The sequence below is a fragment of the Sneathiella sp. genome, from assembly GCF_002694385.1.
In the GTDB taxonomy this organism is placed as follows: domain Bacteria; phylum Pseudomonadota; class Alphaproteobacteria; order Sneathiellales; family Sneathiellaceae; genus Sneathiella.
In genome coordinates this window covers 115,343-171,684 of record NZ_NZMB01000009.1, presented here as the reverse complement: position 1 = coordinate 171,684, position 56,342 = coordinate 115,343, and the positions used below count along the sequence as shown (strand labels likewise).

General features: G+C 56.1%; 55 protein-coding genes and 2 pseudogenes (2 of these 57 running past the window's edge). 35 read left to right on the top strand and 22 right to left on the bottom strand.

The window, feature by feature from the left end:
- The 4 genes from CMN55_RS04590 to CMN55_RS04575 form a co-directional block, all read left to right on the top strand.
- Window positions 1-1,062, top strand: the 3' portion of a protein-coding gene (locus tag CMN55_RS04590) for a ribonucleoside-diphosphate reductase subunit alpha (RefSeq protein WP_459253645.1). It extends 798 nt beyond the left edge of the window; 1,062 of the gene's 1,860 nt are visible here — the last part of the coding sequence; its start codon lies off the left edge, out of view; it ends in the stop codon at window positions 1,060-1,062.
- 102 nt (window positions 1,063-1,164) lie between these two features.
- Window positions 1,165-2,124, top strand: coding sequence for a ribonucleotide-diphosphate reductase subunit beta (locus tag CMN55_RS04585; protein ID WP_293948360.1), 960 nt, complete (start codon window positions 1,165-1,167; stop codon window positions 2,122-2,124).
- A gap of 10 nt (window positions 2,125-2,134) precedes the next feature.
- A complete protein-coding gene (locus CMN55_RS04580) occupies window positions 2,135-2,830 on the top strand; it encodes a 2-phosphosulfolactate phosphatase (RefSeq protein WP_293948359.1) in 696 nt (231 codons plus the stop codon).
- 207 nt (window positions 2,831-3,037) lie between these two features.
- The gene (locus CMN55_RS04575; protein ID WP_293948358.1) at window positions 3,038-3,817 is read left to right on the top strand and encodes a potassium channel family protein; all 780 of its coding nucleotides are present in this window, start codon (window positions 3,038-3,040) and stop codon (window positions 3,815-3,817) included.
- Between the two features lie 48 nt (window positions 3,818-3,865).
- On the opposite strand, the gene CMN55_RS04570 is transcribed toward CMN55_RS04575, so the two are convergent.
- The 3 genes from CMN55_RS04570 to CMN55_RS04560 all read right to left on the bottom strand — a co-directional run bounded on the left by CMN55_RS04570 (window position 3,866) and on the right by CMN55_RS04560 (window position 7,244).
- The gene (locus CMN55_RS04570; protein WP_293948357.1) at window positions 3,866-5,260 is read right to left on the bottom strand and encodes an alpha/beta fold hydrolase; all 1,395 of its coding nucleotides are present in this window, start codon (window positions 5,258-5,260) and stop codon (window positions 3,866-3,868) included.
- A 94-nt stretch (window positions 5,261-5,354) separates the two neighbouring features.
- Window positions 5,355-6,542, bottom strand: coding sequence for a multidrug effflux MFS transporter (locus tag CMN55_RS04565; RefSeq protein ID WP_293948356.1), 1,188 nt, complete (start codon window positions 6,540-6,542; stop codon window positions 5,355-5,357).
- A 252-nt stretch (window positions 6,543-6,794) separates the two neighbouring features.
- Window positions 6,795-7,244, bottom strand: coding sequence for a hypothetical protein (locus CMN55_RS04560; RefSeq protein ID WP_293948355.1), 450 nt, complete (start codon window positions 7,242-7,244; stop codon window positions 6,795-6,797).
- A 239-nt stretch (window positions 7,245-7,483) separates the two neighbouring features.
- Here CMN55_RS04560 and CMN55_RS04555 point away from each other — a divergent pair, with 239 nt between their 5' ends.
- The 3 genes from CMN55_RS04555 (at window position 7,484) to CMN55_RS04545 (ending at window position 9,855) form a co-directional block, all read left to right on the top strand.
- On the top strand, window positions 7,484-8,227 hold the full coding sequence (locus CMN55_RS04555; protein WP_293948354.1) for a hypothetical protein: 744 nt from the start codon (window positions 7,484-7,486) through the stop codon (window positions 8,225-8,227).
- Window positions 8,228-8,408: 181 nt separating this feature from the next.
- A complete protein-coding gene (locus CMN55_RS04550) occupies window positions 8,409-9,191 on the top strand; it encodes a hypothetical protein (RefSeq protein WP_293948353.1) in 783 nt (260 codons plus the stop codon).
- A 34-nt stretch (window positions 9,192-9,225) separates the two neighbouring features.
- Window positions 9,226-9,855, top strand: a complete 630-nt coding sequence (locus CMN55_RS04545) for a LysE family translocator (protein WP_293948352.1) — start codon at window positions 9,226-9,228, stop codon at window positions 9,853-9,855.
- 93 nt (window positions 9,856-9,948) lie between these two features.
- On the opposite strand, the gene CMN55_RS04540 is transcribed toward CMN55_RS04545, so the two are convergent.
- From CMN55_RS04540 to CMN55_RS04530, 3 genes are all read right to left on the bottom strand, one after another.
- Window positions 9,949-10,434 carry a helix-hairpin-helix domain-containing protein gene (locus CMN55_RS04540; RefSeq protein ID WP_293948351.1) on the bottom strand — a complete coding sequence of 162 codons (486 nt, stop codon included), beginning with the start codon at window positions 10,432-10,434 and terminating at the stop codon, window positions 9,949-9,951.
- Between the two features lie 228 nt (window positions 10,435-10,662).
- On the bottom strand, window positions 10,663-10,848 hold the full coding sequence (locus tag CMN55_RS04535; protein ID WP_293948350.1) for a hypothetical protein: 186 nt from the start codon (window positions 10,846-10,848) through the stop codon (window positions 10,663-10,665).
- 129 nt (window positions 10,849-10,977) lie between these two features.
- Window positions 10,978-12,480, bottom strand: a complete 1,503-nt coding sequence (locus CMN55_RS04530; RefSeq protein WP_293948349.1) for a flavin-containing monooxygenase — start codon at window positions 12,478-12,480, stop codon at window positions 10,978-10,980.
- Window positions 12,481-12,622: 142 nt separating this feature from the next.
- On the opposite strand from CMN55_RS04530, the gene CMN55_RS04525 reads away from it, so the two are divergent.
- The 3 genes from CMN55_RS04525 to CMN55_RS04515 all read left to right on the top strand — a co-directional run bounded on the left by CMN55_RS04525 (window position 12,623) and on the right by CMN55_RS04515 (window position 14,079).
- Window positions 12,623-13,099 carry an MAPEG family protein gene (locus tag CMN55_RS04525; RefSeq protein ID WP_293948348.1) on the top strand — a complete coding sequence of 159 codons (477 nt, stop codon included), beginning with the start codon at window positions 12,623-12,625 and terminating at the stop codon, window positions 13,097-13,099.
- A gap of 33 nt (window positions 13,100-13,132) precedes the next feature.
- On the top strand, window positions 13,133-13,651 hold the full coding sequence (locus CMN55_RS04520; RefSeq protein WP_293948347.1) for a DUF2867 domain-containing protein: 519 nt from the start codon (window positions 13,133-13,135) through the stop codon (window positions 13,649-13,651).
- 92 nt (window positions 13,652-13,743) lie between these two features.
- Window positions 13,744-14,079 (top strand): YegP family protein, encoded by a 336-nt coding sequence (locus tag CMN55_RS04515; RefSeq protein ID WP_293948346.1) that lies wholly within the window; start codon window positions 13,744-13,746, stop codon window positions 14,077-14,079.
- A gap of 133 nt (window positions 14,080-14,212) precedes the next feature.
- Here CMN55_RS04515 and CMN55_RS04510 read toward each other — a convergent pair whose 3' ends face one another.
- Window positions 14,213-14,794: a flavodoxin family protein gene (locus CMN55_RS04510; protein WP_293948345.1), complete on the bottom strand. Its 582-nt coding sequence runs from the start codon at window positions 14,792-14,794 to the stop codon at window positions 14,213-14,215.
- Window positions 14,795-14,921: 127 nt separating this feature from the next.
- Here CMN55_RS04510 and CMN55_RS04505 point away from each other — a divergent pair, with 127 nt between their 5' ends.
- Both CMN55_RS04505 and CMN55_RS04500 read left to right on the top strand, forming a co-directional pair.
- Entirely contained in the window at window positions 14,922-15,302 is a 381-nt protein-coding gene (locus CMN55_RS04505) for a winged helix-turn-helix transcriptional regulator (RefSeq protein ID WP_293948344.1), read from the top strand.
- A gap of 72 nt (window positions 15,303-15,374) precedes the next feature.
- Complete coding sequence (locus CMN55_RS04500) at window positions 15,375-16,280, top strand: ABC transporter substrate-binding protein (RefSeq protein WP_293948343.1); 906 nt, start codon at window positions 15,375-15,377, stop codon at window positions 16,278-16,280.
- On the opposite strand, the gene chrA is transcribed toward CMN55_RS04500, so the two are convergent.
- From chrA to CMN55_RS04480, 4 genes are all read right to left on the bottom strand, one after another.
- Window positions 16,277-17,569, bottom strand: coding sequence for a chromate efflux transporter (chrA, locus tag CMN55_RS04495; protein ID WP_293948342.1), 1,293 nt, complete (start codon window positions 17,567-17,569; stop codon window positions 16,277-16,279). The genes CMN55_RS04500 and chrA overlap by 4 nt on opposite strands.
- Window positions 17,570-17,632: 63 nt before the next feature.
- A complete protein-coding gene (locus CMN55_RS04490) occupies window positions 17,633-18,094 on the bottom strand; it encodes an SRPBCC family protein (RefSeq protein WP_293948341.1) in 462 nt (153 codons plus the stop codon).
- 18 nt (window positions 18,095-18,112) lie between these two features.
- Window positions 18,113-19,267 (bottom strand): acyl-CoA dehydrogenase family protein, encoded by a 1,155-nt coding sequence (locus CMN55_RS04485; protein ID WP_293948340.1) that lies wholly within the window; start codon window positions 19,265-19,267, stop codon window positions 18,113-18,115.
- A gap of 71 nt (window positions 19,268-19,338) precedes the next feature.
- The gene (locus CMN55_RS04480) at window positions 19,339-19,821 is read right to left on the bottom strand and encodes a GNAT family N-acetyltransferase (protein ID WP_293948339.1); all 483 of its coding nucleotides are present in this window, start codon (window positions 19,819-19,821) and stop codon (window positions 19,339-19,341) included.
- 239 nt (window positions 19,822-20,060) lie between these two features.
- Here CMN55_RS04480 and CMN55_RS04475 point away from each other — a divergent pair, with 239 nt between their 5' ends.
- The 4 genes from CMN55_RS04475 (at window position 20,061) to CMN55_RS04460 (ending at window position 25,610) form a co-directional block, all read left to right on the top strand.
- Entirely contained in the window at window positions 20,061-21,050 is a 990-nt protein-coding gene (locus CMN55_RS04475; RefSeq protein ID WP_366931971.1) for a DctP family TRAP transporter solute-binding subunit, read from the top strand.
- 85 nt (window positions 21,051-21,135) lie between these two features.
- On the top strand, window positions 21,136-21,813 hold the full coding sequence (locus CMN55_RS04470) for a TRAP transporter small permease (protein WP_293948337.1): 678 nt from the start codon (window positions 21,136-21,138) through the stop codon (window positions 21,811-21,813).
- A gap of 4 nt (window positions 21,814-21,817) precedes the next feature.
- Window positions 21,818-23,194, top strand: a complete 1,377-nt coding sequence (locus CMN55_RS04465) for a TRAP transporter large permease (protein WP_293948336.1) — start codon at window positions 21,818-21,820, stop codon at window positions 23,192-23,194.
- Window positions 23,195-23,318: 124 nt separating this feature from the next.
- On the top strand, window positions 23,319-25,610 hold the full coding sequence (locus tag CMN55_RS04460; RefSeq protein ID WP_293948335.1) for a putative bifunctional diguanylate cyclase/phosphodiesterase: 2,292 nt from the start codon (window positions 23,319-23,321) through the stop codon (window positions 25,608-25,610).
- A gap of 16 nt (window positions 25,611-25,626) precedes the next feature.
- Here the strand turns inward: CMN55_RS04460 and CMN55_RS04455 are convergent, their stop codons facing one another.
- Both CMN55_RS04455 and CMN55_RS04450 read right to left on the bottom strand, forming a co-directional pair.
- Window positions 25,627-27,030 carry an FAD-binding oxidoreductase gene (locus CMN55_RS04455; protein ID WP_293948334.1) on the bottom strand — a complete coding sequence of 468 codons (1,404 nt, stop codon included), beginning with the start codon at window positions 27,028-27,030 and terminating at the stop codon, window positions 25,627-25,629.
- Complete coding sequence (locus CMN55_RS04450) at window positions 27,027-27,992, bottom strand: L-threonylcarbamoyladenylate synthase (RefSeq protein ID WP_293948333.1); 966 nt, start codon at window positions 27,990-27,992, stop codon at window positions 27,027-27,029. The genes CMN55_RS04455 and CMN55_RS04450 overlap by 4 nt, the downstream gene beginning before the upstream one ends.
- 152 nt (window positions 27,993-28,144) lie before the next feature.
- Here CMN55_RS04450 and CMN55_RS04445 point away from each other — a divergent pair, with 152 nt between their 5' ends.
- From CMN55_RS04445 to CMN55_RS04430, 4 genes are all read left to right on the top strand, one after another.
- Window positions 28,145-29,944 carry an acyl-CoA dehydrogenase gene (locus CMN55_RS04445; RefSeq protein ID WP_293948332.1) on the top strand — a complete coding sequence of 600 codons (1,800 nt, stop codon included), beginning with the start codon at window positions 28,145-28,147 and terminating at the stop codon, window positions 29,942-29,944.
- A 96-nt stretch (window positions 29,945-30,040) separates the two neighbouring features.
- Window positions 30,041-31,099, top strand: coding sequence for an MBL fold metallo-hydrolase (locus tag CMN55_RS04440; protein WP_293948331.1), 1,059 nt, complete (start codon window positions 30,041-30,043; stop codon window positions 31,097-31,099).
- 59 nt (window positions 31,100-31,158) lie between these two features.
- Window positions 31,159-31,956, top strand: coding sequence for an enoyl-CoA hydratase/isomerase family protein (locus tag CMN55_RS04435; protein WP_293948330.1), 798 nt, complete (start codon window positions 31,159-31,161; stop codon window positions 31,954-31,956).
- A 19-nt stretch (window positions 31,957-31,975) separates the two neighbouring features.
- Entirely contained in the window at window positions 31,976-32,803 is an 828-nt protein-coding gene (locus CMN55_RS04430) for an SDR family oxidoreductase (protein ID WP_293948329.1), read from the top strand.
- Window positions 32,804-32,892: 89 nt separating this feature from the next.
- On the opposite strand, the gene hemA is transcribed toward CMN55_RS04430, so the two are convergent.
- The 4 genes and pseudogenes from hemA to pdxH form a co-directional block, all read right to left on the bottom strand.
- The gene (hemA, locus tag CMN55_RS04425) at window positions 32,893-34,107 is read right to left on the bottom strand and encodes a 5-aminolevulinate synthase (RefSeq protein ID WP_293948328.1); all 1,215 of its coding nucleotides are present in this window, start codon (window positions 34,105-34,107) and stop codon (window positions 32,893-32,895) included.
- 164 nt (window positions 34,108-34,271) lie between these two features.
- Complete coding sequence (locus tag CMN55_RS04420) at window positions 34,272-35,156, bottom strand: universal stress protein (protein WP_293948327.1); 885 nt, start codon at window positions 35,154-35,156, stop codon at window positions 34,272-34,274.
- Window positions 35,157-35,218: 62 nt separating this feature from the next.
- Window positions 35,219-36,109, bottom strand: a pseudogene (locus CMN55_RS17070) (cation diffusion facilitator family transporter).
- A 126-nt stretch (window positions 36,110-36,235) separates the two neighbouring features.
- Window positions 36,236-36,826 (bottom strand): pyridoxamine 5'-phosphate oxidase, encoded by a 591-nt coding sequence (gene pdxH / locus CMN55_RS17065; protein ID WP_366931968.1) that lies wholly within the window; start codon window positions 36,824-36,826, stop codon window positions 36,236-36,238.
- 196 nt (window positions 36,827-37,022) lie between these two features.
- On the opposite strand from pdxH, the gene CMN55_RS17440 reads away from it, so the two are divergent.
- The 6 genes from CMN55_RS17440 to CMN55_RS04390 all read left to right on the top strand — a co-directional run bounded on the left by CMN55_RS17440 (window position 37,023) and on the right by CMN55_RS04390 (window position 42,607).
- Window positions 37,023-37,517: an RT0821/Lpp0805 family surface protein gene (locus tag CMN55_RS17440; RefSeq protein WP_459253641.1), complete on the top strand. Its 495-nt coding sequence runs from the start codon at window positions 37,023-37,025 to the stop codon at window positions 37,515-37,517.
- Between the two features lie 55 nt (window positions 37,518-37,572).
- The gene (locus tag CMN55_RS04410; protein ID WP_293948325.1) at window positions 37,573-38,979 is read left to right on the top strand and encodes an SEL1-like repeat protein; all 1,407 of its coding nucleotides are present in this window, start codon (window positions 37,573-37,575) and stop codon (window positions 38,977-38,979) included.
- 84 nt (window positions 38,980-39,063) lie between these two features.
- Window positions 39,064-39,954: a J domain-containing protein gene (locus tag CMN55_RS04405; protein ID WP_293948324.1), complete on the top strand. Its 891-nt coding sequence runs from the start codon at window positions 39,064-39,066 to the stop codon at window positions 39,952-39,954.
- 109 nt (window positions 39,955-40,063) lie between these two features.
- Window positions 40,064-40,873, top strand: coding sequence for an enoyl-ACP reductase FabI (fabI, locus tag CMN55_RS04400; protein WP_293948323.1), 810 nt, complete (start codon window positions 40,064-40,066; stop codon window positions 40,871-40,873).
- Window positions 40,874-40,913: 40 nt separating this feature from the next.
- Window positions 40,914-41,987 (top strand): chorismate synthase, encoded by a 1,074-nt coding sequence (aroC, locus tag CMN55_RS04395; protein ID WP_293948322.1) that lies wholly within the window; start codon window positions 40,914-40,916, stop codon window positions 41,985-41,987.
- Between the two features lie 38 nt (window positions 41,988-42,025).
- Complete coding sequence (locus CMN55_RS04390; RefSeq protein ID WP_293948321.1) at window positions 42,026-42,607, top strand: peroxidase-related enzyme; 582 nt, start codon at window positions 42,026-42,028, stop codon at window positions 42,605-42,607.
- Window positions 42,608-42,612: 5 nt separating this feature from the next.
- Here CMN55_RS04390 and CMN55_RS04385 read toward each other — a convergent pair whose 3' ends face one another.
- Window positions 42,613-43,506: a LysR family transcriptional regulator gene (locus tag CMN55_RS04385; RefSeq protein WP_293948320.1), complete on the bottom strand. Its 894-nt coding sequence runs from the start codon at window positions 43,504-43,506 to the stop codon at window positions 42,613-42,615.
- A 106-nt stretch (window positions 43,507-43,612) separates the two neighbouring features.
- Between CMN55_RS04385 and CMN55_RS04380 the strand changes: the two genes are divergently transcribed.
- A complete protein-coding gene (locus tag CMN55_RS04380) occupies window positions 43,613-44,002 on the top strand; it encodes a DoxX family protein (protein ID WP_293948319.1) in 390 nt (129 codons plus the stop codon).
- A gap of 11 nt (window positions 44,003-44,013) precedes the next feature.
- Here the strand turns inward: CMN55_RS04380 and CMN55_RS04375 are convergent, their stop codons facing one another.
- The 3 genes from CMN55_RS04375 to CMN55_RS04365 form a co-directional block, all read right to left on the bottom strand.
- Window positions 44,014-44,874, bottom strand: coding sequence for a thermonuclease family protein (locus CMN55_RS04375; protein WP_293948318.1), 861 nt, complete (start codon window positions 44,872-44,874; stop codon window positions 44,014-44,016).
- Between the two features lie 94 nt (window positions 44,875-44,968).
- Window positions 44,969-45,940 (bottom strand): tRNA dihydrouridine(20/20a) synthase DusA, encoded by a 972-nt coding sequence (gene dusA / locus CMN55_RS04370; RefSeq protein ID WP_293948376.1) that lies wholly within the window; start codon window positions 45,938-45,940, stop codon window positions 44,969-44,971.
- 101 nt (window positions 45,941-46,041) lie between these two features.
- Window positions 46,042-47,019, bottom strand: a complete 978-nt coding sequence (locus tag CMN55_RS04365) for a methyl-accepting chemotaxis protein (protein WP_293948317.1) — start codon at window positions 47,017-47,019, stop codon at window positions 46,042-46,044.
- A 226-nt stretch (window positions 47,020-47,245) separates the two neighbouring features.
- On the opposite strand from CMN55_RS04365, the pseudogene metG reads away from it, so the two are divergent.
- The 3 genes and pseudogenes from metG to CMN55_RS04350 all read left to right on the top strand — a co-directional run.
- Window positions 47,246-48,949, top strand: a pseudogene (gene metG, locus CMN55_RS04360) (methionine--tRNA ligase); the annotation flags it as partial.
- A gap of 138 nt (window positions 48,950-49,087) precedes the next feature.
- On the top strand, window positions 49,088-49,705 hold the full coding sequence (locus CMN55_RS04355) for a TadE/TadG family type IV pilus assembly protein (protein ID WP_293948315.1): 618 nt from the start codon (window positions 49,088-49,090) through the stop codon (window positions 49,703-49,705).
- 28 nt (window positions 49,706-49,733) lie between these two features.
- Window positions 49,734-50,363, top strand: a complete 630-nt coding sequence (locus CMN55_RS04350; RefSeq protein ID WP_293948314.1) for a TadE/TadG family type IV pilus assembly protein — start codon at window positions 49,734-49,736, stop codon at window positions 50,361-50,363.
- A gap of 95 nt (window positions 50,364-50,458) precedes the next feature.
- On the opposite strand, the gene CMN55_RS04345 is transcribed toward CMN55_RS04350, so the two are convergent.
- Complete coding sequence (locus CMN55_RS04345; protein WP_293948313.1) at window positions 50,459-52,096, bottom strand: pilus assembly protein; 1,638 nt, start codon at window positions 52,094-52,096, stop codon at window positions 50,459-50,461.
- 487 nt (window positions 52,097-52,583) lie between these two features.
- Here CMN55_RS04345 and CMN55_RS04340 point away from each other — a divergent pair, with 487 nt between their 5' ends.
- From CMN55_RS04340 to CMN55_RS04320, 5 genes are all read left to right on the top strand, one after another.
- The gene (locus CMN55_RS04340) at window positions 52,584-52,832 is read left to right on the top strand and encodes a Flp family type IVb pilin (protein WP_293948312.1); all 249 of its coding nucleotides are present in this window, start codon (window positions 52,584-52,586) and stop codon (window positions 52,830-52,832) included.
- A gap of 102 nt (window positions 52,833-52,934) precedes the next feature.
- Window positions 52,935-53,153 (top strand): Flp family type IVb pilin, encoded by a 219-nt coding sequence (locus tag CMN55_RS04335; RefSeq protein WP_293948311.1) that lies wholly within the window; start codon window positions 52,935-52,937, stop codon window positions 53,151-53,153.
- Window positions 53,154-53,394: 241 nt separating this feature from the next.
- Window positions 53,395-54,291, top strand: a complete 897-nt coding sequence (gene cpaB / locus CMN55_RS04330) for a Flp pilus assembly protein CpaB (protein ID WP_293948310.1) — start codon at window positions 53,395-53,397, stop codon at window positions 54,289-54,291.
- A gap of 12 nt (window positions 54,292-54,303) precedes the next feature.
- A complete protein-coding gene (locus tag CMN55_RS04325; RefSeq protein ID WP_293948309.1) occupies window positions 54,304-55,725 on the top strand; it encodes a type II and III secretion system protein family protein in 1,422 nt (473 codons plus the stop codon).
- Window positions 55,726-55,730: 5 nt separating this feature from the next.
- Window positions 55,731-56,342, top strand: the 5' portion of a protein-coding gene (locus CMN55_RS04320; protein WP_293948308.1) for a CpaD family pilus assembly lipoprotein. 66 nt of this gene lie beyond the right edge of the window; 612 of the gene's 678 nt are visible here — the first part of the coding sequence; its start codon is at window positions 55,731-55,733; its stop codon lies beyond the right edge, outside the window.

The following is a 56,342-nucleotide window of genomic DNA, read 5'->3' as shown; positions in this document are numbered from 1 at the left end:
CCGGAGCATCACAAGCTTGCCGGGCTGGAAGTGAAAACCTCCAACCTCTGCGCCGAGATCACCCTGCCGACCGGTACCGACCATCTTGGCAAGGAGCGGACGGCGGTTTGCTGCCTGTCTTCGCTCAATTTGGAAAAATATGACGAGTGGGAAGGGCAGGACGGCTTTATCGAGGATGTGATGCTGTTCCTCGATAACGTCTTGCAGGACTTTATCGACCGCGCACCGGACGAGATGGCGCGGGCGAAATATGCCGCGATGCGTGAACGCAGCGTCGGTCTTGGCGTGATGGGTTTTCATTCCTTTTTGCAGGCGAAGCGCGTGCCGCTGGAATCGGTCATGGCGAAAGTCTGGAACCGCAAAATCTTCACCCATATCCAGAAGGGCGTGAATGCGGCCTCCAAATCCCTGGCGGAATTGCGCGGGGCCTGCCCCGATGCCGCCGACTATGGTTTCCAGGAGCGATTTTCCAACAAAACGGCGATTGCGCCGACGGCTTCCATCTCCATCATCTGCGGTGGAGCCAGCCCGGGGATCGAGCCCGCCGCCGCCAACAGCTATACCCACAAGACGCTCTCGGGCAGCTTCAATGTGCGCAATCCGCATTTGAAGCGGCTGCTCGCCGAGAAGGGCAAGGATACGGAAGAAATCTGGAGTTCCATCACCGTCAAGGAAGGTTCGGTGCAGCATCTCGATTTCCTCGATGATCACGAGAAGGACGTGTTCAAGACCGCGTTCGAGCTGGATCAGCGCTGGATTATCGAGCTCGCCGCTGATCGCACGCCGATGATTGACCAGTCGCAGTCGGTGAATATCTTCCTGCCCGCCGATGTGCATAAGCGCGATCTGCACCAGATTCATATGATGGCCTGGAAGCAGGGCGTGAAGAGCCTGTATTACTGCCGCTCCAAATCCATGCAGCGCGCGGAAGTGGTGGCGACCAAGGACGATCTGCCGAAGGAGTTGCGCGAACTCGCCGCAAGCCTCGCCCCGACTGTGGCCAAAGCAGTCGAGATCGCGGGGGAGAGCGTTGATTACGAGGAATGCCTGGCCTGCCAGTAAGGGCCAGGCGTTTGCCTGTCATCCGCACGTATTGCTGCGCGGATGCGTTTATTTTCATAGAGTTAATTAATTTCGACATTCTGTCAGGAAGCCGTTGCCACCATGTCTCTGCTCGATGCCAAGCCCGTCTATAAACCCTTCTCCTACCCCTGGTGTTATGATGCCTGGCTGATGCAGCAGCAGATTCACTGGCTGCCCGAAGAAGTACCGCTCGCCGATGATGTGAAGGACTGGCATAACAATCTCTCCGAATCCGAGCGGCATCTGCTGACGCAGATTTTCCGTTTCTTCACCCAGTCGGATATCGAGGTGAACAACTGCTACATGCGCCATTACAGCCGCGTGTTCAAGCCGACCGAGGTGCAGATGATGCTCGCCGCCTTCTCCAATATGGAAACGGTGCATATCGCCGCCTATTCGCATCTGCTGGACACCATCGGCATGCCCGAGACGGAATATTCCGCCTTCCTCCATTACAAGGAGATGAAGGACAAATACGACTATATGCAGCAGTTCAATGTCGACAACAAATCGGAGGTGGCGAAGACCCTCGCCGTTTTTGGTGCGTTTACCGAGGGGCTACAGCTCTTCGCGAGCTTCGCCATCCTGCTGAACTTCCCGCGCACCGGCAAGATGAAGGGGATGGGGCAGATCGTCACCTGGTCCGTCCGCGATGAGAGCCTGCATTGCAACTCCATCATCAAGCTGTTCAAGACCTTCGTTTCTGAAAATCCGGAGATCTGGACGGCGGAATTCTGCGAGGAGCTCTATACGACTTGCCGCGAAATCGTCATCCATGAGGACGCCTTTATCGACCTCGCCTTCAGCGCGGGACATATCGAGGGGCTGACGGCGGAGGAGATCAAGGCCTATATCCGCTATATCGCCGACCGCCGCCTGGTGCAGCTCGGCCTCGATGAAATCTACCATATCGAGAAAAACCCGCTCCCCTGGCTCGACGCCATCCTGAACGCGGTGGAGCATGTGAACTTCTTTGAGAACCGCGCCACGGAATACTCCAAAGCCGCAACAAAGGGGACATGGGAAGACGCGTTTGCGTGAAAAGGCGCGTATGTTGCCTTTGACCCCGAAGGAGGTCTCGCTCGGCTCTTTTTCCACCGCCGCCTGTGAGGCGACAGGGACTGTTGTCATCATTGATGTCTTTCGCGCCTTTACGACGGCAGCCATTGCGCTCGCCAACGGCGCAAGCCGGATCATCATGGCGGATAGTCTGGAAATGGCCATGGATCTGCGGCGGCAAAATGTCGGACGCTATTGCCTTGGCGAGAGGGGAGGTGTACGCCCCGAAGGGTTTGATTTTGGCAACTCTCCCGTTGATATCCTGAACCGGCGGTTTGATGGCGACACCCTGATCCAGACCACCTCCAACGGCACCCGCGGCATACTCGCTGCAAAATCGGCAAAAAGAATTTATGCCGCATCCCTTGTGACCGCAGCGGCGACGGCGGAGGCCGTGAGGCGCGCAGCGGATCGTCCCGTCACGCTGGTTGCCATGGGCGATTTGGACAGATTCCGGACGGATGAAGATGAAATTTGTGCCCTATATCTTCGCAGCCTGCTGTTCGGCCTGACGCCCGATGCGGCGGCGGTCGCCCATGCCATCAGAACAATGAGCCGGCACACCGATGGCCGCCGGATGAGTGCGGCCGATGTTGATTGCTGCCTGGATATCAACCGCATTCCCTTTGCCGTCCGTGTCAATGAACAGGAAGGGGCCTGGGTGGCCGTCGCCGAACCGATGTCGTAAAAGACCATCCGTCAGCAAAGAACGCCAGACCTATATGCGCTATATCGCCGACCGCCGCCTGGTGCAGCTCGGCCTCGACGAAATCCACCATATCGAGAAAAACCCGCTTCCCTGGCTCGATAAAGAAAGATCGCGCTAATATCTTGCGAAATTAACCGGCGCTCTTAAAATCCACTTCACGCAATACGTGAAAATGTGGAGAGGGCCATGCCGGGAAATGCGCATTTTTCAGCCGAAAAGATTAATGTCTTTCAACTTCTGATTTTGGTTCTGTCTCTCTTTTCAGTGGGGTCATTGCTGGCGGAAAGTTTTTTATCGCTGGATGCAGGCACAGTGGAGATATTGATGACCGCAGATTTTATCATCTGCTTTGTTTTTCTTTACGACTTTTTCAAAAGACTGTTTGATGCGGAGAATAAGCTTGCTTTCATGAAATGGGGCTGGATCGACCTGATCAGCAGCATACCCGTATTTGATGTGTTGAGATACGGCCGACTAGTCCGGGTGGTCAGGGTTCTCAGGGTATTGCGTGTTTTTACCTCCGGGAGAATCCTCTATTCAACGCTCAAGGAAAACAAGGTCGAAACTACTTTCAATTCCGTTGTGCTGGTTTCAATGATGGTATTGATATTTGGGGCCATCAGTGTATTGCATCTTGAGCGCGGGGTTGCCGACTCCAATATAAAGGAACCGATGGACGCTCTCTGGTGGGCCTTTGTCACCATAACGACGGTGGGCTATGGGGATTACTATCCGGTCACGGCCGAAGGCCGTTTCATTGCGATTTTACTCATGACAAACGGGATTGGCTTTTTTGCGACGCTCAGCGCGATGATCGCGTCAAAATTCATCCGGGAAAATAAAACGGAGAGACAGCAGGAACAAATTCTGCGGATGATGTATAAATTGGAAGCGGATTTAACGGATATTCGACGTGAAATAAATTCTCGTGAAATGCAGAATGATCGTATGCTTTCAGATGAATAGCCCGTGTGCCGGTCCGTCAGAGGATGTTCTGTAGGCGCGAAGTTCTGCTCAGGTGAATTCCTTGAGGAAATGATGCACATCGCGCTCCAAGAGGGGCCAGACGGGGTCGTTTTCGGGAACCAGGTGGTTCGAGCTGTCATAGGCGATAAAGCGCGCGTTGGGCAGGGCGGCGGCGAGGCGTTGGCCCTCCTTTAGCGGCTGCATCCTGTCATTGCGACAGTGGGCAACAAGACAGGGCGCACGCACCTCGCCGAGCAGCTCCATAACATCCATGTTATCAAGGACTTCGCGGTAGCGCCCGAGATTTTCCGGCGAGATCATCTCGTGCATATCCTCGGCAAAGCGGCGGCGGTCTTCCTCACTCGCGCCGGGAACGATGGTCTGCGCAATCAGATCGCGAAGCGAGGGATAGTCATCGTCCCAGCCCGCCCGCATCATCGCGCGAAAGGCTTCAGCGAGCTTGGTGTCATGCGCATTGCCGCGTTTCGCCCGGCCCTTGGCGTAACTGCCGATCATCACGATGGCGGAGACCCGTTCCGGCTGGCGGGCGGCGAAGGCGGCGGCGATGGCGGCCCCTTGCGAGAAGGAGAGGATGGGCGCGCGGGTTATCCCGGCGGCATCAAAAACGGCTTCCAGATCATCGACGAAGCGGTCAATGGAGATTTCCGCCACGTCCCAGTCCGAGAGGCCGTTGCCGCGTGAATCGAAGCGGACGAGGCTGTATTTATCCGCAATCGATGTGGTCATCGGCGCAAAACCGGGGCTGCGCCAGTCGAGATGCAGATGGCTGATCCAGTTAGGCGCCTTTACGATGGGCGGGCCAGCACCATTTGTTGTCCAGGCGAGACGGACCTTGTCTTTGGTGGTGCAGAACTTGATTTCCTGAGTCTCTGAAAGGTGGCGGCGCTGTGCGACCGTGCCAGGGTCAGTAAAATCGACTGACAGCACCTCAATCGGTTGATCAATGCCCTTGAAGCTGTGGCTGCCTTCGCGACGCAGGCGGATGTCTGTCTGGTTGCCGATAAGATCCCGGACGAGTTGCGAGATCAGGATGCCGCCTGGCGGCGCCGCACTCTGTATCCGCGCGGCGATATTGACGGCATCGCCAAAGAGGTCCTCTCCCTCGACAAGGACATCGCCCGCATGAATACCGGCACGCAACCGGATTGTCTCAGGATAGATGTAGGGAAGGTCGGCCGCGCGCATCATTTTCTGGATGGTGACGGCGCAATCGAGGGCTTTGGACGCCGAAGCAAATTCGATCAGCGCGCCATCGCCCAGAAGTTTGACAACGCGCCCATTATGAGCGGCAACCGCAGGGGAGATAATTTTGCGATAAAGTATATTCAAGGCCGTCAGCAGACGGGAAGAACCAGTCTGCATCATGCGGCTGAACCCTACAACATCCAGTGAAAGAATGGTGGCAAGCCTTTGCTTGGACATTGGTTCAATCTATTTTATATGGCCAGTTCAAGCATAATATCATGAAAATATCATGTTCATGCGCGCCTGCATAGAGCCGTCCCGATCATTCTGCTTACTTTCGCCGGTCGAGCCATTTGAGATGCAGCGCGGCGAGGAGGGAAATGAAGGTTGCCGCGCTCATCAGCAGGATCAGGGTGAGGGCGCCATGATCGTTGTCCAGTATCGTTCCTGTGAAGGAGGTCATGAACGCGCCGAAGCCGACATTCATTGCGCCGACAAGGCCGAGCGCCGAGCCCGCCAGATCCGGCCGGACGGAGAGCGCCCCGGCGTTACAGCTCGGGATCGACAGGCCATTGCCGAGCCCGACAATCATCACCGGCGCAAACAATGTGTAGACATTGACCACGCCCGAGAGCATGAAAAGTAGCCCGATCAGCAGCCCCGCCATGGCGGTAACCCGGCCGATCAGGATCAGGTTATTGAGGGAAATCCGCTGGCTGAATCGCCCGGAGAAGAATGTGCCAACCGTAAAGCCGAGGGTGATCAGCCCCATATAGAAACCGAGGGTTGCGGGCGACAGGCCGAGCATCGAAACGGCGACGAGCGGCACGCCAGCAAGAAAGATATAGAAGCAGCCCGCCGCAAAGGCGATGCTGATGGCGTAATCCCAGTAACGGCCGTTTTTGAGAAGGTCGGGATAATTCCGGAACTGGCTGGCGAAGCTCGTGCTTTTCTGGCGGTTCGTTTCTCCCATATCGACCCAGCAGAGCAGGAAGGCCAGCAGTCCGAGGATCGTGAAAGTCAGAAAGCTTGACCGCCAGCCGAACATCTCGTCCAGTCCGCCGCCCAGAACAGGCCCCAGCATTGGCGCAACCGACATGGCCATGGTGATGAAGCTGATACGTTTTGCCGCCTCTTCCGGCCCCGAAATGTCGCGCGTGATCGTGAGAGACAGCCCCCAGCCTGCAATGACCGCCCCTTGCAGAACGCGAAAGGCGAGGAATACCCAGATATTGCCCGTCAATGTACAGACAAGGGAGGCGACGGTGAAAAGGGCGAGGCTGACCAGCATGACCGGCCGCCGTCCGTAGCGGTCCGAAAGTGGCCCGAGGATGAGCATCAGCACGGCCGTCACGCCGAGATAACCGGCGATGGCGAAGGTCAGCAGGGCATAGTCGGCCTCGAAATCCACCGCCATATTGGCGAGGGAGGGCAGGAACATATTCAGCGACAGGACGGACAGCGCCGTCAGCAGGACAAGGGTCGAGAGGCGCGGCGGAGTGGTTGCGGCAAAGGGCATGAGGCAATTCCCTGTCGACTGAAGAGGGGGCGGCCATGAGACGACGAGAAAACCCGCCCGCTCTGACTCCGGATCGGCTGACCTCCCCTCAAGCGGATTATGATTGTTCGTTGACGGACAGGCTAGGCCGGGCGCGAGTTGTGGTCAACTCAAATTATCGTGCAAAAACAACGGGTATGCCGTGCAGAAAAAGCAGGGGTCGAGGCAAGCGACATGATGCGCCGCCCCCGCATGCCGCGATTGCATGCTGCGTCACTCGCGGATCCATTCCACCTGCGGCGGCAGGGAAGCGCGAGGGATCCGGGGCGCAAGAAAGTCCCGCAGAATTTTTGGGATATAGGCATATTGCGGATCGCGGGCATATAGCGTCATCTTCGATTGATGCAGCAGGCCTGCGCGCACCGTGCCGTCATAAATCTTGATCAGGATCATGGCTTCCTCCGCGCCGCCCTGATGCGGCGCAAGGCCGGAAAGAACAAGGTTGCCGCTGGAAAAATCGATGGGGCCGGAGACAGAAAGATTACGCCGGAAGACGGGCAGTTTTTCGCCAAGCAGATCACGAAGGGCGGTTTGCACCGTCGCATCATCCAGCACGGTGTCATATTCATAGGTGCCGATGTAGGGGGCAAGATGGGCAAGCGCGCCCTCTTTCCAGTCAATGCCATCCGCTGCCTGAACGCGGGGGATGAGGAATGGCAACATCAGCAGTAAAGCCGGGACCATCCTTACCAATCGATGCAGTCGGTGTCTGCCCTGGGCGATGGCTGCACGCCTTTTCCGGAATATATCGGTAAAACGGCAGGATGGAGGGGGCGCGGGAAATGAATTCATCAATGCCATGTCATTTATTCCGTCTGTAATTGATGCCGTCATCCATTGCCGTTAGGATAGCAGTCTATTGAAAAAACTGTGAAAAATAAAATGGAGGTTTGAAGCCCGTCATGACATTTCGTCGGAGCCTGATGTTTCTGCTGCTGATCGCAGTGTCTTTCCTGCCGGTAATCACCCCGAAGGCGCGTGCCGATGCTCCATCAATTGACGGGGTCAAGCTTGGCATGGCGGTTGCGGAGGTGGAGGCGACCTTTGCATCGGCTGACCATAAAGTCGCCATTCAGAAAACGCCGCTCAGTCAATCGATCCTCTATGGCCAGATGTTCCGTCATTGGAACAGCAAGGGGCAAATTGATGGAAACAGGGTCAGCACGTTGATCGGCCGATCGCAAAAGGGCGTGGTGACCGTCAATTTTTCGGCCACCGGCGAACAGGCGACTTATATCCAGCGGGTGGAGAATATCGGCACGAACCGGCCCCCGCGCGGCCAGTATTTTGAAACGCTGGTCGCCCGGCATGGAAAGCCGGATTATGAAAGAATGGGGATGAAAAATCACATTCTTTACCTCTACTGGGTGCTGGAGGAAGGCAAGGTGAACTGCCTCAAATACAGCGAGAACAAGAATACCGTTCCCTATCATATCAGCGGCATTGTCATGCAGCCTTTCCTCGGGACGATCCGGACGCCGGAAGGGAAAATGATCAATAACGCGGCGGCCTCTCTGGATGATTGCGGTATCGTGCTTGAATACCGGCTGTTTCAGGATCCGCTTAACAAGGTCGAGGTCCGGCTTGCCGATGCGGCCGCCGTGGCGCGGGATGAACTGGCGTTGAGAGAAGGGGGGCAACAATAGTCTGCCGATCTCATGGAGATCCGGAACAGGCGCCGGGGCGGTGCGGCGGCATGGTTTTTAAGATTAAACTGTTGTGAAGCGCAGGTTTTTTTTATTGCCTATCGTTCAAATTCTGTACAGGATAATGAAAGAATTCAATTGCCTAGGTTATAATAATCATTAGAAAACCGAAGAGGTTCCCGTGAAAAAGAACTCTTTTTTTCGAAATGCCCTGCTGGCGTCCCTGTTCATGATGCCGTCTTTTGCCGCACATGCCGATGAAATTGATGTCGCCGGGGTCGCTCTCGGCATGTCGGTCGAAGAGGCGGAAGAGGCTATTGCAGACTATAATTCCGAACTGAAACTCAACTACACCCAGTATTACATGAATTATACTGACGGGGTGAAGAAGCTGCGTACGGAGGATTATGTCCGTATGATCACGACTGCGCCGCATCGGGTGGACCAGTTTATCGTCACCTTTGCGGCACCGCCGGATGAACCCAAGGTGCTGGCCGCGGAGCGAATACAGCGGATCAAGGATGCGCCGATCGACCGCGCGGTTTATCTGGAAGCGCTGACTGATAAATATGGCGATCCATCGTTGATGGCGACAGACCCCAAGTCGAATTTCATGTTCGTCCAATGGTATCTCGGGGAGGACAAGGTCAATTGCAAGCCTGCCCCTCTCCAGCCCGGTCCGCGAGTTAAAGTGGATGTCACCCTTCAGAGAAGTATTGTGAAGGAAATTCGCAATGACGACGGCAGTATGAAGCTGCCTGGGGCGGAAAGCATCGAAGATTGCGCCATTGTCCTGGAATACCGGCTGGAAGGGGATCCGGTGGTCAAGGCCTCGGGCGGCGTTCTTGACGTGGCAGCAGCGGCCAAGAATGAAATCAACGTCATGAGCTGGATGGAAGAGCTCTCCCGCAAAGCGCGCGAAGATCTGGCCAAAAAGTCAGGCGCGGCCAAGCCGAAAATCTAGGCCCGGCGGGGCCCGTTATCCGGAAAGCGTGACCATGATAAGTGAATTGCATCTCCCCCTGATCCTGCTGGCGGCGTTTGTCGCCTCGGCAAGTCCCGGTCCGGCGACTCTTGCCATTGCGGGCACGTCGATGAATGCCGGGCGGGGGCACGGCCTTGCGCTGGCGGCGGGGGTGCTGACAGGATCGCTGTTCTGGTCCGCTGCGGCCGCCTTCGGCCTTGGCGCGATCATGCTGGCCAATGCTTGGGCGTTTGAGGTGATCCGGTATGCAGGCGCGGGCTATCTGCTCTATCTTGCTGTCAAGTCGGCACGCACAGCCCTCTCAAAAGCGCCGATGGTGCAGAGCCGCCTGACAGTCACCAGCTATCGCGCCGCCTATCAGCGTGGCCTCGCGCTGCATCTGACCAACCCGAAGGCGATCCTGTTTTTCGGTTCTCTCTTCTCGGTCGGGGTGCCGGTGGATGCGGCGGCTTCCTCCATGGTGATTATTATCGCTGCTGTCGGCCTGCAAAGCGCCCTCGTCTTTCACGGCTATGCGCTGATTTTTTCCAGCGCGCCGATGATCGCAGGCTATACCCGCCTGCGCCGCTGGTTCGAAGGGGTGTTCGCCGTCGTGTTTGCCTTCGCCGGGTTCAAGATCCTGACCACCCGTCTCGGCGGTTAGGGACCGGGCCAGCAGAGGTTATCACTGCCGTCATATTCGCATGTGAGCCGCGAAAACACTGCTCATCCGCAGGCGCATCCGAGGGCAAGTCGTTTATTTCTTCTTGCCCGATTTGCTCTTTTTCTTTGATTTTGCGTCTTTTTTGGCCGTTTTCTTGCTGTCCTTCTTGGCCGCTTTCTTCTCGGCTTTTTTCGCGGTTTTCGCCTTTTCCTTCTTTTTGGACGGTTTGCCCTCCTTCGTCTTTTTAGTGGCTTTCACCTTGCCGGCTTTGTCAGCCCTTTTGGCCTTTGGCATTTTTTCCGGCATTTTTGCCGTCGCCGTTTCGGCGTCTGTCTCGGAAGCCGGGATCGCGGCGGGAACCGCCTTCGATGTGGCCGCAACCGGAGAGGCCGGCGCGGGGGTAAGGGCGTCCTTCGCCGCGGCGATCAGGAGAGCGGCGCGAGCCTCCCCAATGCCGGGAACGGCGAGAAGGTCGGCAACGTCGGAATTGGCAAGCTGCTCGGCAGTGGTGATGCCTTTATCGGTGAGGCCTGTGCCCGTTGTCGGACCAATCCCCTTTACGTCATATATCGTCAGCATGTGTATGATGTCCTTGAACCGGGGTAAAAAAGGCTGGCGCTTGGCCAGCCTTGTCCATTGAGACGCTCAGGCCGCTTTTTTGAGCGCCTTTTTCGCTTTTTTCAGCTTCTGCTCCTGCTGGGCGACTTTCCCCTTACGGAGCTTCACTTCCTTCTTCAGTTCCTTGATTTTCGTTTTTTTGGCCATGATATGTCCTCATTCGTTCAGTTGATGGAATATGCCGGGCAGCTAGACTTTTTCCTGAGGGGCATGCTGTTGCAGAAAATCACGGATGAACCGCCGGATCTCGCGGGCGGCGCTGGTGTCCAGCTCGTCACATAATTTGACGAAACGGTCCCGTTCCTTGCCTTTTATGCGAATAATCAACTGGCTGTCTTTCCGCTCTTTCTTCTTCTGCTTCTTCTCTGCCGCCATCGCCTTGCTGCTCCGTTGCATCATCCTGACTATAAGGAATGCATATCAAATGTATATACATTTTATATTACAGTTTTGTGACAGTCGCGGCAAGGATGGTCCGCCAAAGATCAGTGCGGGGGATGGTCGCTAGCTGTAGATCAGCGTCCCGTCTTCCAGATCGGCCTGGGCCAGAGTCTCCCGGTCCACATAGTAATTCTGCGTATGGACCCACGGATCGCGGTCGCCCTGCTTGGGCAGCAGATGCAGCGCTCGCGTGAGATATCCGGCGTTGAAATTCTCCGGATCGACGAAGGGTAACTCGGGCATGTCCCGGTCTTCCTCCCGCAGTGTCGGCACGACGCTGCGTACTCCCTTTTCCGTCATATGGCGCAGCAGGCGGCAGACAAATTCCGCCACCATGTCGGACCGCATCGTCCAGCTTGTCCGCAAATAGCCGAACACCCAGGCCATGTTGGGCACGCCCGAGAACATGACGGCCCGGTGTGACCAGCAGTCATGGAAATCGAGCGCCTTACCATCAATTGTGAAGGTGATGTCGCCGAGGACGCTGATATTGAATCCGGTCGCCGAAATGATGATATCCGCTGCCAGCTCCTTGCCTGATTTAAGCAGAATGCCCGTCTCCGTAAACTGGTCAATCTGGTCTGTCACGACAGAGGCTTCCCCTCTGCGGATAGCGCGGAAAAGATCGCCATCCGGCACGAAAGCGAGCCGTTGCCGCCACGGCCGGTAGGAAGGCGTGAAATGCGGATCAATAGGCAGGCTGTCGCCGAGATAATTCTGCGCCGCCTGCAGCAGTTCGGCGCGCAGGGCCTCCGGCTCCTCGAATGAGCGGCGGGTGATTTCCTTCTGATCATATAATATCTTGCGCCGGGCGATTTCATGCACCCATTCGTCGGGCACATCAAGGGCGCGGAGCGTATCGGCCAGTTCATCGCGGTTCGGCTTGGCAAAGAAATAGGTGGGGGAGCGTTGCAGCATGGTGATATGTCCCGCCGTTCCGGCCATGGCGGGGATCAATGTTGCCGCCGTCGCGCCGGAGCCGATAACCACCACTTCCTTGCCGGAATAGTCAAGATCCTCCGGCCAGTTCTGCGGATGGATGACCGGGCCTTTAAAATTCTCCCGTCCCGGATAGTCGGGCATATACCCCTCGCTATGGCGATAGTAGCCCTGACACATCCAAAGGAAGTGGCAGCCATACTGCTCGATCTCCCCGGTTTCACCATTTGCCACTTCGAGCGTCCAGCGCGCTTCGTCGCTCGACCAGCTTGCCGAGATGACGGTGCATGAAAAGCGGATGTGCTGCCGCAGGTCATTCTCGTCAAGCGCTTCGTTCAGATAGCGCAGGATTTTGTCCGCCGTTGCGATGGGCGCGTCCTTCCACGGTTTCCATTTGAAGCCGAACGTGAACAAATCGCTGTCGGAGCGGATTCCCGGATATTTATGGGTCGCCCAGGTGCCGCCGAACGTCTCTTGCGTTTCCAGCAGGGTGAAGCTCTTGCCGGGGCAATTTTTTTGCAGGTGATAGGCCGCGTCGATGCCGGATATTCCGGCGCCAATGATCAGTACGTCGAAATACCGGATTGCATTTACACTCTCCTGATTGCTGTCGACCGCTATATCCATGGTCTGTCCTCCCAATCGCCTTTGGCGTTGTCGTTATTGGGGAATAGAATAACAATCTCTACCCGCTCTGCAATAGTCAATTGCGCAGGCGTTCCCTTGTGTGGGATGATTGCCGATCATCTTAATCTTCCGGGGGGAGTTCATGAACAGTTTCAATCTGGAAAATCCGGTTTTTGCGGCCTATGCCATTGCCGCCGCGCTCATGCTCCTGAAAATCATGGGGCAAGGCTGGATGACGGTTTACCGGATGATGAAAAGCTCAGCCGGCCTCGTCAGCCCGGAAGACCTGCAAGTGGGGCCGTTTAACAAGAACCCGCGACCGGAACAGCTGGATATCAATGACTATGTCGATCGATCGCGCCGGATGCATCGCAACGACCTTGAGAATATTCCGGCCTTTCTCATTGCGGGGCTGTTGTTCGTTGCTGCCAGTCCCGATCTTCTCTGGGCACAGATTTTATTCTACGGCTTTGTCCTTGCCCGGCTCCTGCACACAATTGCCTATGCCACGAAGCGAAACCATGAAGTGCGTGCAACCTTTTATACCATCGGTAGCGTGATTGTCCTTTACATGGCAGTTCATGTCCTGTTTGTAGCCATCGGGCATACTTTCGGCTAAAGTCCGGACACGCGTTTTTTGAGAGCAGCCTGCATGACGGTAAAAGAAACAGACCTTCCTTCGGACAGCGGTCTTCACGCGCTCTATAGGCCGGGGGATTTCCTGGATTGCTATTCGGTTGTCCTGTCGCCGCCGGATCCACCTCTCGCCGAAATTCTGCAATATCTGTTGATTGAAATGCCTGGGTGGGCGCGGATGCTGATGCGTATCCGGGATGGCATTGTCAGGGTGTTCGGCATCCGGACAAGTCAGGACTTCCCGCAGGATAACCGTTTTCGCCGCGTCCTCACCGTTGGCGATCATGTGGGTTTCATGAAGGTGCGGGCGATTTCCGAAACGGAAATCATTCTGGGGCAGGATGATCGCCATCTTGATTTCCGGGTTACGATCTACCGGGAGCCGGGGACGGGTGGGCAGGTTTCCCTCGCCACGCTGGTGCATCGGCATAACTGGTTCGGGCGGCTTTATCTGGCTCTGATCATGCCGTTTCATATTCTGATTGTGAAGTCCCGCCTGGCGGCAACGGCACGCCATTTCGGGAGAAATGACTGATCCGGGACGCTAATAGTTGCAATATGAGCGATTTCCCCCCAATAATAAGCCACCAAGCAGTTTCAACAGACGTTTTCAATGGGAGACGGAGTATGGCAGGCAAGTTTGAGTTATATAAGGACAATGGAGGGGAGTTCCGCTTTCGCCTGAAAGCCGGCAACGGGGAAACCGTTGGCACATCCGAGGGCTACAAGCAAAAGGCAAGCGCGGAAAACGGAATCGAGTCAGTCAAGACAAATGCTCCCAATGAAAGTCGTTTTGAGGTCAAGGAAGGCAAGAACGGCAAGTGGTATTTCAACCTGAAAGCCGCCAATGGCCAGGTCATCCTGTCCAGCCAGGGCTACGCCAGTGAAGCGGGCGCCAGAGAAGGGACCGGCGCGGTAGCACGGGCAGCGGATGGCGCGAAAGTAGACGATCAGGCGATCTGATCCCCTGTACCCATTTTCGGGGCGCGCGAATGTCTCATCTTTCTCGCGATCCGGCAGATAAAAATCACGGCCGCCTGACATTCGTCGGGCGGCCGTTTGTGTGAAGGCGTGCTGGTTTTCAATCCGCAGATATTCAGGCGGCCAACCGCGTGCGCGAGGCGTAAGCAGCAATGCGTTCGCCGAGCAGGCGGGCAGTTTCCAGATCGCCGCTACGCGGAGCTTCCTCTGGCGAGGCGTCGGCCGGTGAAATGGCGAGTGCGCCCGCAAATCCGCCGGTCCAGTTCACATGCTCCGGCCCGTGTTCTTTCTGGTTGGACGGGAGTAGCCCCGTGCCGATCCAGATCTGGCCGAGCTGCTGCGACAGGGTGAAGAAGTAATTGATGGTGGATCCTTTGTCCCCGTTAACGGTCGCCGAGTTGGTAAAACCGCCCGCAACCTTGTCCTTGAAAGTACCGGCAAGCCAGTGCTTTGATGTCTGATCCGCGAATTTCTTGAACTGCCAGGCCGCGCCGCCCATATAGGTCGGGCTGCCGTAGATAATGGCATCTGCAGCGGCGAGAGCATCCCAGTCCGCATCGCTTATATCGCCGGTATCGGGAATGCGGATGGTGGTGACCGTAACGTCATTGACGCCTGCCGCGCCCGTCGCGACGGCCTCTGCTTGTTTGACTGTGTGGCCGTAGCCGCTGAAATAAATGATGGCAACCTGTGTCATTTGGTACTCTCCTTGAAAGGCGCTGCGCCTGTTATAAATTCTGTACATACAGCAGTTATGCCCTTTACTTTCTTTTTGCAAGTAGTTACCTTTTGGTAAGTATTGAGAAAAATCGGAGAAATTTTCGATGACCGCAAAACATAACCCGACGCAGTGCCCGATGGAGAGTATTTTGGGGCAGATCATGGGGCCATGGACGCCTTATATTCTGTGGTTGCTGTCCAATGAAAAGGCGCTGCGCTTCGGTGAGTTGTCGGCGCGCATTCCCGATATCTCCGCCAAGGTGCTGACGGACCGGCTGCGCAAGCTGGAGGCGAGCGGTCTTGTGCATCGCGATTATCAGCCGACCGTGCCGCCGACGGTGTCCTATTCACTGACCGAGCGCGGGCAGGAGCTGCATTGCGTTTTGCAGGGGCTGAATGAGGTGGCGCTTCGCTGGGATGAGGAAGACCGTGACAAGGTTGCGAAGAATGGGATGATGGACGCCGCCGAAGTTGCCGCAGACTGACGGTTTTGCTCACGCGAAGTTGCCTTCATGGGCGACGGAAGATGTGATATTCCTTTCATAAGAACAACATAAATGTCGAGGGAGCGTCATATCATGCAGGATATCCAGATCCAGTTCACCCTGTTTTCCGCCTTTTATTCGCCGCTGATTTCCACCATGTCGGGCGGGTTTCTGGAGGCGGAGGGGCTGAACCCCAAATGGTCCGTTGCGCCGGTTGGTGTCTCGGCCATGGATGCCCTGAAGAATGGCAGCGCCCATGTGGTTCAGTCGGCCTTGAGCCAGGGGTTTGCCGCCCTCGGGCGAGGGGAGACGTTGGAGACCACGCATTTCGCGCAAATCAACGAGATGGACGGGTTTTTCCTGACTGCGCGAGAGCCGGACCCGGATTTCAACTGGAAAAAGCTGGAAGGGGCGGAGGTTGTGCTATTCGGCGGGGGGCAGCCGCTTATCATGTTCAAATACGCCTGTCACAAGGCCGGCATAGATTTTGATAAGATCAAGGCGATCAATGTCGGCGGCGCGGCGGCGATGGACAAGGCCTTCCGCAGTGGGCAGGGGCAATATGTGCAGCAGCAGGGACCCTATCCGCAGCAGCTTGAGGAAGAGGGGGGCGGGCATATCGTCGCCGAAGTGGGGCGCCAGATCGGCAAATGCGGTTTTTCCAGCCTGGCGGCGCGGAAAGACTGGCTGGAAACAGACATGGCGCATGCCTTCATGCGCGCCTATCGCAAGACGCGGGCATATCTTAATGAAACCCCGGCCGCCGACATCGCCCGCGCCGAAAAAGACTACTTCCCGGATATCAGCGAGGCGGCGTTAACCCGCTGCATTGCGACCTATCAGAAACTCGGCTGCTGGCCGCCCCATGCGGAGATCACACAGGAAGCCTATGAGGCGACCATGGATATCTTCGCCTATAACGGTGCGCTTCAGGCGCGCTATTCCTATGATCGGATTTGCAGCCCGCCGCCCGATTAAAAAATATAGGACAGGATCACACCACCTGCGGCGGCGATCATAAGAACCGGCGTGATCTGCCAGCGTCGGTGGAGCAGCAGGAAGGCGCTGAGGGCGGCCAGCAGGAGCACCCGGCCATCGAGGGAAGCAAGCGTTGGCTGCCACAGCGTGAATAGGCCGGTTTCACGCCTCGTGACTTCGGTGAAAAAGACATGCAGCGCGAACCAGAGCGAAAGATTGAGGATCACGCCCACCACAGCCGCCGTGATGGCGGCAAGCGCGCCGGAGAGCCGCGGCTGGTTCGATATCCGGTCAATATAGGGGGCGCCTGCAAAAATCCAGAGAAAACAGGGAACGAAGGTGACCCAGAGGGTAAGGGCCGCCCCGGCAACCCCGGTGAGGAATCCGCCCTTGTAATAGGCTGCAAGGAAGCCGACAAATTCGGTGACCAGAATAAGGGGGCCGGGTGTCGTTTCGGCAAGCCCCAGCCCATCCATCATTTCCCCGGCGTTGAGCCAGCCGAACTGATTGACCACATCCTGCGCCATATAGGCGAGGCCCGCATAGGCGCCGCCGAAGCTTACGACCGCCAGCTTGGAGAAGAAAAGCGCGATCTCGGTCAGAATGGGCGTGCCGGAAAGCTGATCGACCGCCAGTACCGGCAGCCACCAGGCCGCCAACCAGAGAGCGATATTGCGCAAAGTGGGCCATAAGGCTGGCTTTGACATTGAAAGCGCGGGGCCGCTTTCATGAACCTCGCCACGCCAGAAAAAACCGAACAGGGCGGCGGCGAGAATAATCAGCGGGAACGGGAGGCTGAGGAAAAAGATACCTATAAAGGCAAGGGCGGCGATAACCCAGTATATGATTGACCGCAGAGCCCGTTTCGCGACTTTCATAAGTGCATCAAAGACGATAATAACCACCGCGGCCTTGATGCCGAGGAACAGCGCCGCCATCAGCGGCACCGATCCGAAATAGGCATAGAGGCTGGCAAGTGCGAGAATGACAAGGGCGCCCGGCAGGACGAACAGAAGTCCGGCTATCAACCCGCCGACAAAGCCGCGAAGACGCCAGCCCGCATAGGTCGCAAGTTGCATCGCCTCGGGCCCCGGCAGGAGCATGCAGAAGCTGAGCGCATTCAGGAACTGCCGTTCACCCAGCCAGCCTTTTTCATCCACAAGCACCCGGTGCATGAGAGCGATCTGCGCCGCCGGGCCGCCAAAGGACAGAAGGCCAATACGTCCGAAAGTGGCGAAAAGTTCCCGCGTGGTCGGCTTTTCCGGTGTCATGGCGGCGTTCCGCTCCATCCTGATGTTCCGCTGAAGAGTTTATGATAGGGTCGGATCGGACGGGCGGCGTCAACCGGATTTTTATGACATTTTGGCGATGCGCGCCTCCACATTGCGCTTGATATTGGCGAGCCCTTCCGCCGCTTCCGCATCCATGCGGTCGATCTGTTCCGCCGTCGCCGGGCGGGGGCGGGCCGGATTGATCATGGTACGTTTGAAGCGGACTGTTCCGGCATCTTCCTCCGTTACGTCATAGCGCACGATGATGGGACCGAGAAAGCTCGCATGGGTCTCCCCGATCCAGAGGCGCGGCGGATCGCATTCCCGGACGACCCAGTCAAGCTGCGCGGGTCCGGTGCGCGTCGCCCATTTCTCGATAAAGGTATCGCCCGTCCGCATGGGCCGGTCGGGGCTGTCGATCTCGTGGGAGGAGGCAAGCCATTCCGGCCAGCTATTGGGGTTGCTGACATAATCGAGCACAGCGCTGGCGGGCGCGGTGATCAGGATATCGTGGCTGCGTTCAAAGGCGTATGTCTGGCTCATGGGGGTTTCCTTTCCGGTTTATTGTTGTTGCGATACCTGTTTGATGAGATTGCGCGCGATGCGTTCATTCTGGATTTCCGTGGTGCCGTCCACATAGTTCGCGATGCGGGCGCAGGCGATCTGGCGGCCGAAGTTATAGTCACGGCGTAAGCCTGCTGCGCCCATGATCTGCATGCAGCGTGCAAGATGGGTGTCGGCCATGCTGGTTGCGAATTTCTTGGCATAGGCCGCCGGTATCTCCGCATTTTGCCCGCTTTCTACCGCGAGAACGGCGCGATAGGCGAGCAGGCGGGCAGCCTCCACATCCGTTTGAGCGTCGGCGAGACGCCATTGCAGACCCTGAAAATCCGCAATATGACCCCCGAAGGCGGCGCGTTCGCTGGCGTAGCGCGCAGCCGTATGAACGGCCGCCTCTGTCATGCCGCAGCACATGGTCGCCACATAGCTGCGGGCGGCATTGACGCCGGCCATGGCGGCCTTGAACCCCTCTCCGGGTGGGCTCATCATCCGCTCATCGGGGATAAAATGATCGGTGAAGCGGAAGCCACCCGCGCCAATGGCATGGCCACCCATGATCTGGAACGGCGGCACTCGGCTGACGCCTTCTTCACGGGCATCGACAAGAAAACCCGCCACGCCGCGCCACCCCGCCGCGGGATCCGTCTGCGCATAAAGGAACATCAGGTCCGCATGGGCGGCATTGGTGATCCAGGCTTTCTCGCCGGTGAGGCGCCAGCCGCCCGCGACCTTTTTCGCGCGGGTTGCGATGGCGGCGAAATCGCTGCCGGCGGCCGGTTCGGTCAGTGCGGTGCAGCCAATGGCTTCCCCGGTCAGCATTTCCGGCAGATATCTTTTCGCAATCTTCTCGGGTGCATCGCGGGCGATTTTGCCCGCAAGCCCCATATGATTGATGAAGCTGAAGGAAAAGGCGAAGCAGTGCCGGGCAATCTCTTCGGCGATGCGGGCCTTGACGCGAAAGCGGTGGCCGGTGCCACCAAGATGTTCCGGCACCTCCAGCCCGGCCAATCCGGCAAGGGCGGCCGCGCGTATCGCCTCAATCGGCTGGCGGCGCTCATCTTCCCAGCTTTGCGCCTTGGGGGCGACTTCGGTCTTTGTAAAGTCGGCAGCGCGCGCCAGCATCTCCCGTTCGGCGCTTTCCAGGGGCAGTTCCATGATCTCTCCCGTTGATATTCTTGCTTTTGATAAAACTATAACGAAGGAGTCATCCGGGTGAAAGCCCGGCTTTATGGCGAGGTCAGGATTTTCTCCATGCGGAAATTGCGCAGTGTTACCCCTTGTCGGACGGGATACTGTTCCCGAAGAAGTGTCCAGCCGCGGCGGAGCAGGAAGGGCCGCAGGCCGAGGCTGGCGTCACAGGAAAGCCGGGCGATGCGGTCTTTTAACGCCGATTCTTCAAGCCTGGCATAAAGAGCGGCGGCAACGCCCTGTCCTGCCCGGTCCGGATCTGTGAAGGCGAGATCGAGATATCCGGTATTATCACGGCTCATGAAACCGACGATCCGCCCTTCGTCAACTTCTGCAACCAAAACATGTTGAGAGATAAGACGATTGCGCCAATTTTCCGGATCGGGCGGGGCCGGGGCCCAGGCGGCCCTCTCGGCCGCGCTGTAGTGGGCGGCCGCGCCCTCGCGCACACTTCTGAAGAAAAGCGTTGCGGTGGCGGCGATATCCCGATTTTCAAGAGGGCGAATGAGGAAGGTTGTCATGACGAAAGTGTAGGAAATACACGGTCTTCTGTCACGTAAACTCCGCCGAATGTAGGGCGGAATCCGTGATGAATATCTGCCAAATGAGGCGAATTCCATAGCCCAAGTTTCTATTGCAAAAGAAAAAAATTCGTGGAAAAGTAGTTTTTGAGGCCCTTCCGGGCGTCCAAGATGCCTCGGAAGGCACAAAAATCACAGGAAACTGATTGGGAGGATTAATTACCATGCGCAAGGCATTTATGGTTGCGGTTGCCACAACCGCACTGCTGGCGTCCGGGTCGATGGCATACGCCAAATGCGATCCGGGAGAGATTGTCGTTAAATTTGCTCATGTGACGAATACCGACAAACATCCGAAGGGAATCGCTGCGAGCCTGGTGCAGCAGCGGGTGAATGATGAAATGCAGGGCAAGGCCTGCATGGAGGTTTATCCGAACTCGACCCTTTATAATGATGACAAGGTGCTGGAGGCGATGCTGAACGGTGATGTGCAGCTTGCCGCCCCGTCACTCTCAAAATTTGAACAGTTCACCAAGCAGTTCCGTATCTTTGATCTGCCGTTCATGTTCAAGAATATTGATGCGGTGGATGCTTTTCAGACGTCTGAAACCGGACAGAAGATGAAGGAATCCATGGTCAAGCGCGGCCTTCTTGGCCTGGAATTCTGGCATAACGGCATGAAGCAGTTTTCGGCCAACAAGCCACTGCTGCTCCCCTCTGACGCGAAGGGGCTGAAATTCCGCGTGCAGTCTTCCGATGTGCTGGTTGCGCAGATGGATGCGCTCGGCGCCAGCCCGCAAAAGATGGCCTTTTCCGAAGTTTACGGCGCCCTGCAACAGGGAGTTGTCGATGGTCAGGAAAATACCTGGTCCAATATTTATGGCCAGAAATTCTTCGAGGTGCAGGATGGCACGACCGAAACCAACCATGGCGTGATCGACTATCTGGTGGTGACATCCACCGCATTCTGGGATGGTCTGCCCGATGATGTCCGCGAACAACTCGGCACCATCATCAATGAGGTGACCAATGAGCGGAATGCGGAATCCACCAAGGTCAATGAGGAAGCGAAGCAGGCGATCCTCGCTGCCGGCGGCGTTGTCCGTCAGCTTGATGCGGCACAGCGCCAGCAATGGGTGGATGCCATGAAGCCGGTGTGGACCAAATTCGAAGCGGATGTCGGCACAGAAAATATTGAGGCCGCACAGAAGTTTAACGAAGCGAATTGATGCAAAATCTGACGCGGGATCATCTTTTCCCGCGTCAGACATCCATTTTATGTAGCCGTCGTGTCTGAAACCGGGAGGGGTGATCATGTCGGGGCATCGTCCAAGTAACGGGCGTTCATTCGTTGATCAGCTGGAAGAGACTTTCATTGCCCTGATCCTGGGGCTGATGACCTTAATCACATTCGCAAATGTCGTCGCGCGCTATGTTTTCAATTCAAACATCCTCTGGGGGTTAGAGGTAACCTCAATCCTGTTCGCCTGGCTGGTGCTGTTCGGCGTCAGCTATTGCGTGAAGAAGACGGCGCATCTCGGGGTGGATGCCGTGGTCAACCTGCTGCCGCCGGCGGCCCGCAAGGGGATTACCCTGCTTGCGGCGCTTTTCTGTATTATCTATGCTTTTCTGCTGCTCAAGGGCGGTTGGGATTTCTGGGCTAATTTCGCCAATCTTCCGGCGACAACCGGGCGTTGGTTTCCGACCGGGTTTCAAGAAAAATTCCTGGCCAAGGGATGGTATGAAACCAGTGACGTGGTCATTCCGGAAATGTTCCAGTTTTTGGCCGATTGGTTCAATGATGGGGACCGCTATGAAAAGGTCCCGCGTCTTGTCCCCTATGTCATGATGCCGATTGGCGCGGCGCTGTTGCTGTTTCGCTTCATACAGGCGGGCCTGGCCATCTACACAGGGAAACAATCAATGCTGATCGCCAGCCACGAGGCCGAGGACGCGGTAGAAGACGCCGCCGCCCGCGTGCGGGGAGAGTAGAAAAATGGAAGTTGTTGTCCTGTTCGCGATTGTCATCGGGCTTCTTATCCTCGGGGTGCCGATCGCCATTGCGCTTGGTCTCAGTTCCATTGCTTTCCTGCTGGTGCTGTCCGACAGCTCTCTCGCCTCCGTCGCGCAAACGATCTATGAGGCCATGGCCGGGCATTATACGTTGCTCGCCATTCCTTTCTTTATTCTCGCCTCCAGTTTTATGTCGACGGGCGGCGTTGCCCGGCGGATTATCCGCTTTTCCATTGCCCTGGTCGGGCATCTGAGCGGCGGCCTCGCCATTGCCGGGGTTGTGGCCTGCATGATGTTCGCGGCGCTCTCCGGCTCCAGCCCGGCGACGGTGGTGGCCATCGGCTCCATCGTCATCGCGGGTATGACGCAGGTCGGCTATAAAAAGGATTTCGCGGCGGGCATCATCTGTAATGCGGGGACACTCGGCATTCTTATTCCGCCCTCCATCGTCATGGTGGTTTATGCAGCGGCGACGGATGTCTCGGTCGGACGGATGTTTCTGGCCGGGGTGTTTCCGGGGCTGCTGGCCGGTTTCATGCTGATGGCCGGAATTTATATCGCCGCCAAATGGAAGGGACTGCCGAAAGGCGACTGGCTCGGCTGGGGAGAGGTGTTCGCCTCCGCCCGTGATGCGGGATGGGGATTGTTTCTCATTGTCATTATCCTCGGCGGCATCTATGGCGGTGTTTTTACCCCGACAGAGGCGGCCGCCGTCGCCTCGGTCTATGCCTTCCTGATTGCTAATTTTATTTATCGCGATATGGGGCCGTTGCATCGTGGGGAAGGGGAGCCGCCAATCCCGATCTGGCAGAAGCCGCAGGCGCTGATCACGGTCTTCTTCCATAAGGATACCCGCGACACGCTGTTCGAGGCGGGCAAGCTGACCGTGACGCTGATGTTTATCATCGCCAATGCGCTGCTGCTGAAGCATGTCCTGACGGACGAGCAGATCCCGCAGCAGATCGCTTCGGCGATGCTGGATGCCGGCTTTAACTGGTGGATGTTTCTGATTGTTGTCAATATCATCCTGCTGGTTGGCGGGCAGTTCATGGAGCCGTCGGGTCTGATTATTATCGTTGCGCCCATCGTTTTCCCCATCGCCATGGAACTTGGTATTGATCCCATTCACCTTGGCATCATCATGGTGGTGAATATGGAGATTGGCATGATCACGCCGCCGGTAGGGCTGAACCTGTTTGTCACCTCCGGCATCGCCGGTATGTCGGTCATGCGGGTGGTGAAAGCGGCTCTGCCCTGGGTCGCTATTTTATTCCTGTTCCTGATTATTATCACCTATGTGCCGATTATCTCGACCTGGCTCCCAACCACCTTTATGGGGCCGGAGATATTAATCAAATAAGGCGGAGCATTTCCACATATTGTGGATAACTTAAAAAAGCTTCTAAATATTGGGTGCTTAAAGGGCTTATTTGCGATCCTTGTCGAATTTGTTTGCCATCGTTAACCATATGACTCATGATGGCGTGAGTTCAGTAGCCAAGCGTATGCGTAGTATGATGACACAGGGATTACAAGGAGGCGCACCGTTCGGTCTTGCCGCGCGTAAGCGCCCGGCGGAAGGCAGTGCAAGACGCAAAGTCTTGCTTGTATCCATCAACATTCCGAAGAATGGCGACCCATACGGCTCGCTCGATACTTTTGTTTTCGGGCATGTGCCCGTGGTTTTCATGATCGCCGATACGGCGATGTCTGCCGCCCGCATGCTGGAGGAAAACCCGGATACGGCGGTCTTGATCATTGATGTTTCCGGGGACAAGGCGGAGGCGGGGCTCGCGCTTGTAAAGCGGCTGCGACAGGAGGCGGGTAACCGTACCATCCGCATCGTCCTGCTGGGCGAGATGACGGAAACAGGCGGCGATGCGCGTTCGTTTTTAGAATATGATGTCAGCGATTATCGCGATATTTCCGCGATCAATCTGCCGAAACTGTTTACCAGCCTCACCATTGCCCTGCAAGCCTATGAGCGGCTGATTTCCGAAGAGGACAGCAAGCAATCCCTCCAGACCATTCTCGACATCACCCGCGAACTTTACGATGTCCGCTCGGTGGAGGATTTCTGCCTCACCATTCTGACCCAGCTTCAGGTGATCTGCAAGGATGTGGAGGATTGTCTGTTCGCCATTCCGAACGAGCATTCGGGGGAACTGACGATCACGGCGGGCAAGGGCATTTACGCCCCGGCCGCCAAGCAGCGGCTGGCCGAAGTGGTGGATGAGAAGCTGTTCGAGACGACCTTGAGCGCTACCCTGGCGCGGGAGAATATCTTCACCGATACTTTCAGCATCCTTTGCATTCGCCGCGACGATCATCTGAAGGGAATTGTCCTGTTGCAGAACCGCGCGCCGCTCAGCTTCCTTGAATCCCGCCAGATTGAGCTGATCTGCGCCAATATCACTCTTGGCCTTGAAAATGCGGATATGTTCGAGGAAATCAAGCGGCTGGCCTTCAATGACAGCCTGACCGGGCTCGACAGCCGTGCAAAATTCAGAAGTGACGTACAAAGTCACATCGAAACGGTGGCCAAGCCAATGGCGCGTAAATTCGCCGTGGTGCAATTCACGCTGGAGCATCTGCCGGAACTGAATATCGCGCTTGGCCATGACGCGGGCGATGCGCTGCTGCAATATGTTTCCGAGCGGCTGACCCGGCTGTTCCCGAAAGCGATTGCCCTGGCCCGGACATCAGGTAACGGTTTTGGCCTTTGCCTGCCCTATGCCCGGGATCGTGATTTGAAGCAGATCCCCAAAACCATTCACCGATTATTCGAACAGGGCCTCGCGGGGCGGGAAAATCTGCCGCATATCAGCCCGCGGATCGGCCTTGCCATCTATCCGGCGGATGCGGACAATGCCGCCGCATTATGGCGCAACACCAATATTGCTCTGGCCAATCTCAAGGTTCACAACGGCAGCTATTTTTGCTTTTATAACAAAGAGATCGCGAGCGATATCAATGCCCGGGTGGAAATGAATAATGCATTGCGCACGGGCATCCGGCGCAATGATCTGTCGCTCCATTTTCAGCCGCAGGTCAGCCTGACCACCGGTGATATTGTCGGGGTGGAAGCGCTGGTCCGCTGGCAGCGGGAAGCGGGCAATTTCGTTGCGCCCAATGAATTCATTCCGGTCGCTGAAAGCTCCGGTCTGATCGCGCCGATGAGTGAGTGGGTGTTGCACCAGGCCTGTCGCCAGCGCAAGGAGTGGCTGGATGCGGGGGCGGACGGATTCCGCATTGCCGTCAATCTGTCGCTTTCCATCTTCCAGAATGATGATTTCGTCGATCTGATCCGCAAGACGTTGATTGATACCGGTTGTCCGGCGCATCTTTTGGAGCTGGAGGTGACGGAAAGCGTCATTATGGATAACCCGGAACAGACACTGAAAAACTTTCGCACCTTGCGTAATCTGGGCGTCAGCTTCTCCATTGATGATTTCGGGACAGGCTATTCCAGCCTCGCCTATCTGCGCCAGCTTCCCGTTTCGACGCTTAAAATTGACAAGACCTTTATCGACGGCCTCGGGGTAGATGCGGATGATGCGGTCATTACCCGCACGATTATCTCTCTCGGTCAAAGCCTCGGTCTGACGGTCATGGCCGAAGGGGTGGAAACAGCGCAGCAGGCGCAAATGTTGAGGGAAGAAAACTGCCATCACGCGCAAGGCTATCTCTTTTCCCATCCCGTGGCGGCCGCAGATATCCTGCCCTTTGTAGCGGAACCGAAAACAGAGCTGTTTATGCAGAAATCGTTGTTCTGAGTGATGTGTGGGCGGTTTATTTCAGCAGTTTGCCCGGATTCATGATTCCGTCAGGGTCGAGCGCCTTCTTGATCCGCCGCATCAGGTCAATCTCCACCGCCGGTTTATAATGTACCAGATCGTCCGCCTTCAGGCGGCCGATGCCATGTTCGGCACTGATGGAGCCGCGCATCCTTACCGCGATATCATGTACAGCGCGGCTCACTTCCTCCCAATGGGAGAGATAAACTTCCTTGTCCATATCCACCGGTTGCAGCGGGTTGTAATGCACATTGCCATCGCCAATATGCCCGAACGCGACGGAGCGGAAGCCCGGCACGATCTTTCTGACGGCGATATCCGCCTCGCGAATGAAATCGGCATAGCGGGAGACGGGAACGGAGATATCATGCTTGATGCTGCCGCCTTCAGGCTTTTGCGCGGCTGAAATTTCTTCGCGCAGTTGCCATAGCTTTTGCTGCTGTGCGTCGCTTGCCGGGACGATGGCATCCAGAACAATTTCCTGCTCGAAGGCGGCGGCGAGGATTCTTTCCATTAATCCGGCCAGATCCGGCGTTGCGCTTGAGGACAGCTCAATGAGTACATGCCAGTCATAGCGGGCGGGCATGGGGTCGGTGAAATTCGGGACATGGCGGACCACCATATCAACGCAGATGCGCGGGATCAGTTCAATCGCTGTCACCTGATCGCCGCTCATGGCGCGCGCAAGGCCGAGAAACTCGATCGCCGCGTCGACTGACGGCACGGCGGCCAGCGCCACCTGCTGGTATTTCGGACGCGGGTACATTTTGACCACCGCACCGGTGACAATGCCAAGGGTGCCTTCTGCACCGATAAAAAGCTGCTTCAGGTCATAGCCAGTATTGTCCTTGCGCAGACCCGTGAGCCCGTCCCAGATGCGCCCGTCGGGTAGCACCACCTCAAGGCCAAGAACCTGTTCGCGCGTATTGCCGTAATGAAGGACCTGCACGCCGCCCGCATTGGTGGAGATATTACCACCGATCTGGCAACTGCCTTCCGATCCGATGCGCAATGGAAAGATGAAGCCGTTTTCCTCCGCCACCTGTTGCAGATCAGCCAGAATGCAGCCCGCATCGACGGTGAGTGTGCCGTTCAGCCGGTCCACCTCCCGCACCTTGTTCATCCGGCGGGTGGAGAGAATGACCTCATCGGCGCCCATAAAAGGAATAGAGCCGCCGACAAGGCCGGTATTGCCGCCTTGCGGCACCAGTGGGGTTTTCATCTCCGCCGCGATGCGGACAATTTCGGCGACTTCCTCCGTTGATTTGGGAAGCACCACCGCCCGGGCGCGGCCAATGAACTTGTCGCGCCATTCCGTGACATAGGCCTGCATGTCTGCTGCCTCTGTAATCACATTCTTCTCGCCGACGATGGCGCGGAATTTTTCGATTACCGTCATTGGTTGACCACCTGCCGGTTGTCACGCGGCGCGGCGGCGCGGCGTAAGCGGTCATTGATGGCCCGGCCGAGCCCGATGTCGGGAATGGGGCCGACCGCAATACGGGAAAAATTCATTTCATCCATCAGATGCAGCGCTGAAAAAAGGAGCGAGGCGGCCTCCGTCAGGTCGCCGGTCAGGCTCAGGTTGACATCGGCAATCTGGTCATAGTCACGGCCAAAGGCAATATAAGCCTCGCCGGGCATTTTACTGGTGGCGTTAAGACGAACCGCAGCATTGGGCGCATAATGGCTTTGCAGCATGCCGGGACTGGGCGTGCTGCCATCCCCCTGATGGATACGGACGGGTCCGGAACAGGATTCCAGAAGTTCAAGGGAAATACCGCCGGGGCGCAGCAGGACAGGACTTCCTTCGTGAAAGCCGACAACGGTGCTTTCCACACCGATAGCGCAGGATCCCCCATCCAGAATACCGGCAATCCGACCCTCAAGTCCGCTCGCCACATGGTGGACGGTGGTCGGGCTGATTCCGCCGGACGGGTTGGCGCTGGGGGCGGCGATAGGTCGGTCGCACGCCGTGAGGAACTCAAGGGCGAGGCGGTGGCCCGGCACGCGAATGGCGAGGGTATCCAGCCCCGCACTTGCCAGCAGGGAAACGGGGCAACCTTTGCGGCGCGGCAGAACGAGGGTGAGGGCGCCCGGCCAGAATTTCTGCGCCAGCCGCTCGGCCAAAGGCGTGAATTCCACATATTCGCGTGCGATGGCAAGGGAAGGAACATGGATGATCAACGGATTGAAGCTCGGTCGGCCCTTGGCCTCATATATGGCGGCCACGGCGCGGTCATTGCTGGCGTCGCCGCCAAGGCCATAGACGGTCTCCGTCGCGAAGGCAATCAATTCGCCCTGCCGGATTTTTTCCGCCGCCGCCTGAATGCCGTTCTTGTCCGCCTTGAATATTCTCATTGTTCCCGTATCACTCTTCATGGAAACCATATATGGGGCCGCAGTTGCGGAATATCTGTAAATACTTTTTTCCCGCTCGCGAATATGCCATAACAATTAGCGGTTTCTGATACCAAAAGGCAAGAAATTAGCAGATCGAAAGGGGATCCTCCATGGCTGAATATCGTGCGCCCGTCAAAGATATGCGCTTTGTGCTCGACACCGTCGCTGATATAGACGGGCTGTCGAAGCTGGAAGGATTCGCCCATGTGGAAAGCGATGTGGTGGATGCCATATTGGAAGAAGCCTCGAAATTTGCCGGAAATGTCCTGTCACCACTGAACAAGCCCGGGGATAATGAAGGTTCTCGCGTTGCGGATGGCGTTGTCACGACCCCGAAAGGCTGGACGGAAGCCTATCAGCAGTTTGTTGAAGGCGGTTGGAATGGCGTTTCGGCTCCCGAGGCTTTCGATGGTGGTTCCTTGCCGCAGGCACTGACCCTTGCGACGGTCGAGATGTGGAATTCGGCAAACCTTGCCTTCTCTCTTTGTCCGCTGCTGACGCAGGGGGCGATTGAAAGCATTCTGGCGCACGGAACATCGGCGCAGCAGAAGACATATCTCAAAAAACTGGTGAGCGGGGAATGGTCGGCAACAATGAACCTGACCGAAAGTCAGGCGGGGTCGGACGTCGGGGCGCTGCGTTCAAAAGCGGAGCCGGCCGAGGACGGAAGCTGGCGTATTTCCGGACAGAAGATTTTCATCACCTATGGCGAACATGAGATGAGCGAGAATATCATTCATCTGGTGCTGGCCCGTACGCCGGGGGCTCCCGCGGGCACGAAAGGCATCTCGCTGTTCATCGTGCCGAAATATCTTGTCAATGAGGATGGAACACTCGGCAAGCGCAACGATCTCAAGTGCGTCTCGCTGGAAGAAAAGATCGGCATTCATGCAAGCCCGACGGCGGTCATGTCCTATGGCGATAATGGGGATTGTGTCGGCTATCTGCTGGGTGAGGAAAATAAAGGCATGGCCTGCATGTTCACCATGATGAACAATGCGCGCCTTAATGTCGGGGTGCAGGGGCTGGCGATTGCTGAACGCGCCTATCAGAAAGCGGTGGAATATGCCCGCGAGCGCAAGCAGGGGCAGGCCCCCGGCATGGCCAAGGGCGAGATGGCGGCGATCGTTCATCATGCAGATGTGCGGCGCATGTTGATGACCATGCGCGCGCATGTAGAGGCTATGCGTTGCCTGATCTATCTCAATGGCGCGGCGCTTGATCGGGCGCATCACGGTGCTGATGCAGAGGCCCGAGAGAAGGCGATGGGGCTGGCCGAGTTGCTGACGCCGCTCTCCAAGGCCTGGTGCACGGATCTCGGGGTGGAAATGGCCTCTCAGGCAGTGCAGGTGCATGGCGGTATGGGTTTTATCGAGGAGACGGGCGTCGGGCAATATTATCGCGATGCCCGTATCCTGCCGATCTATGAAGGGACGAATGGCATCCAGGCCCTCGACCTGGTCGGGCGCAAACTGTCCTTGCAGGGCGGGGAGCCGGTGCGCGACATGTTCGCCGAAATCGCCGTGACGGTGAAACAGCTTGGCGAGGCAGGAGATGACATGGCAGCGATGTCGGTGCAGCTCAATCTGGCTCTGAGTGCCCTTAAAGACGCGACCGACTGGCTTTACAGCAATGCCCCCAATGATCCGAATGCCGCTCCGGCCGGGGCGACGCCGTACTTGCGTATGTTTGCGACAACGGTGGGTGCGCATCTGCTCGGCCGTTCGGCGCTGAAGGCGCGGGCACTGCTGCAAGAGGGGGCGGAGGATACCGATTTCCTTAAGGCAAAGATCATCACGGCCCGCTTCTTCATGGCCCAGATTCTGCCCACGGCGACGGCCTTGCTCGGCCCGGTGATGGACGGCCCTGCCATGCTGTTCGCCATTGATGAAGAGCAGCTTTCCGCGTAAGGCACAACAGGATTTGACGTTAACGTCAACGTTAAATACAATGTTTGTAATAAGAGCGGCGAGTATACTGCTGAGCCGCCATCAGGACATGTGTAGATGATATATGATGAAATAACTTACCCGCTGGAAACCCGACCGGGGGACGGCGAGGTGATGGAGATCCGCGACGGTCTTTTCTGGGTGCGTATGCCCATTCCCATTCCCGGCCTAGATTATATAAATCTTTATCTGATCGAAGATACAGACGGCTGGACGCTCGTCGATACGGGGCTCAATACAAAAGAAATTCGTGATCTGTGGCGGCATATCTTTGCTACCCATCTAAAGGGCAAACCGATCACACGGCTGATCTGCACGCATTTTCATCCCGATCATCTGGGGCAGGCAGGCTGGATCTGCCATAAGTGGAATATCCACCTGAGCATGACCTTCAGCGAATGGAATTTCGGCCGGATGCTTTATCTGGAAGCCGCGGAAGAAACCCCGCAGGCCGTGATGGATCACTACAGCTCCGTCGGTTTTGACGAAGGGATGCTGAAGCGGGTGCGCGAGAAGGGCTTCAATTATTTTAAAACCGCTGTCTCACCCGTTCCGCTCAGCTTTAACCGCCTTGAGGATGGGGATATCCTGTCGATCGGCAATCGCAAATGGCAGGTTGTTGTCGGTTGCGGCCATTCACCGGAACATGCCTGCCTATATGCAGCGGAAGAGGGAATACTCATTTCCGGTGACCAGGTGCTGCCGCGGATCACGCCGCATATCGGCATCTATCCCAGCGAACCTTTTGCAAACCCGCTGAAGAAATTCATCGATTCCATTGATATATTTGAAAAACTCCCCAGAGATACGCTGGTTCTCCCGGCGCATAACGATGTCTTCTTCGGACTGCATAACCAGCTTGATTATTACCGCAGCCATCATAACGACCGATTGAACCGGCTTTTGATGGCCTGTTCCTCGCCACAATCGGCCCATGATCTGCTGCCGGTCCTGTTCGAACGGGAATTGAATGACAAAGACAAAGGAATGGGGATTGCCGAAGGGCTGGCGCACTGTCATTATCTGATTGGCGAAGGTTTGCTGGAACGTCTGATGGGAGATGATGGCGTCTGGAAATTCCGGACAACCGGGGAGCGTCACCGCGCCGTCGCCTGACATTCCGGTCCTTAGTGAAGGCCGGATATAATCAATAAAATACAACAGGAAACAATGATATGACGAATGATCTTCTTGCGGAGGTGAAGGACGGGATTGCCACTCTGACCCTCAATCGGCCGGAGGCCCGCAACGCCCTTTCAATGGAGATGCGGAGTGCGCTCTATGACCGGCTCGTAGAGTATGAACGCGATGATAACGTCCGCTGCATCATCATTCGTGGTGCGGGCGAACATTTCCAGGCGGGCGGCGACGTTAAATCATTCAGCGAAATGGCCAGCCTCAGCCCGGATGAGCGTCTCAAGATGTTCGAAAAGCGCATTCATACGCTGACACCGACCATTCTTACAATGCTGCGGATGCCAAAACCGATTATCGCCAGCGTGCGCGGTGGCGCGGCCGGGTTCGGCCTGTCCCTGCTGCTGGCCTGTGATATGGTCATTGCTTCTGAAGATGCCTTCGTGACACTTGCTTATATCGGCATTGGCACCTCGCCGGACGGGGGCGGCACGTTCATGCTTCCACGTGTTGTTGGCATGAAAAAAGCGATGGAAATCGCCATGCTGGGCGACCGCTTTGATGCGGAGACGGCGAAGGATCTTGGTCTCATCAATTTTGTCGTGCCGACGGATGATCTGGAGAGTGAGACGGCCAAGCTGGCCAAGCGGCTCGCCAATGGCCCGACGGTCGCCATTGGCCGCACCAAGCAGCTTCTCAACCATTCGCTCCAGCATTCACTGGAAGAACAGCTTTCACTGGAAGCGCAAGGGTTCGCCTTCTGCGCTTCCAGCAATGACTGGGCGGAAGGCGTGACGGCCTTCAAGGAAAAGCGCCGTCCCGTCTATAAAGGCAATTAAATGATCTAGGAGAACAGCGATGGCGGATCTGGCAGGCAAAACGCTTTTTATAACGGGCGCGAGCCGCGGGATCGGCCTCGCTATCGGTAAACGGGCGGCGGCAGACGGCGCCAATGTGGTCATCGCCGCCAAAACCGACAAACCGCACAAGAAATTGTCCGGTACCATCCATAGCGCGGCGGCGGAAATCGAGGCCGCGGGCGGCCGGGCGCTGCCCCTTGTGGTTGACGTGCGTGAGGAGGCGGTGGTAGAGGCCGCGATGGCAGAAGCGGCGCGCGTCTTCGGCGGCATTGACATTCTCGTCAACAACGCTTCCGCTATCAGCCTGACCGGCACGCTGGAAACCCCCATGAAACGTTATGATCTGATGCATCAGATCAATGTGCGCGGCACCTATCTCTGTTCCCAGAAAGCCATCCCTTATCTTAAAAAGTCAGACAATCCGCATGTGCTGAACCTGTCGCCGCCACTGAATTTCGAGGCGCACTGGTTTTCTCCGCATGTGGCCTACAGCATGGCGAAATATGGTATGAGCCTCTGCGTTCTCGGCATGGCGGATGAATTCAAAAAAGCCGGTATCGCCTTTAACGCTCTCTGGCCGAGGACGGCGATTGCAACGGCGGCCATAGATATGATTGGCGGCGGGGCGGACATACGCAAACGGTGCCGCAAGGTGGAGATCATGGCCGATGCCGCACATGTGATCCTGACCAGAACGGCCCGGGAATTTACCGGCAATTTCTGTATTGATGATGAGGTATTGCGCGAGGCCGGTGTGACGGATTTCGCAAAATATCGCCATGAGGGCGTCGATGAAGCCGATTTGCTGCCGGATTTCTTCGTCTGAAACGGGCGCGCCAATGGGCAGGCAACCGGAAAAGGGGGAAGGCGGGACTGGCAGGGAGGAAACCAGCCCGCCTTGATGGAGCGGCTGTGTCAGGCGGCCTGACGAATTTCCAGCCGGCTCCAGATGTCTTTCAGCGCGCCGACCAGTTCGGCCATCATCGCATCGCTGTGAAAGGGCGTAGGTGTGATGCGAAGGCGTTCCAGCCCGCGCGGCACGGTGGGGTAGTTGATCGGCTGGATATAAATGCCGTATTCATCGAGCAGCATGTCGCTCGCCTGCTTGCAAAGCTCCGCATCATAGACCATCAGCGGCACGATATGGGTGACGGAAGGAAGCACGGGCAGCCCGGCCTCGGTCAATAATTTTTTGAGAGTTGCGGCGCGTTCCTGATGCCGCTCCCGCTCCGCTTGGCTCTTTTTCAGATGCCGCACACTGGCGAGGGCGCCGGCGGACATGACGGGGGAGAGGGTCGTGGTGAAGATGAAGCCGGGCGCATAGGAGCGGATAGCATCGACCACATGCGCCTTGCCGGTAATGAAACCGCCAACCACACCGAACGCCTTGCCGAGGGTGCCTTCGATAATGTCGAGACGGTGCATAAGCCCTTCACGTTCTGCCACGCCGCCGCCGCGTGGGCCATAGAGGCCAACCGCATGGACTTCATCGAGATAGGTCATGGCATTGTACTTTTCGGCGAGATCGCAGAACTCGCGGATGGGCGAAATATCGCCATCCATGGAATAAACGGATTCAAAGGCAATCACCTTCGGCCGATCCAGATCAATACTCTTAAGCTTGTCTTCCAGATCGCGCACGTCATTGTGGCGGAAAATCCGTTTCTCGCAGCCGGAATGGCGCACACCGTCGATCATAGAGGCATGGTTGAGTTCATCGGACAGGATGACACAGCCGGGCAGCAGTTTGCCAAGCGTGGAGAGGGTCGCATCGTTGGACACGAAACCGGAAGTGAAAACAAGCGCGGCTTCCTTGCCATGCAGATCGGCGAGTTCGCGTTCCAACTCGCAAATCATCCGCGTATTGCCGGAAATATTGCGCGTGCCGCCCGCCCCGGCGCCGTAGCTATCGGTGGCGTCCTTGATGGCTTTCAGTACATCCGGATGCTGTCCCATGCCAAGATAGTCGTTGGAGCACCAGATGGTGATATCCTGGGTTTCGCCTGAGTCAAGATAGCGCGTTGCCTTTGGAAAGTCACCGGCATGGCGTCCCAACTCGGTGAAGACACGATAGCGCTTTTCTTCCCTGAGCGCGGCAATCGCCTGCTCAAATATGCTGTCGTAATCCATCGGCGGCCTCTTGGTTTTAGTTATTCTAATCTCGTCAGTTCACTGCATATCGCTTTCAGCGGCCCGATGGCAAGGGGACAAAAGGTCGCAATCATGGCGGAAGTCCGCGATTGTGTCCCGGTTGCACTGCAGAAGCGGCGTCCGGCAGAATAGAGAGCGCCGTTCTAGTGGGCCATAAATACCGGAATAGGACAGTTGTTCAGGATTTCCTCTGTCACCGCGCCAAAAAACAGGCGGCGCAGGCGGCTGCGTGTATACGCGCCCATCACCAGCAGATCGGCATTGCTTTTTGTGGCCGCAGCAATGATTGATTCGGCCGTCGACTTGCCGTTTGTGCCGCTGATCTCGCAGCGGTCCGCCGTCACGCCATACATGGCGAGATAGCGCTGCACTGCTTCGGGGTAGATGGCTTCATCCAGATCGTCTATGGCGGAAATCAGCGTGACATTCTCGGCCGTTTGCAGGAAGGGCAGTGAATAGGAGAGGGCGCGGCTCGCCTCTACCGAGCCGTTCCAGGCGAACGCCACGCGCTTGCCCATGTCATGGGGCTGGGTGCTGTCAAGCAGCAGCACCGGCCGTCCCGTTTCGCGCAGTGCGGTGTTGATCAGCAGGGAGTTGCTGATCTGCTCTTCGCCTTCCTGCTTGCAGATGATGATCAGATCGAACAGCCGCCCATAGCTGTGGATGGTGTCCTCACTATTGCCCTGCATTTCGACAAAGCGGGCCGAGGCGCCGGTTGCATTGGGTCGATCGGCCATATTGGTGACAAGGGGCACCTGCAGGGCGGCTGTGACCTTGTCAAATGTCGCATGGGCTCGCTGACGGCGATCCTGCCCCTCTTTTTCGGCCATATCGATGACACTTTCGATCATGGTGGAGGTCATACCCTCCCCCACAAAGGCGGCGGCAGTGCGGGGGTCTATCTTGATATGCAGCGCATTGACATGGGCGCCGAAACGGCTGGCCAGATTAAAGGCGCTTTCAAGGGCAGCCGTGTCGCAATCATTAGCTGCGCCGGACAGGGGAACGAGGATATTCTTGAAATACATCTTGCACCTCACGGGGCTGTTTTTCATATCAATGTAACACTAACATGCTGTCATATAAAGAATTATGTCGATGACGATGCTATTGATCCAGAGACGAGGGNTCGTTGGNNCGAATAGGGTCCTGGTGGATGATCACTTCGGCTTCNGGAAACGCCTGCATCAGCCGNATTTCCACCGCATCNGAAATAGCTATGNGCNNCGCGGAGGCTGATGCTGCCGTCGATATCNAGATGCATCTGCATGAATATNTGCTGGCCGGAGCGGCGGGTGCGCAGATCGTGAATGCCGAGAACGCCNTTCTCNGNCNNGGCNATNTCCNTNATCNNNNCNCGNTCTTCNTNGCCNAGNTCCTCATCCATCAGTTCGGCAAGNGCGGCGCGGATAATCNGCCAGGCGCTATAGCCGAGGATGNCGGCAATGCCGATNGCGATAATCCCGTCGGCGCGAAGCCAGCCAAAACTNCTGCCNAGNACNAGGGCGGCAATCACGCCGCCATTGATCAGCAGATCCCCGANATAATGCAGNGAATCGGCGGAAATCGCGAGAGACGTTGTTTTACGAATGACGTANCGCTGNTAGGCGANNAGGNNGAGGGTNAGNNCAATGGANATCANCATNACGAGNATGCCGGTTTGCTCCGCCAGGATCGGTTNGGGATGCAGCAGCCGCTCCCCGGCTTGAAACANCAAAAAGGCGGAGGANCCGGCAATGATNGCCGACTGGAAAAGCCCGGCNAGCGATTCCGCTTTGCCATGACCGAAACGGTGATCGCGATCNGCAGGAACAAGNGCCTGACGAACGGCGAAGAGNTTGACCAGNGATGCCGCAAGGTCAAGCGNGCTGTCCACCAGTGTTGACAGCATGGCGACNGAATTGGTGGCGAGATAGGCCNCGAGTTTGATGACGATCAGAGTAATTGCGACACCGACCGCTGCATAGGTGGCGCTGCGCATGAGACGNCCNTTGTCCTTCTGCGGATCATCCGGCGGNAGGCCGTTATCATGGGAAATGTCTGTCATGGTATGGATATAACGCCTGNCNTTGATGCTGCCCAGGAATGAAGACGACGTGTCACGGCATTACGGGAAAAGAAGGCTTTCATGCCAGCCATCNGNCTGTTTTTCATAGAGGCGNCGTTCATGCAGGCGAAACGGGCGGTCGCGCCAGAATTCNATCCGCTCNGGCAGGACGCGAAAGCCGGACCAGTAATCGGGCCGTGGAATAGTTCCGATGGCNTATTTTGCNGCGTATTTTGCNACTTCCGTCTCCANCGTGAAACGCCCTTCCATCGGGCGGGANTGCTGNCTGGCCCAGGCGCCGATGCGACTGTCACGCGGCCGNCTGGCGAAATAGGCATCGGCTTCCGCATCACTCACTTTTTCCACCCGGCCCTGCACGCGAANCTGCCTGCGCAGCGACTTCCAGTGAAAGCAGAGAGCGGCCTTCGGCGTGGCCAGCAGTTCGNTGCCCTTCTGGCTGCCAAAATTGGTATAAAAGACGAACCCCTGNTCATCCGCNGCTTTCAGNAGCACCATGCGGACGGAGGGCNGGCCNGNCGNATCTGTNGTCGCNAGNGCCATCGCCGTTGGATCGTTGGGTTCGTTTTCCTCCGCTTCCGCCATCCANACNCGAAACTCGGCAAGAAGNTCTTCATAGCTTTTCACAGTCATTTCCGGTCATCCGTCATGCCATTGCTTTGCCGCAATTCCATGCCAACTTAATCTTTNGCGACGGAATTGTCGACCGCTGCCGTTTCATTTAGAATGNGGGGAAATCAANGAGATTTACGCCCTCGTTCAAGGNGTCGGGCGGGCGACCGATTGCGATGCCGNAGAGATCGGAAAATCAGATCAGGGTGAAATTGCGATGANAAGGATTATGANGATGCATAAATCGANGCTNCTGATGGTCACGGCNGTGGCGGCCGCACTTNCNCTGTCCGGTTGCGCCAGCCAGGATAATCCGAAAACCACCGGCGGCGCCATTATNGGCGGTATCGGCGGCGCACTTCTGGGGTCTGTGTTNGGCAAGGGGACCGGNCAGATGGTGGCNGTTGGCGTCGGCACGCTGGTGGGCGCGATGATCGGCAGCGAGGTGGGCAAATCGCTCGATGCGGCGGACCGGGCAGAGATTGACCGCGCCGAAAGGGCGGCCACAACGGCTCCAATGGGTCAGACCATTAACTGGAGCAACCCGCAGAGCGGCAATTCCGGTTCCATCACGCCCGTGCGCGAAGGCAATCATGTGGACGGCCGTTACTGCCGTGAATTCCAGCAGACCATTGAAGTTGGCGGCAAGCTCGAAAAGGGGTATGGTACCGCCTGTCGGCAGCCCGATGGCTCCTGGCAGATCATGACATGAGATAGCGGAACAAAGAGGCCTTTCGCATTATCAGGCGGGGGCCGGATACGGCTTTATGAAACGATACGGAGATTTAAAGGCGGGCCTGGCAATGACGGCCCTCGTGGTCGCCTTGCTGGCATCGGGGACGCCTGCCCTGGCGGATTTTCAGGCAGGCGTCAAAGCCTATGAAGCCGAAAACTACAAGAAGGCCTTTGATGAATGGCTGCCGCTGGCCCGTAATAACGACCCGGCGGCAATGCGCAATATTGGCCATATGTACCGCCGTGGTCTCGGGGTCGAGCAGGATTATCAGAAAGCCATGACCTGGTATAAGCGGGCAGCAACGCTCGGCTTTGATCGGGCGCAGGCCAATGTGGCGGGCATGTATCTCGCGGGTGAGGGGGTAGAGCAGGACTATGCGCAGGCCGCGAACTGGTTCGCACAGGCGGCGCAGCAGGGGCATGTGATTTCCCAGTATAATCTTGCTCTGTTGCTGGAAAACGGCCTCGGGGTGAAGAAAAATGAACGCATGGCGCTGGGCTGGTTCGCAATCGCGGCGCAGGCTGGGCACCCACAGTCGGCAAAGAAGGCCGCGGCGCTTGGCCAGAAGCTGAACATTACGCCGGAACAGGCCGTAAATATGCAGGGAGAAATCGTCTTGCTGGCGAAGGAGAAGCCGGATAGACAGGCGACCGAGACGCCGCCGCCCGCCATAACGGAAAAGCTGCCGGGCCTGGCGGAGCCTGAAAAACCGGCGCAGGTGGCGGCCGCAAATGCCGCCGCCAAGGCGGAGGAGCCGAAACCTGTTCAGAAGAAAAGTTTTTATGATGCCATCCGTTCTCTGATGGGCGGCCAGGAAAAGACCGCGGAGGCGCCCGTGACTGTTGGGGCGGGCAACGCGGCCAAGCAGACGGCAGAGGAGCAAACTGCAACGCCTGCGAACGAAGTTGTCGCAGCTGCCCCGGATTCCGGGACGCAGGCCGAACTTTCCAGCGATATGGAAACGGCCGCAAAACCAAAGACGCAATCGCAGCCCCAAATTCAAGCACAAGCCGGAGCAATGGCGTCGAAGCCTGTCGCCAAGGACAAACCTGATGTTGCCGCCGCGCCCATGGGCGCGGTCACGGCCGTCAATGTGCCGCCGCCGATGCCGCAGCCTCCGGCGGGCGCGGCGCCCTATGGTGGCGGTCTCAGCACGGCGGAACGCCTGGAAATGGCGGCGCTTGCTTATCAGCTTCGGGAATATCAGACGTCCCTCGGGATCTGGGCGCAGCTTGCCGAACAGAACAATGCGGAGGCGCAATATCGCCTGGGGGCTCTATTCAATGCTGGGCAGGCCGTGCCGCGAGACCGGGTGCGCGCCTGGTACTGGTGGGACAAAGCGCGGGCCAATGGGTCTTCGGAGGCCGCCGCCGCCCTTGCCGGACTGGAAGAAAGTCTGACCCATCAGGAAAAAAGACAGATCAACCGCGTCAATTAGTTAAATCCTAAGACAAAAGTTTTATATTATGCGGAAGATCATGATGAATTCGGACGGTGCGAGCAGCGCCGGAAATGACAGAATATGAAGAATTTATACAGTATTCTTGGTGTGGCGAAAGGGGCGAGCCAGCAGGACATCAAATCTGCCTATCGCAAGCTGGCGAAGAAACATCATCCGGACACCAACCCCGGCGATACGAAGGTGGAGGAGAAGTTCAAGGAAATCTCCGCCGCCTATTCCATCCTCGGCGATGAAAAGCAGCGGGCGCGGTATGACAATGGCGAGATTGACGAAAGCGGGCAGGAGCGCATGGCCGGCTTTCGCGGCGGACGGGGGTCGGCTGCGGGGGGTGGCTTTGGCGGAGCAGAAGATATTTTTTCCGAAATATTTGGCAATTTCCGGGGCGGTGGCTTCCGGGGTCGGGTGCCGGAAAAGGGCCGGGACCGGAAATTCGCCATCGAACTTGATTTTCTCCAGGCGGCCCTTGGCGAAAAGCGCCGCCTGACCATGGGCGATGGTGGCCGGACGCTGGATGTCGCAATTCCACCAGGTGTTATCGACGGTCAGCAGATACGCCTGCGTGGCCAGGGCGAAGCCGGTGTCGCAGGCGGCCCGAGTGGCGATATCCTGATCAATGTAACCGTGCGGCCGCACAGTTTTTTCCGCCGCGATGGGCAGAATGTTTTGATCGAGTTGCCCATCAGCCTGCCGGAGGCGGTGCTGGGAGCGACAGTCAAGGTGCCGACCGTGGATGGGACCGTCAATCTGAAGGTGCCGCCGGGCTCCAATACCGGCACGACGCTACGCCTCAAAGGCAAGGGCATTGGCTCCAAAGATGGCGGACGCGGCGATCAACTCGTCAAGCTGAAGGTTGTTCTTCCCGACAAGCAGGATAAGGAACTCAAGGACTGGGTGGAGAAATGGGCGGAAAGCCATCCTTACGACGCCCGCTCCCGCCTGAACGCCGGTTAAGGGCCGTTTCAAGGCGCAATAAGTCTTTTGACTGCCCCGGACAAGCGCGATAAAAAGAGGCATACGCGAGTTTATAGCGAGTTTTGTAGATGGTAATCAGGGGGTGCGGATGACGCAGCATAACGGACTTATGGCAGGCAAGAAGGGCCTTATCATGGGGGTGGCCAACAATCATTCGTTGGCCTGGGGTATTGCGCAGGCCTTGTACAGCCAGGGGGCGGAGATCGGCTTTACCTATCAGGGGGAAGCCCTTGGCAAGCGGGTGGTTCCGCTTGCGGAATCTGTGGGTTCGGACACTGTCCTGGAATGTGACGTGACGAGCGATGCATCAATGGATGCGGCCTTTGCGGCGCTGAAGGAAAAATGGGGCAAGATTGATTATTTCGTTCATGCCATCGGCTTTTCCGACAAGAACCAGCTCCGCGGTAATTTTTCCGATACAACGCGGGAAAATTTCGCCATGACCATGGATATTTCCTGTTTTTCTTTCATTGCGACGGCAAAGCGCGCGGCGGCGTTGATGACAGACGGCGGCAGCATGGTAACGCTTACCTATTACGGGGCCGAACGGGTTGTTCCGCATTATAACGTCATGGGGGTCGCGAAAGCGGGGCTTGAAGCGGCAACACGCTATCTCGCCATGGAAATGGGCAAGAATCGTATCCGCGTGAATGCCCTTTCGGCCGGCCCGATCAAAACATTGGCGGCTTCCGGCATAGGCGATTTCCGCTACATCCTGAAATGGAATGAATATAACTCGCCGCTCAAACGCAATGTGACAATCGGGGATGTGGGTAATTCCGCTCTTTATCTGCTGAGCGACCTTGGCGCGGGAGTGAGTGGGGAAACCCACCATGTCGATGCTGGATATCACGTGGTCGGCATGAAAGCGGTGGATGCGCCGGATATCGAAAAATAAGTGCGCCATAGGCGTTTCATAAAATTGAACGGAAAGATGTATGTCCCATAACAGTTTCGGCCATCTGTTCCGGGTGACCACCTGGGGCGAAAGCCACGGGCCCGCACTTGGCTGCGTGATTGATGGTTGTCCGCCGCTGCTGGAGGTCAGAGAAGACGAATTGCAGCATTGGATGGATCGCCGTAAACCGGGCCAGAATCGCTTTACCACCCAGCGGCGCGAACCTGACGCGGTAAAGATCCTTTCTGGTGTGTTTGAAGGCAAAACCACCGGAACGCCGATCAGCCTGATGATCGAGAATGTTGACCAGCGGTCAAAGGACTATGGGGATATCAAGAATAAATTCCGCCCCGGCCATGCGGACTATACCTATTATAGCAAATATGGCATCCGCGATTATCGCGGCGGCGGCCGTTCCAGTGCGCGGGAAACGGCGGCGCGCGTTGCGGCGGGGGGCATAGCCCGTAAGGTGCTGGGTGACTCCATCCGGATTACCGGCTATTTGATCCAGATCGGCGACAAGCCGATTGATCGGTCCCGCGCCACATTTGACGAGATTGATAACAATCCCTTCTGGTCGCCTGATCCTGGCATCGTTGGGGAATGGACAGATTATCTGGATGGTATCCGCAAGGCCGGTTCTTCCGTCGGCGCGGTGATCGAGGTGGTTGCCTCCGGCGTTCCGGCAGGCCTTGGCGCGCCGATCTATGGCAAGCTCGATTCCGATCTGGCGCAGGCGATGATGACCATCAATGCGGTGAAGGGCGTGGAAATCGGCGATGGTTTTTCCGCCGCCGCGCTGACTGGAGAGACAAACGCCGATGAAATGCGCAGCGGCAATGACGGCTTTCCGCGATTTTTAAGCAATCATGCGGGCGGTATTCTGGGCGGAATTTCAAGCGGTCAGGACATCATTGTCCGCTTTGCCGTTAAGCCGACATCTTCCATCCTGACGCCGCGCGCGACCGTTGACGTGCAGGGAAATGAGACGGAAATCCTGACCAAGGGTCGGCATGATCCTTGCGTCGGCATCCGCGCCGTCCCGGTGGGGGAAGCGATGATGGCCTGTGTGTTGGCCGATCATTTGCTCCGGCATCGCGGGCAGAACGGGTAACAGAACGCGCATAAACAAACATCAAAGGGAGATACGCCATGTCACAGCCAAAATATATTCATGCCCTGAAGGGAGTTCCCGTTCCGGCCCGCGAAGAATTGGATCCGGCAACGCAGAAATATTTCGCGCTCTGTGACGAGAAGCTGGGCATGGTGCCGAATGTACTGGCCTCCTACAGCTTCGATGCGGTAAAGCTGCGCGCCTTTTCCGACATGTATGGCGATTTGATGCTGGGCGATTCCGGCCTTAGCAAGCTGGAGCGTGAAATGATCGCGGTTGTCGTCTCTTCGGTCAATCATTGTTACTACTGCCTGACCGCCCATGGCGCGGCGGTGCGCGAGCTTTCGGGCGATCCCAAACTGGGCGAACTGATGGTCATGAATTACCGGGCGGCGGAATTACCCGCCAAGCAGAAGGCGATGCTCGATTTCACCTACAAGCTGACCAAGACGCCGGAAGAAATTGAGGAGAGCGACCGTCAGGCGCTCCGCGATGCGGGCTGGACGGACCGGGATATCTGGGACATTGCGTCCACTATCGGTTTTTTCAATATGAGCAACCGCATGGCAATGGCCATTGATATGATGCCGAACGAGGAATATCACTCCCAGGCGCGCTGACGGCGTCAGGCTTTCCTGCTGCTGGCGGTTTCACGGATAAATTTCGCGAGAAGCCGCCCGGCCGGGCCCAGCTTTTCCGGTGTGGGGAGGACGAGGCTGAGCGGCACCAGCAGTTCAAGCTGATCGCGGGTTTTAAGCGGCGCCAGATCGCCGCTCAGGAGATCATCCTCGAACATATGTGTTGGCAGCCAGCAGAAACCGACACCGGTGAGGAGGATGTCGCGGGCCTGCTGAAAATCACTGACAGTCCAGCGTTCTTCCGATTTCAGCCAGCCGATAGGAGCGGGCGGGGACGATTTGGTCCGGTCACTGATGACAATCTGAAGTGTGCGCTGCAACTCCTTGCTTTCAATGGGAACATCCGTTGTCACAAGTGGATGGTTCCGATGCGCAAGGGGAAGCAGGGAAATGCTCATCAGCGGCGTGCCGAGATATCCAGAGGGGACAATTGGCGTGATCACGAGATCGGCGGCGGCATTTCGGATCGCTTCTACCGCACCGTTCAGAATCACATTTTCCACTTTGAGACGGCTTCCCTGACCGTGTTCGTGAAACCGGCGCAACACCTGCATCAGGGCGCGTTTGGGATAGATACCCTCCACCGCGAGGGTGACTTCGGTTTCCCAGCCGGCGCGTACAGTCTGTCCCAGCCTCTCCAGACTTGTTGCGTCTTCCAGCAGCAGTTGCGAGCGCCGACGCATGACTTCGCCGACGGGGGTCAGGGAAATCTGCTTGCCCTCCACCCGCAGAAGTTCGACTCCCAGATTTTCCTGCAATTTTTGGACAGCGTGATGCAAAGAGGAATGGCTGCGGTTCAGCTTATCCGCTGCCTGCAGATATCCGCCATGGTCGATAACGGCGTTGAAAATCCGCCATTGCGCGAGTGTTGTCTTCAACATGTCGATAATTTAGACAATAAATGCCGAAATAATTCAATTTTTATTCTATTTGAACGACATAAAATAGGCGCATATTTGTTTCTTTCTGATAGTTGGAGTTATCACCATGGAAAAACTCAATCCCCTCTTTGACCTTGCCGGGCGGATTTTGATGGCTGTCCTTTTTGTGCCGGCCGGTTACAGCAAGATTACGGGCTATAGCGGAACGGCCGGATATATGGAATCCATCGGCGTACCGGGAATCCTGCTGCCGCTGGTGATTATTGTCGAGCTGTTGGGCGGGCTTGCCATTCTGCTGGGCTGGCAGACCCGGATTGCGGCTTTCCTGCTGGCCGGTTTCTGTCTTGTCGCCGCGCTGCTGTTTCATTTCCAGCCCGCCGATCAGATGCAGATGATCCTGTTTACTAAGAATCTCGCCATCGCGGGCGGACTTCTGTTTCTCGTCGCTAATGGCGCTGGCGCTTACAGCCTCGATCGGCGGCTCGCAAAAGCATAACGCAAGGTCTGCTAATCAAAAACGGAGAGGGCCCGGGAAGTCCGCCATCCGGCGGCGTGGGCCTCCTCCTCGGAGCAGAACCAGCGTTCTCCTCGCTCGGTGTTAATCCGCGTCTTGTCATAGGCCGGACTGCCCGGCAAATGATAGATGCGGCCGCGGTTGCTGATATTACCCTTGATAGTGCAGTTTTGTGCCATCGTTACCGTCTGGCGGCTCTTCTCGCGCCAATCCCAGGGCATATCGAAACGGCCCTGCCAGAGCCCCTGACCTTCGGCTTTCGCCGTTTGCTCGGCGAACACATATTTATGAGAATATTGCCTGTAGGCGACGGCCCAACCATTTTGTACCATCGCGGCATTGATATTGCGATCATTGATAAAACAGGTTGCCAGCAAGCGTCCGTAATTATCTAAATCCTCGCCCTTACAACGAAGAAGGGCTAATCCTGTCAGATCCTTCAGGTGGATTTTCGCCGTCTTGCCGCAAGGATAGGATTGATCTTCGTGATTTTTGCAGCTCTGTGTTACCTCCGGTGCGTCGATCCCCTCAAGCCGTACACGTGTTCCGTCGATTAGGATCGTATCCCCATCCATAACATGGGCGACGCCTTCAAGATGGTTTTCGGAAGTTTTATCCGGCGTGATAATAGACTGTAGATGGTCCAGGGTAACGGGGGGTGCATAGGCAATGACAATCCCTGCCATAATACTGAATGCGGCAACTAATGCGAACGGGGCAAGACTTCTCATCAGCCGGTGCGAATTATGTGCTTTCAGAGATATGATTTTTCTCGAGTTAACGGGAGCTCGCCAGCGCACATGCAGGCCGGAATTACCACGTAATCGCCTTGAATTGGATTTCACATGTCTCATCACTGTTCCGTCAGTTAAGCTATGACGAATTCAGTTTGATTATGTGACGTTGACCTTAATAAATTCGTAAGTGTGCCGGGATTTTTCAGCCGGTCTAACGCGATCGGGTGGCGGCGTCGGTCAGGATATGAATTTCGGCGTCCTTTTTATGGGCGTTTTCAGAGAGATGTCGCCGCCAGGCGCGGGCACCGGGGCGCCCCTGAAACAGGCCGAGCATATGCCGGGTGATGGAGTTGAGCGGCACGCCTGCCGCCATCTCCCGCGCGACATAGGGCAGCATCTGTTCGACGATTTCACGCCGTTCCGGCGTCTCATCGTCAACGCCATAATAACGCTGGTCAATTTCAGCCAGAAAATAAGGGTTTTGATAAGCTTCGCGCCCGACCATGACGCCGTCGACCCTTGCAAGATGGGCCTCGATCTCATCGTGGCTGGTGATGCCGCCATTGATAATAATCTCAAGATCTGAAAATTCCGTCTTCAACCGGTAAACCCGATCATAGTCAAGCGGGGGTATGGTGCGGTTTTCCTTCGGGCTGAGGCCGGTCAACCAGGCTTTTCGCGCATGAACGATAAAAGTGCTGACGCCTGTCTCGGCAATGCGGCCGATAAAATCCGCGAAATAGTCATAGCTGTCTAGATCGTCGATGCCAATACGCGTCTTCACCGTGACGGGGAGGGAGGTTGCGTCCTGCATGGCGGAGACGGCGGCAGCAACCGTTTCCGGCTCCGCCATCAGGCAGGCGCCGAAGCGTCCGTTCTGAACCCTGTCGGACGGACAGCCGACATTGAGGTTAATTTCCTGATAGTCGTAGCTTTCGGCAATCTTGCAGCATTTTGCAAGCGCGTCGGGGTCGCTGCCGCCCAGCTGAAGCGCCAGCGGCTGTTCCGCCGGATCGAAGCGCAGGAAGCGGTCCGCATCGCCGAACAGGATCGCCCCCGTGGTTACCATCTCTGTATAGAGCAGCGCGCGCTTGGTGATAAGGCGCAGGAAATACCGGTCATGCCGGTCCGTCCAGTCCATCATCGGGGCAATTGATATGGTGCGGTCGAGTTCGGGTTTCATCACAAAAATATATGGCGGCAGAGCGCTGTTGCAATCCGCCGCCAAACTATCGGATGAGGCCCGGTGAGGCTAGATATTTCTGCTGTCGCCGTTCGGAACCCTTACCCGGCCTTGGACAGGCGGGTCACGCAGTCATTAAGATCGGTAATCCCGCGAGAGAAAAATTCCATATTCTGGGAGATTTCGTTGGTAACCACCGACTGCTCCTCGATTGCCGAGGCGACAGCGGCAACATATTCATTGACGGATTCAGTCGATTTGGCAATGACGTCTGTGCTGGTGACCACATCATTGGAAACGGCCTGCATGGCGACGATTTCCTGGTAGATATCGTCGGTTGCCTTGGAGGTTTGAGTGGCAAGGTTCTTCACCTCGCCAGCGACGACGGCGAAGCCTTTGCCGGCCTCTCCGGCGCGCGCGGCCTCAATGGTGGCGTTGAGGGCAAGGAGATTCACCTTGCTCGCGATCTCACGGATCATTTCGACCACGCTTTCCATGGATTTTGAGGTTTCCTGAAGCCGCGAGGTAAGCAGCTTCGCCTGTTCCGTCTTGGAGACAATGTCACTGACAGCCTGCTGCGATTTGTTCATGTTCTGGCTGATTTCCTGAATAGAGGCCTGCATTTCCTGCGTAGCGCCGGCGACGCTCTGGACCTTTTCCTGAGTATCGGCGGAAAGATCGCCGGCTTGAATGCGCGCTTTCATCTGATCCGTGATGTCGGTTGCATATTTTACCACTTTGAAAGGTTTGCCCGCTTCATCCAGGATGGGATGATAGCTGGCCTGGATCCAGACTTCCCGCCCGCCCTTGCCGAGGCGGCGAAATTCATCCGTAAAAAACTCGCCCTGACGGAGCCGGTCCCAAAAAGTGCGGTAGTCATTGCTGGCCGCGTACACAGGGTCTACAAACAGGCTGTGGTGGCTGCCTCTGATTTCAGTGATGCTGTATCCCATGGCGCCGAGAAAATTCTGATTGGCGTCAACGATGGTGCCGTCGAGTTCAAATTCGATGAGAGCCAGGGATTTATCGAGGGCCTTCAGGATGGCGCTCGTGGTTTCTTCGCTAAACAACATGCTCATATCCAATCCATTAGAGAGGGAACAGGCTCCCTCATTGCCTGTAGCATAGCGAATAATGGTAAATATTCAGTTAAACCTAATATTGGCGTCACGTATTGCGATGTAAAACGTTCTTTTTACATGTATAAGGGGCTTTTTTATTGTGGCGGCAAGGTTTGCTTTGCTCCCTCCGGCTTCTTCCTGTAAAAGGCGCATCTGTAGTTGACATGAGAAAAAGCGGAAAGTCACAGCCAAAATGACCAGACATCTGATTACCTCGGCCTTGCCCTATATCAATGGCGTGAAGCATCTTGGCAATCTGGTCGGTTCCATGCTGCCTGCCGATCTTTACGCCCGCTATCTCCGCGCCCGCGGGGAGGAAGTTCTCTACATCTGCGCCACCGATGAACATGGCACGCCTGCTGAACTGGCGGCGCGCGAGAAAGAGCAGGATGTGGCTGAATTCTGTGCCGAGCAGCATCAGGTGCAGGCAGAGTTGGCCAAGGCCTTTGCCCTCTCCTTCGATTATTTCGGTCGCTCATCCTCTCCGCAGAACCGCGAACTGACCCAGCATTTCGGCAAGAAGCTCTTCGAGAACGGCTTTATCGAGGAGCGTATTACGCGTCAGGTATATTCCATCGACGATGGGCGCTTCCTGCCGGATCGTTATGTGGAAGGGACTTGTCCGCATTGCGGCTATGACAAGGCGCGCGGGGATCAGTGCGAAAGCTGTACGCGGCTGCTCGATCCGACCGATCTGGTGAGCCCGCGTTCCGCCATTTCCGGGAGCACCAATCTGGAGGTGCGGGAGAGCAAGCATCTCTTTCTGCTGCAATCGAAGCTGGCGGAAGAAATCCGCGAATGGGTCACTCGGCATAAAGAAAGCTGGCCGGTGCTGGTTTCCTCCATCGCGCTGAAATGGCTCGATGAGGGACTTAATGACCGGGGCATCACGCGGGATTTGAAATGGGGCGTGCCGGTGGATCGCGCGGGTATGGAGGATAAGGTCTATTATGTCTGGTTCGACGCACCCATTGAATATATTGCAGCGACAAAAGAATGGGCCGACGAGGATCCGCAGCATCGCGACTGGCGGAGCTGGTGGTACAATGCGGATGATGTGCGTTACGTACAGGTGATGGCGAAGGATAATGTGCCGTTCCATACGGTGACATTCCCGGGCACGATCCTTGGCAGCCGGGAACCCTGGAAGATGGTGGATTTCATCAAGGGGTTTAACTGGCTGAATTATTATGGCGGGAAGTTTTCTACCAGCCAGAAACGCGGTATTTTTATGTCCGATGCGATCGGGTTGCTGCCGTCCGACTATTGGCGTTATTATTTGCTGGCCAATGCGCCGGAGACGTCGGATGCGAGCTTCACCTGGGATGGTTTTGCGGGGACGGTGAACAAGGATCTGGCCGATATCCTTGGTAATTTTGTGAACCGGACGCTGAAATTCTGTTCTTCGAAATTTGGGAATAGCTTGCCCGAAGGCGGCAGTTTCGGTGCGGCGGAGGCGGCGCTCGCTAAATCCCTCACCGAACGGCTTGAGGCGTACAACACCCATATGGCGGATATGCAGATCCGCAAGGCGATGCAGGAGCTGCGGGCCATTTGGGCGCTCGGCAATGAATATCTGACAGAAGCCGCCCCATGGACCGCCTTCAAGACCGATCCGGAGGCGGCGGCGCAATCTCTGCGTGTTGCTGTCAACCTGATCCGCCTATTCGCCATTCTGAGCGCGCCGGTTATTCCGGAGACCGCGGCAAAAATGGCGGCTGCGCTTGGTCTCTCGCTGAGCCAGACAGACTGGATCGAACGGGATATGGAAACGGAGTTGCAGACGCTGAAAGCCGGGCATGGCTTCGATATTCCTGAGGTTTTGTTCCGCAAGCTTTCCGATGCGGAAGTGGCCGAATGGGAGACGCGTTTCGGCGGCCGCGACTGAGGCGTCGGTTGATTGCCGGAAAGGGGCGACTATGCCCCTTATTTGAGGCGGATTTCGCCAATTTTATGGACTTTTTAACGCGCCATTAAGGGCCTTCGATTATCCTTTTTGTATATATTTGCAGAAGGATCGTTGGTAATGGCGATACGCAGGCTTTTGAGGCGCAAGGTAGCAAAGGCGTTTGCGCAGGATTCCCTGGGCGCGACGGCGGTTGAGCTTGCGCTGATTGCGCCGCTGCTGATTGTCTTCCTGATTGGCATTATCGAGCTCAGCATGGCCATGTTCATCAATACGGTGGTTGAGGGCAGCCTGAAGGATGCTTCCCGTCTTGGTCTGACCGGCCAGATCCAGCAGGGCAGCAGCAATACGCAGGCGCTTGTCGATATGCTGAACGAAGCATCGCTCGGTCTCGTTGATCTCACTACCGATGATATCAGCATCCTGGTCTATGAAAATTTCGCGCAAGTCGGGCAGGGCGAGGAATTTACCGATCTTGATGGCAATGGCGAATGGACCTCGGGCCCCTATACCCACACGGATGGCACCGTCTATCCGGATGGGGAGCCATGGGTCGAGGTCAATGGCAATGGCATTTATGATGCGGATTTCGGCGTTGCCGGAATGGGCGCGCAGGGAGACATTGTTCTTTATACGGTGCGTTATAACTGGAACTTCCTGAGCGGTCAGGTCATCCCCATTCTGAACGGGCTGATCCCGATGCGCGCCTCCATCGTTATTCGCAATGAACCTTTCTAAGGCCTTCTCTGTGCTGCTTGAGGGTGATATGAAACATTTGATCAAATCCGTCAAACGCCCAAAGATGAGTTTGCTGGGCCGTTTCCGTCGCAATCGCCAGGGAGTTGCCATGGCGGAATTTGCGCTATTTCTACCGGTGTTGGTTCTGTTGGCGGCGGGCAGTTTTGAAGTGGCGCGCTATGCGCTGATGACGCAGAAGCTGGACCGCATTGCGGCGACGTTGTCGGACCTGATCGCCCGTTCGGGTACGGAAAATATCAGCGAGACGGAAATTTCCAATATCATCGACAGTGCGATCTTCATGGCGCAGCCGTTCGATATTGCGGGGGAGAATATGATCATTCTGACCTCCGTTCAGGGCCGGGCAGGGGAGGCGCCGGAAATTCTCAGTCAACGGGTTGCGGGCTCCGTTGACGGGGCGAGCAGCAGGATCGGAGATACGGTCGGCGGCGATGCGACGCTGCCATCTGTCTTTCCGGACGCAGGCTCGGGAGAGACGCTATCCGACGGGGAGACGTTGATCGTCGCCGAGGTTTATTATAATTTCCGCCCTTATCTGCTCGGCGATATCGGCTTTTTTGGTGATATGATGATCAGCTCTCGCGCCTTCTTCCGCCCACGCTTCACGGACATGATCACCTTCCCGTCCGGGAGTTAAGAGAGATATTTCCGGATAACGAACACGAAAAAAGGCGGTGATATGTCACCGCCTTTTTTGCGCCTCCACAACGGGAGTAATGTTCATGCGATCCCTTATTTCGAAATACGCAGATTGCTGAGTTCTTCACCTATCGTGTTGAAGTTGTCTTGCAGTTCTGCTGCTGATGTTGCAACAAATGCATGCTTGGGAGATGTTGCACAATCGCGCATCATGCTGGAATTTCCATCGACGAGTAAGACCGTATAAACGATAATGCCTGCGTTCTTCATAGCAGTACAGGTCGCGAGTACCTTATCGTCAAGGATGTCGGGATAGTTGGAATACGGACTGCTATATAACGCGCTCTGGTTAAGAAAGCCTCTGTAGTCATAATAGTATGGAGACGTTGGGGCATGATCGAACAGCTCCTGCCGGGCAAACGCATGATATATATCATAAGCAGAAGTATTGAGACCAAGAGTATTCTCACCATCCGTCATCAGAATAACAACTTTGTCCATATGCATTTCGTTATACTCAAGCGGGAGATTTGTATAGGCTTCATTGGGAGAAACCTTTGTATTCATTGGCAGATTCAGAGTTGATGATCCATGCCAGAATCCTCTCCAGCGAGGAGAAATGGCCCGCCAGCCCCAGGTCATGCCGATATTGATGGCCGTTCCACCATCTGCAACCATATCGTCAATATGCGATTTGATGATGCTCTTCTCGGCTGTCAGAGGCAGGATGGGCGCTGATGGGCAGTATTTATTGGGCCCCTTGCTGGAAGTGATGGAAATATCCCCGTCAGACTCCCGCCAATCATTTCTCGTTACACTGTCGCCACCGCTATTATCACCATTAAAATCATTGTCGGAATCTCTGGCGTAATCGTTCCAAAAATAAGGAACAAAATCGTCCGCAGGTGGATCATCGGAAATATCGATGGTACCATCAATCAGGTGATCTCGCATTTCAACACAGCCTTTCCATCCGTAGACTGTGCCGCCGCTATCAAGGGCTGTATTAGTAGAATCATGGGTGAAAATGCTATTTGAATTGCTTTTTAAATTGGTTTTATAAAATGGTTTGAGCCAATCGATATTTTGCGGCCCGACATTTACGGCCATTGTGTACGGGACTATACCAACCCAGAGCTTTTCCCGAGTTTCGTCATTGCCGTATAACGTATCAATCAAATTTTTAGCGGAAGTTTTTAACACGGCCATGCGGGTACTTCCACTCAGACCTTCGCTCATCGATCCTGTATTATCGAGTACCATGACCAGTTCCATACCGCGATTCTGTCGTTTGATTTCCGTGGCCGATCCGACGGTGAGGGAGGGCATGCCCAGCACATTCATGAAGGTCGTCCCCATATCGGCATGGACGCTGAGGCGGATATTTTCCCTTGTCCCGTCCCATTGTACCGTCTGGGCATTCATGGTGATGGGGTCGGTCCCGAGGAAGCCGGAAGGGAAGTTGGCATCAAAATATTTCTGTGCATCGGCATAGATTTCCGCATCCGTTGGGGCGAAGATATTTCGCCCGACTGCGAGGCCCGCCGCATCAAGAGCTGTGGACAGCTTCGATTTCAGAACATAGGCGCGCCCAAGGTCGATGGAAAGCCCAATAGCGCCGAAAATTGGAATGGCCAGAAAGGCGATGATGACCGCGGACGCGCCGCGGTTATTCCTTGCAAATTCCCTGATTGTTCGCTGAAACGCGCCGGAATAAATTTTCCTGATCATGCTGACACCCTGAAATGCAGAACAGACTCATATAAATGCAGCATCAGATAAAAATTTTAATAATTCATTAAAACTACGAGATGATTTCAATAAAATTCTCTGAAATTAAGTAATTATTATGAAATAATTTTAAAATTCATCATATTATGCATAATTATAAAATAATAAATAAATATAAAATCAAAAATAAATAAAATTATAAACAATATATATGGTAAATTTTCTGTTTAATAAAATTTTACATAGTTTTAACTTTAAATAAATGACGGTAATTTTAAGTCTTTTAACTATTGATTAATGAATTGGGGTTTAAATGCACTCCAAGGCGCGAGGCAAGACGAACTTGGGAAGCGCTTTAAAGAAAGGGCTTTTCAGGTTGCGGCTGACGCGGGCTTGAAAGTCTGAAGGCCGAAGGGCAGTCGCCCGAGGTTTCAAAACCAGGTTTTGTTAAGTGTCAGGATAAAATCCTGAGGTAAGGAGACTTAAAATGATCAAAGTTATTCGTTCTTTCGTTAAAGACGAGACCGGCGCGACGGCTATCGAATACGGCCTCATTGCAGCTCTTGTCGCTCTTGTTGGCGTTGTTGCCTTTACGGCTCTGGGTGACACCATCGTTGGTGCATTCGATGACATCGCAGAAGCCCTTTGTGAAGGCACCGGCGGGACCTATACTGCATCGAACACGGAAACCGGTGTAGCAGGATCCTGTGCTGCTCCGGCAGACACAGACACCTAAGAGTCTGTCTAGAAGGGCGTCTTCAAAGGCGCCCTTCTTTTCTAAAAAACTCCTTGGACCGATATTTTGGCAGCAATCGAATAAGATAATCCGGAGGTTGTTATGGCTGATTTGCTTAGGGATTTCATTGCTAACGAAACCGGCGCCACAGCCATTGAATACGGTCTGATCGCGGCGCTTGTGTCCATCGCCGCCGTCGTTGCCTTCGGTTCAACCGGTGAAACTATTTTTGAAGCCTTTTCTGGTATCACCGAAGATTTCTGCGTTGCGATTGGTAAGGATTATGAGCTTACCGAAGATGGTAAAGATAGCTGCGGCTGATCTAAGCAGCATTGAATTGGCTGCTGTTAAATGGTTTTTTCCAAGCCTTAACGAAGCAGTTTTTCTGCTCCTGATTCCTATAAATTTTAAGCAATTTGGCCGCGTCCTGAATCAGCCGATTCTGCGCGGTTTTTAGCGGTTTTTTGCCGAAATTATATCTCCAAACAGTAATAAATTTAACCGGAAATTAATGACTTGCGGCGTAGTCTCACTGACAATTCAAATTTAACGGATTAGCACCATGGCGCGAAAATTTATTTTAATCCTGTTTGCCTTGATTATTACCGGCTCCACCGTCTGGTTCGTGCGGAACTGGGCGGGTAATCAGAAACCACATACTGTCGAAACCGCTGCCGTTGAAAAGGCTCCGGTGATTCAGAATATCAAGATTCTGGTGGCGGCGGCTGATTTGCCTGCGGGGACGCTGGTGCAGGAACAGCATCTGAAATGGCAGGCCTGGCCCGAAGATGACGATCTGGACGAGATCTATATCGTCGAGAACAAGCGCCCGCTTGAAGATTTCATCGGCACGGTTGTGCGCCAGGGCGTTGTCACCGGAGAACCGGTCACCGATGCGCGGCTGGTCAAGCCGGGGCAGGCAGGCTTTCTCGCCGCCGTTCTCAATCCGGGTAAACGCGCCGTTTCCATCCCTGTGGACATGACAACGGGCATTGCCGGTTTCGTTTTTCCGGGGGATCGGGTTGATGTGATCCTGACCCATTCGCTGGTCAAGGAATCGGAAGTCGAGGGCGATGGGACAGGTTCCCGCCGGGCGAGTGAGACCATCCTGACCGATGTCCGCGTTGTCGCCATGGATCAGTCCACCAATGATCAGGTCAAGGAAGCATCCGTCAGCCGCGTTGCGACGCTGGAAGTAACGCCGAAAGGGGCAGAAATTGTCGCCGTGGCGACCCAGCTTGGCCGTCTCACCTTATCGTTGCGCGCGCTCGCGCGCATTGAGGATGAGGCGAAAAGCAAAAATGGCGAGGTTGCTTTCAAGGATGAACGTGGGCGCGGCCATACCTGGGACAGCGAGGCAAGCCGCCTGATCACGGGCGGGACACCGCGGACCGGTATCCCGACGACCGTTATCAATGTCGTGCGTGCTGGCGAAGCCAAGCAGAAATTGTTCGACTAAGGAGTAGTTGCGATGTTGCACAGATTAATCCAGCTTACGGCCACGCTTGGTATGGGGACGTTTCTGGCTTTTGCTGCTCCGGCCACGGTCGACGCCGCAGAGGTGATCAATTCAAAAGGGGACATTCTGGAGCTGACCTTGAATTCGGGCAAGCTTGTGCAGCTTGACCGGGCGGCCACCTCCGTCTTCGTCGGTAACCCCGAGCTCGCCGATGTTCAGGTACAGTCGCCGACCATTATTTATGTGTTTGGTAAAGGAACGGGAAGCACCAATCTGTTCGCCCTTGATTCAGATGGGAAAGTACTACTGAATTCGCCTGTTTCTATCACCCATGATGTCACGTCATTGAATGCCGCGTTGCAGGATATCAGCCCCAATGGCGGCCTGCGTGCGCGGTCCACCCCGACAGGTATCATGCTGACGGGAAAGGTTAAATCTGCGGCGCAGGCAGAAGATGCCCGACGTATGGCGGCGCTTTATCTCGGCGGCGGTACAGTGTTCAACCGGATTGAGGTCGCCGGCGCCATGCAGGTCAATCTGCGTGTAAGAATTGCGGAAGTCTCCCGTTCGGTCACCAAGCAGTTTGGTGTTAATTGGGAAGTCTTTGGCCAGATCGGCAACGGATTTCTCGGATTCGCAACACCGACAGATATTGTCGGCGGTGCAGGCGGAAATATTACCCGGCTCGGCGCGGGCTCCAATTTTATTTCCGGATACAGCGACAGCAATGCGAGCGTTCTGAATGTTATTGATGCCCTTGACGAAGAGGGCTTGCTGACCATTCTGGCGGAGCCGAACCTGACCGCACTCTCCGGTGAGACCGCAAATTTCCTGGCAGGCGGCGAATTCCCCATTCCCGTGCCGCAGGAAGATGGGGCCATCACGGTTGAATATAAGCCTTTCGGCGTGTCGCTCAGCTTTACGCCCACTATCGTGGATGAAAACCTGATCAATCTTCGGGTTGCGCCTGAGGTAAGCCAGCTTTCCTCCACCTCCGCTATTAATGTGGGCGGGGCCTTTATCCAGTCGCTGCTGACGCGGCGGGCGCAGACAACGGTGGAACTGGCCAGCGGCCAGAGCTTCGCGATTGGCGGCCTGCTCAGCAATGATGGTGACAACAATATTTCGAAAACGCCGTTCCTCGGCGATATCCCGATCCTCGGCGCGTTATTCCGGTCATCCTCTTTCCAGCGGAACGAAACGGAACTGCTGATTATCGTAACCCCCTATCTGGTCAAGCCAAGCAATTCGCGGATTGCCGAGCCGACCGATGGGTATATCCCGCCGAACGACAAGGATCTTTATATCGGTGCGCGGAATTTCCGCCCGACCCTTGGCGATGCGGCGCCGGTAGCCGATCAACGTGACGTGGCACAAAAGACCGCGGCGAGTGATGTGAAACTTGTCGGTCCGGCTGGCTTTATTCTGGAGTAGATCTGATGCGAGAGAATCTGTTGAAGAAAAGCGTAACGCTGGCCGGGCTTGTCGGATTTGTGATGTTGACGGCTGCCTGCACGTCACCCGAAGGGTTGTTTGGCGCGCATGACATCACAGCAACGCCGGAAAAGGCGAAGGTTGAGAAAAAAATTACCGTCAGCCAGCTTACCCCGACGATCGTTGTCGGTTTTCCGGGTGGGCGGGCCAGCCTCAGCGATATGGAAAAGGGACGGCTGCTCGGCTTTATTGATGCGCAGGATATCCAGTTTGGCGAGAGCGTCGAGGTTGAATTTCCCAATCATGGCGGGATGGGCCTGAATGAACAGCGATTCGCCGAAGTCGCCGCTTTCCTTCAGGATCGCGGGTTTGAGGTCGCTCCCCGTGTCAGCGCCGAAAGCGAGCCGAATGCGCTGCGGGTCTATTTCGTGAAATATGTCGCGACTGTCGATCCGAGCTGTCAGAAGGGCTGGTACAAGCCTGACGGACTTGGATATGAAAATCTTCCGCTTCCGTATATGGGATGCGCGAATGCGGAGGCGCTTGCCGATATGGTCGCCAATCCGCGGGATCTGGTCGATCCGTCCGCTGCGGACAGGGCGCTTGGCGAGCGGGCC

Bases quoted from the DNA above. Each gene is read 5' to 3' on its own strand.
- CMN55_RS04585 (WP_293948360.1), top strand. From the start codon at position 1,165: ATGTCTCTGCTCGATGCCAAGCCCGTCTATAAACCCTTCTCCTACCCC.
- CMN55_RS04580 (WP_293948359.1), top strand. From the start codon at position 2,135: ATGTTGCCTTTGACCCCGAAGGAGGTCTCGCTCGGCTCTTTTTCCACC.
- CMN55_RS04575 (WP_293948358.1), top strand. From the start codon at position 3,038: ATGCCGGGAAATGCGCATTTTTCAGCCGAAAAGATTAATGTCTTTCAA.
- CMN55_RS04570 (WP_293948357.1), bottom strand. From the start codon at position 5,260: ATGTCCAAGCAAAGGCTTGCCACCATTCTTTCACTGGATGTTGTAGGG.
- CMN55_RS04565 (WP_293948356.1), bottom strand. From the start codon at position 6,542: ATGCCCTTTGCCGCAACCACTCCGCCGCGCCTCTCGACCCTTGTCCTG.
- CMN55_RS04560 (WP_293948355.1), bottom strand. From the start codon at position 7,244: ATGTTGCCATTCCTCATCCCCCGCGTTCAGGCAGCGGATGGCATTGAC.
- CMN55_RS04555 (WP_293948354.1), top strand. From the start codon at position 7,484: ATGACATTTCGTCGGAGCCTGATGTTTCTGCTGCTGATCGCAGTGTCT.
- CMN55_RS04545 (WP_293948352.1), top strand. From the start codon at position 9,226: ATGATAAGTGAATTGCATCTCCCCCTGATCCTGCTGGCGGCGTTTGTC.
- CMN55_RS04540 (WP_293948351.1), bottom strand. From the start codon at position 10,434: ATGCTGACGATATATGACGTAAAGGGGATTGGTCCGACAACGGGCACA.
- CMN55_RS04535 (WP_293948350.1), bottom strand. From the start codon at position 10,848: ATGGCGGCAGAGAAGAAGCAGAAGAAGAAAGAGCGGAAAGACAGCCAG.
- CMN55_RS04530 (WP_293948349.1), bottom strand. From the start codon at position 12,480: ATGGATATAGCGGTCGACAGCAATCAGGAGAGTGTAAATGCAATCCGG.
- CMN55_RS04525 (WP_293948348.1), top strand. From the start codon at position 12,623: ATGAACAGTTTCAATCTGGAAAATCCGGTTTTTGCGGCCTATGCCATT.
- CMN55_RS04520 (WP_293948347.1), top strand. From the start codon at position 13,133: ATGACGGTAAAAGAAACAGACCTTCCTTCGGACAGCGGTCTTCACGCG.
- CMN55_RS04515 (WP_293948346.1), top strand. From the start codon at position 13,744: ATGGCAGGCAAGTTTGAGTTATATAAGGACAATGGAGGGGAGTTCCGC.
- CMN55_RS04510 (WP_293948345.1), bottom strand. From the start codon at position 14,794: ATGACACAGGTTGCCATCATTTATTTCAGCGGCTACGGCCACACAGTC.
- CMN55_RS04505 (WP_293948344.1), top strand. From the start codon at position 14,922: ATGACCGCAAAACATAACCCGACGCAGTGCCCGATGGAGAGTATTTTG.
- CMN55_RS04500 (WP_293948343.1), top strand. From the start codon at position 15,375: ATGTCGAGGGAGCGTCATATCATGCAGGATATCCAGATCCAGTTCACC.
- chrA (WP_293948342.1), bottom strand. From the start codon at position 17,569: ATGGAGCGGAACGCCGCCATGACACCGGAAAAGCCGACCACGCGGGAA.
- CMN55_RS04490 (WP_293948341.1), bottom strand. From the start codon at position 18,094: ATGAGCCAGACATACGCCTTTGAACGCAGCCACGATATCCTGATCACC.
- CMN55_RS04485 (WP_293948340.1), bottom strand. From the start codon at position 19,267: ATGGAACTGCCCCTGGAAAGCGCCGAACGGGAGATGCTGGCGCGCGCT.
- CMN55_RS04480 (WP_293948339.1), bottom strand. From the start codon at position 19,821: ATGACAACCTTCCTCATTCGCCCTCTTGAAAATCGGGATATCGCCGCC.
- CMN55_RS04475 (WP_366931971.1), top strand. From the start codon at position 20,061: ATGGTTGCGGTTGCCACAACCGCACTGCTGGCGTCCGGGTCGATGGCA.
- CMN55_RS04470 (WP_293948337.1), top strand. From the start codon at position 21,136: ATGTCGGGGCATCGTCCAAGTAACGGGCGTTCATTCGTTGATCAGCTG.
- CMN55_RS04465 (WP_293948336.1), top strand. From the start codon at position 21,818: ATGGAAGTTGTTGTCCTGTTCGCGATTGTCATCGGGCTTCTTATCCTC.
- CMN55_RS04455 (WP_293948334.1), bottom strand. From the start codon at position 27,030: ATGACGGTAATCGAAAAATTCCGCGCCATCGTCGGCGAGAAGAATGTG.
- CMN55_RS04450 (WP_293948333.1), bottom strand. From the start codon at position 27,992: ATGAGAATATTCAAGGCGGACAAGAACGGCATTCAGGCGGCGGCGGAA.
- CMN55_RS04445 (WP_293948332.1), top strand. From the start codon at position 28,145: ATGGCTGAATATCGTGCGCCCGTCAAAGATATGCGCTTTGTGCTCGAC.
- CMN55_RS04440 (WP_293948331.1), top strand. From the start codon at position 30,041: ATGATATATGATGAAATAACTTACCCGCTGGAAACCCGACCGGGGGAC.
- CMN55_RS04435 (WP_293948330.1), top strand. From the start codon at position 31,159: ATGACGAATGATCTTCTTGCGGAGGTGAAGGACGGGATTGCCACTCTG.
- CMN55_RS04430 (WP_293948329.1), top strand. From the start codon at position 31,976: ATGGCGGATCTGGCAGGCAAAACGCTTTTTATAACGGGCGCGAGCCGC.
- hemA (WP_293948328.1), bottom strand. From the start codon at position 34,107: ATGGATTACGACAGCATATTTGAGCAGGCGATTGCCGCGCTCAGGGAA.
- CMN55_RS04420 (WP_293948327.1), bottom strand. From the start codon at position 35,156: ATGTATTTCAAGAATATCCTCGTTCCCCTGTCCGGCGCAGCTAATGAT.
- CMN55_RS04410 (WP_293948325.1), top strand. From the start codon at position 37,573: ATGAAACGATACGGAGATTTAAAGGCGGGCCTGGCAATGACGGCCCTC.
- CMN55_RS04405 (WP_293948324.1), top strand. From the start codon at position 39,064: ATGAAGAATTTATACAGTATTCTTGGTGTGGCGAAAGGGGCGAGCCAG.
- fabI (WP_293948323.1), top strand. From the start codon at position 40,064: ATGACGCAGCATAACGGACTTATGGCAGGCAAGAAGGGCCTTATCATG.
- aroC (WP_293948322.1), top strand. From the start codon at position 40,914: ATGTCCCATAACAGTTTCGGCCATCTGTTCCGGGTGACCACCTGGGGC.
- CMN55_RS04390 (WP_293948321.1), top strand. From the start codon at position 42,026: ATGTCACAGCCAAAATATATTCATGCCCTGAAGGGAGTTCCCGTTCCG.
- CMN55_RS04385 (WP_293948320.1), bottom strand. From the start codon at position 43,506: ATGTTGAAGACAACACTCGCGCAATGGCGGATTTTCAACGCCGTTATC.
- CMN55_RS04380 (WP_293948319.1), top strand. From the start codon at position 43,613: ATGGAAAAACTCAATCCCCTCTTTGACCTTGCCGGGCGGATTTTGATG.
- CMN55_RS04375 (WP_293948318.1), bottom strand. From the start codon at position 44,874: ATGAGACATGTGAAATCCAATTCAAGGCGATTACGTGGTAATTCCGGC.
- dusA (WP_293948376.1), bottom strand. From the start codon at position 45,940: ATGAAACCCGAACTCGACCGCACCATATCAATTGCCCCGATGATGGAC.
- CMN55_RS04365 (WP_293948317.1), bottom strand. From the start codon at position 47,019: ATGAGCATGTTGTTTAGCGAAGAAACCACGAGCGCCATCCTGAAGGCC.
- CMN55_RS04355 (WP_293948315.1), top strand. From the start codon at position 49,088: ATGGCGATACGCAGGCTTTTGAGGCGCAAGGTAGCAAAGGCGTTTGCG.
- CMN55_RS04350 (WP_293948314.1), top strand. From the start codon at position 49,734: ATGAAACATTTGATCAAATCCGTCAAACGCCCAAAGATGAGTTTGCTG.
- CMN55_RS04345 (WP_293948313.1), bottom strand. From the start codon at position 52,096: ATGATCAGGAAAATTTATTCCGGCGCGTTTCAGCGAACAATCAGGGAA.
- CMN55_RS04340 (WP_293948312.1), top strand. From the start codon at position 52,584: ATGATCAAAGTTATTCGTTCTTTCGTTAAAGACGAGACCGGCGCGACG.
- CMN55_RS04335 (WP_293948311.1), top strand. From the start codon at position 52,935: ATGGCTGATTTGCTTAGGGATTTCATTGCTAACGAAACCGGCGCCACA.
- cpaB (WP_293948310.1), top strand. From the start codon at position 53,395: ATGGCGCGAAAATTTATTTTAATCCTGTTTGCCTTGATTATTACCGGC.
- CMN55_RS04325 (WP_293948309.1), top strand. From the start codon at position 54,304: ATGTTGCACAGATTAATCCAGCTTACGGCCACGCTTGGTATGGGGACG.